Consider the following 57,671-nt stretch of genomic DNA (forward strand, 5'->3'; position numbering starts at 1 on the left):
GCAATAGTATTTATGGAACGAACCGCGAAGACGCGAAGGAAGAGAAGATGAGAGGTAATTTTGACTTAGGAACGCGAATTAAATAACTTACAATTTTAATTGTGATTGTGGGATGGGTGTCCCGCCCGTCCACTCATGACGGGCTATAAGAGCCCATCCCACTTTCAAGAGTGGAAGTTATTTAATTCTCATTCCTTAGTTAATCTGAAGTAATTTTTGTAAAAGATTTGCTGAGACTTACGCGATCGACTAAACTATGTGTAACCAGTCGGTTCTAATGGGGAGCAGCCGTTAGAGGAAACGGGGAAAGTTCGGTGCAAGTCCGGCGCTGTCCCGCAACTGTAATGAGAGTTTTGTCGCTTTCTGAGTCAGGATGCCCGCCGATGTGTTAGTTTACATAGTCTCATCTGCGAGGTTCAGCGTGAAGGCCAGAAATCGGAAATTGGTCAGCTTGGGATTGATGGCTGGCTTGAGTTGTTATATTGTCCTGGGTTCGGCAACGCCCGCCGCAGCTATGCACATTTCGGAAGGTTTTTTGCCGGTGCAATGGGCGGCGTTTTGGTGGATGGTGGCGTTGCCTTTTTTTGCAGTAGGTTTGCGATCGATTACTCGTATTACAAAAGAACACCCGGAACTTAAATTATTGCTTGCTTTGGCGGGTGCGTTTACTTTTGTGCTTTCTGCTTTAAAAATTCCCTCGGTAACGGGCAGTTGTTCTCACCCGACGGGTACCGGTTTGGGTGCAATTTTGTTCGGCCCTTCGGTGATGGCTGTACTGGGGGCTTTAGTTCTGCTGTTTCAAACGTTACTGTTAGCTCACGGCGGGCTGACAACGCTGGGAGCGAATATGTTTTCGATGGCGATCGTCGGCCCTTTCGCTGCCTATTTTATCTATCAATTGCTGATGCGAACTGGCAGGCAACGGGCGGCAATTTTTTGTGCGGCGGCTTTAGCAAATTTACTGGCTTATGTGACGACTTCGATTCAATTAGCGTTAGCTTTTCCGGCAGCAATTGGCGGTTTTATGGCTTCGTTTCTCAAGTTGGCTGGCATCTTTGCTATCACTCAAGTACCCCTGGCGATTAGTGAAGGATTGCTGACTCTATTGGTCTGGAATTGGCTGCATTCTTACGGGAAGCCGGAGTTGGAAACTTTGAAATTATTGAGACAGGAGTCATAAGCCGTGAGTCAAAAAAACACAAGAAATCAGCAAGCTACTTCACAACAAAATTGGATGTTGGTAATTGCTGTTATCGCGCTTGCCGTTATTCCCCTAGTTTTTGTCCGGGGTGAATACGGCGGATCGGATGGGGAAGCACAGAAAGCGATTGCGGAAATTCAACCTGACTATCAACCTTGGTTTAACCATTTTTTTGAGCCTGCTAGCGGAGAAATTGAAAGTTTGCTGTTTGCGACTCAAGCGGCGCTGGGGGCTGGCGTAATTGGATATGCGATCGGGCTGTACAAGGGGCGATCGCAGCGACAAAAATCTGATGATGAATAGCCGTCAGAATGAACCATCAGATTGATAGTCTGGCTTATACAAATCGCTTGCGGGGGTTGCCGCCATCTCACAAGTTATCCTTTGCGATCGCCCTTTTAATTCTGTCTCTCGTTTCTGGGGCGATCGTCCAATTGTCGATCGGCTTTTGGTTAACCGTCTGGATCGTCATCTATGCGGGTATTCCGGCGAAACTGTATTTGCGGTTGCTGTCGCTACCGTTGATGTTTTTGCTGACAAGTTTGCCTGCTTTGGCGCTGGGTGCGGTTGAGTTAAGTCAAATTCAGGAAATTCAGTGGGATATTTGGCAAGGTTGGGGCATTAGCATCGGCACTTTTTATCTGTATGTGAGCCGCACTGGAATATACCAAGTGAGCTTGCTGTTTGCCCGCGCCTTCGCATCGACAAGTTGTATGTATTTCATTCTCTTGACGGTTCCATTTACCGAAATCTTGCAGATTCTCAGACAATTACGCTGTCCAGAGTTAGTCACAGAACTGCTATTACTAATGTATCGGTTTATTTTTAGCTTATTGGCGATCGCCCATGAACTTTGGATAGCACAAAACTCGCGCTGTGGCTACCGCACTTGGAAGCGGGGAATGCAGAGTTTAAGCATTTTAATCGGGCAATTGCTTCAGCGAACTTTGGAAAACTACCGTCAAGTTTCGTTGAGTTTAGCGTCGCGCGGCTTTAATGGAGAATTGCGCGTTTGGAATTCTTACCCTTATAAACCTTCGCGAAGATATACATTTGAAGCCGTGTTTGGTTGCACGGTTTTAACTTTGTTAAGCGCGGTACTTCAACGCTAAATTTATTGTTATTCCTGGACGAATGGGGGTCAGAAACCGGGTTTTTTGACCTAATCTGCGATCTAACGCGTCTTTTCGTAAAAAACCCGGTTTCTTTGGTCGGAGTGGGTAAGTCCTGCATGATATTCACGATTAGTGCCGGTGACGGTGGCGGTGGTTAATATCAACGGGAGTTACGCATCACAATCAAAGAAACCGGGTTTTTACAGAATCTGCGGGTTGTAACTGAGATATTGCAGCATTCTCAATAATCTTTTTATGAACAGGCTTTCCGGCTTGTTCCACAAGAAAATTTATCTCTTGTGGAACAGGCCGGAAAGCCTGTTAAGCGAGAATGGTGCAAGATGTGAGTTGTAACCAAGTATTCTCGCAAAAAACCCGGTTTCTGAACACCCGCGCCTCCAGGAATATTGTTGATAATTCTCCTATTCTCGTTAGTTTAGCGGGCCGGATTTGAATAAGGGCGATCGCACTTCTTGCAACAGCTATTACAAATACAGCGGATTCCAGGTTTATAAAGTACACCCCAGAAACCGGGTTTCTTGTGGATTTCTCGCCAGAAACCGGTTTGATTCAAGAAACCCGGTTTCTCTGTACTTCACTTACCTGGAAAGTGCTGTATGACTTTTATGAACTTAATTAATGAATTATATGAATTGACGTGAACATTAGTTGAATGAATAATTACAGTATCAAAATAAATAGAAAAAATTCTGTATCAAGATACTAACAAAAACAACAGCCCGCCCCCCATTATTTTTATTATTGCCATCGGCTTAATTTGGTTGGGCGCCTACAAGTTCCTTCCCGGTTTATTGAATGCCAAAAATTAAAATAGACCTACATCTACATCTACATCGGCAACGATCGCACCCGGAGCGCCAGACGAGCTTTGCCAATAATCTATCAGGATTTGGCAGCTACATCTTTCGGACAGTACCCAATATTAGCTTAATGGCAGCTCCCTTAGCAGAATATGGAGTGAAAACAGCAGCCAAAACTAATATTGCGGTTTGTTATGATTCCCAAGCACCGGATAACATATCATTTAAAGATGAATTTGTGGCATCTCTTACTGCTGCTGGTGGCAAATTAGTTCCCACTGTTTGCGACTTTTATTTACCCTCTTTTAATCCCGAAAGTGCGATCGCCGATGCTGTCAGCAAAGGTGCACAAGGATTGATGGTAGCGCCCCACATCGATCGCATTGACCGTGCCATTTCTCTGGCTCGCATCAATCGAGGCAAATTGCCACTCTACGGCAGCACTACGCTCTACACCTTTCAAACTTTAAAAGACGGACAAAAAGACGTTGACGGGATTGTTTTGCCCGTTCCCTGGCATCCTGAAACTAATCCCGGTAGCCGTTTCCCAGAAAATGCCCGCCAGCGTTGGGGAGGCATTGTGAATTGGCGAACAGCAACGAGTTTTGACGCGACTCAAGCTGTCATCGCTGGCTTGCGGCAAAGCAATACGCGGGAAGGATTGCAACAAGCACTCAGAAATCGGAGTTTTTCAACAGCAGGATCGAGCGAGGATGTGAAGTTTTTGCCCACGGGCGATCGGGCTGGGAAGCCGATTTTAGTGCAAGTTAAACAAGGAGGAAGCACTGGCTATAACTTTGTCCCGCTGCGGTAAGTTTGTTAAGTAATATCATGTCCAGTCGATTGACCATGATTCCTGTAGGGGCGGGTTCACCAACAATATTTGCCAAAAACCGACAATCTCAAAAACCCGCCCCAGCTTATGTATTATGCGCGATCGATCGGACATAATATAAGTTTCCTAAGTGCGATCGGACTCATATTTTGCATCATTTTTATTAATAAAGGGCTAGTTTGTGGGGTGGGGGCGGGTTTATTTAACCTGTCTGCACCATGAGAAAGCTTTTGGCGAACCCGCCCCTACAGGCTTTTTCTTTTTCTCAGACTATTCGTGGGAATGCGTAGCCGAAGCTGCGGTATCCAAATAATATCGAAATAAAGATAACAAATCATCCCTCTAATTAAGGATTTTTAAGATAAACTGAAATGAGTAGATTAAAGGAGAGCGTTGTGTATGATCGCGCAAGTTGAAACCAAAACCTACACCGCTGAGGAATATCTAGAATTAGAAATCAATTCTCTGGATCGGCATGAATTTATCAATGGGGAGATTGTTCTGATGGCTGGCGGCACACCGGATCACAATGAAATTACCACTAATTTAGTTGTTGCGCTGAAACTGGCGTTAAAAGGGAAACCATATCGGACTTTTAGTTCGGATCAGCGGCTTTGGGTTCCGCAGCTTAATAATTATACTTACCCGGATGTGATGGTGGTAGCGCGCCCGATCGAGATGCAATCTGGACGGACGGATACAATTACTAATCCGCTGCTAATTGCTGAGGTGCTGTCTAAAGGTACCAAAGCTTACGATCGCGATGAAAAGTTTGCTGCTTATCGCAGTATTCCTAGTTTTCAGGAGTATTTATTAATCGACCAATATCGGCTACAGGTGGAGCAATATTCTAAAACTGATGCGAATAAGTGGATTTTTTCGGAATATAGCTGTATGGGCGATCGGCTGAGTTTAACATCTGTTGCTGTGGAGATTTCGCTGGCTGATTTGTATGAAAATATTGAGTTTGGTTAATAGGCACACGGCTTTTTTTGTCAAATATCCCAAATAGTGGTAATATCCCCGTATATCGATCGGCTCTGATGAAAAACACACATCAGACGTAAGGGGGAAAGTTCGGTGCGAATCCGGCGCTGTCCCGCAACTGTAATGAGATCATTGCATCTCTGAGTCAGGATGCCCGCCGATTTGTTTACAATCATGTTTTTCATCTGCGAGGTATGGATGATGGTGAGTTCAATATTTTTACAAATAATCTGCTGTTGTGCTCCGTTTCCCGATCGACAATAACGAAATTTTAGGCAGCGGGAAACTAAAAAAATGCGAATCGAAGATAGTGTTTGGCAGGGTAGTTTTGGCTACTGGCAAAACTTGTTTATTCATCAGAATATTTTGTCGATCGGACATACCGCTTGGAATGGCTTTTTGCATCAAGGACGAGGCTTGGTTGCTTGCAAAATCAATACTCCCATTAACGGCTATGTGAATTGGAGCGTAGATACTATCAAGTACGATCTGGAATTTATTTCCGACTTGGAGGCAACCGTTTATTTGCAACAACTAGAAATCGAGCAAAATACTGTTTCAAATCTGCTCCAAATCATTGATAGCTACGAACCCAAGGAAGCAATTATATTTTTGTCGATCGCCCACGGTAACATTGATATCAATTTGTTGCAAAAGTTGGCAATTTCTCCGGTTGAGTGCTATGAACAAGTATGCAAGCGCTGGGAAGAATTTCAACTCAGCCCTAAATCCTAAAACTTACTAAATTTTCCCAATGTCGCAGCCAAAATCTATCGAAATTTCTAAAGTAACTCGCTACCAAAATGCAGCGCTTAATTACTATTTGGGCTTGACAGATTCGCCCTACCTTCACTACGGCTATTGGGAAACCCTACCTGTGCCCGCTGACGAACTCACGATCGCACGATTGCGCGTCGCTCAGCAAGCTTATACTGTAAAACTGTTAGATGCAATCCCCAAAGGCACTCATACGATACTCGATGTGGGCTGCGGGATTGGCGGAAATGCGGCTTATTTGCTCGATCGAGGTTTTGCAGTCGAAGGGCTCGCACCCGATCCTTTCCAACAACAGCGCTTTCTTAAGTGTACGCGCGATCGGGCAATCTTCCACCTCACGAGGTTTGAAGACTTCAAAGCAACCCATTTCTACGATCTTATTCTCTTTAGCGAAAGTAGCCAGTATATGTCGGCTGTTGATATTGCTAACGGTGCCGCCAAAATCCTCAATCCCGGCGGTTACGTTTTGCTGGCTGATATGCTGCGATCTGATGCTAATTATCAAGAGGGAATGTTCTCTAATTGTCATGTTGTTACGGAACTTCATGCAGCATTAAAGCAAGCTGGATTCACTTTAGTAAAAACTGAGGATATTTCCGCCCATATTTTGCCAACAATCGATTTGTATGTCGATACTTTCCGCCGATATGGACTAAATACAATGATTTATGTTGCAGATTTGATTGCGATTACAGTTCCCCCCGTCCACAAATTCCTGCGCTGGATATTTCGTCGCTGGTTCAAGAAGCTGGTGGTTGAAGGATTGGAGGCAAGTCAACTTTTTGAGCAACATCTCTGTTATGAAATGCAACTTTGGCAGTTGGCAAAATCTGATCGAGACTGACACAAATTTAGCAATTATAAATCATTTGTGAATTTCTTACTCTCTCCCCTTGATAAGGGGAGGGTTGGGGTGGGGTAAAAAGTTTACGACTCCTGCAAGGATTGCTATACAATTGAAATCGGTAATTGGTAATTGGTAATTGGAGGCATAGCCTCCGGGTATGTATTCCCAGGCAGAGCCTGGAAGGCTATAAAAAATAACAAATAACAAAAAATAAAAAATAACAAATATGTCTGAATGGATTCTCGAATTCGATCGCACTTCCTACTCCTATCCCTGCGGTTCGCGAGTGGCAATTCAGGGTTTAAATCTCAAAGTTCCCGCTGGGAAACGGTGCGGGCTGATCGGTCAAAATGGCTGTGGCAAAACCACATTTTTTCTGTTAGCAAATGGCTTATATCAACCGCAACAGGGAATGATTCGCTGGCACGGTGAACCCTTGCGCTACGATCGCAAATCTTTGATGCAACTGCGCCAACAAATCGGACTCGTCTTTCAAAATCCCGAACATCAATTAGTAGCTTCGACGGTAGAAGAAGATATTTCCTATGGATTGTACAATTTAGGCTTGAGAGAATCCGAAATTGCTCAACAGGTGCAGCAGGCGATCGAGCAATTCGATCTAAGCGAACTCGCCCGCGAACCAATTCACAATCTCAGTTTGGGCCAGAAAAAGCGGGTTTCCATCGCCGATATCATGATTCTCAAGCCCAAACTGCTGCTGTTAGATGAACCTACCGCCTATCTCGATCCGCGTCACACCCGACAACTGATCGGTTTACTTCAACAAATTCACAGCGCCGGAACCACTATCCTTTTAGCAAGTCACGACCTCGATTTCATCTACCGCTGGGCTGATTGGGTGTTTGTAATGGATCGAGGAAAATTGATTTTAGAAGGAACACCGGAAACCGTTTTTGCTCAGCGGGATGTCTTGGAACAATTGCAGCTTGGCGTACCGCTGGCGATCGAGCTAATCGAGCAAATAAGGGCGATGTTTCCAACAGACGATCGCTCAAAAATCCCCGTTTTCGAGCAATGGCAACAACAAATTTTACAAGCACGTCGGCTGCTTTAACGGGACTTAGACAATTGATAATTGGGGTTGCTGATTCACGGTATGAATCACCTTTGATCGGAATTTACAAAACTCACCCGACTTGGTTTATAGCAATTGCAAAATCTTGAATTCCTACCTGTATCCAGTAACGCCCCCCGTGGGGGGAAGTTCAGATTACACATTACCAATTATCAAAAATTGATTTAGGAAAAAGGCGATCGCCCCACTGCCGATCGGCACAGTCAGATTGTCAATTCCCAGCTTGGAAACCGACTCCAAAGTAGCAGCAGCCAAAGCTACAACAGCAGACACAGCCCAAGTTTGCCAAATATTGCCTTGAACCGCCAGCAAAATCAAACTACTAATAGCAAAACTCACCAAATACATAGTTGCAGAACCTTCCCAACTCTTTTGTATTCCCCCAACTCGATAAATATGTTTGCCGTATTTCTGGCCGATGACAGCAGCCAATCCGTCGCCCCAAGTCATCACTAAAATGCCCAAAGCAGCGTATTCCTGATGTTGCAGCGGCCAAAACCAAGCTACGAGAACGCTGATACTAACAGCATAGAAAAAAGTCCCCCAACTCTTCCGGTTGATACTGTTAAGACTGGGCAAAATCGGAACTTGGTAAGAAATTAGGGCGATCGCACCTGCTAAAACTCCCGCCGAAATCCCCACCCAACCGGGTATTTCCAGCCACCAAGCCAGCAAAATCACATTTCCAGTACCGATGTGAACCACCTTCCGCGATACTTCAGGATTGACAGAAGTAAAGCGATTTAACCCCTCAGCGACCAGTAAAATCAAACCCAGCCAGATACCCACGAGGGAAATTTGCAGCCATACAGTGGGAATTTCGGAAAATATAGACACGATATTTAGGAAAAACTTAGAGCGGGCAATGTTTATAACTTTAGTGGAAATAGGAAGGTGAAACGATCGATCGAGCCATAGAAATAGCAGGAAAAACGGGCACTCCTGCTAAACCACTACTATTTTGGCGAATTCGCGCCTTGTTACACAGGCGCTCCCAAGGGGATGCCTTTGTTGTCAACCACAGCGACGGCTTGTCGCAAGGCTGCGGTACGATCGCTCATGACATGCTCTGGCGCAATCAGATCCAACAATCCCAACTTCTGCAAGCGCTGCTGAATTTTCTCGCTGGCACCGACGATGTAAACCTGCAAACCCTTATCGCAGGCATCGCGAATCGCATTTTCGATCGCCAGCGAAGCCGTCACCCCCAGCATGGGCACAGCAGTCAGATCCATCACCAAAGCATCCGCATCCTTCATAGCATTGTGTTCGCGGGAAATCGCCTTCGACAACCCAAAAATCATCGGGCCGCTCAAGCAGAACAGCAACACGCGCCCCCTACCCCGATCCAAGAGTTGCTTCTCCTCCTGACTGAGGACCACATCATCATCCGTATCGGAAATCAGCTTCACTCCCGCAGACTGCAAACTACTCAACCGTTCGATAGTCAGGATATTGGCAATAAAGACGCCCACACCCACCGCCACAATCAGATCCACAAACACAGTCAAAAACAGCACCCCGTACATGATCAGGGAACCCTTAACAGATACTTTGTGCGATCGTTTCAGGAAACTCCAGTCAAGAATATCAATCCCCACCTTCAGCGCAATCCCCGCCAACACCGCCATCGGAATCGGTTCAGTTAACTTCGCCGCGCCCAAAACCACCACCAGCAGCACCAACGCCCGAGTTAAACCCGACAACGCCGAAGTCGCGCCTGTTTGGATATTGACCACAGTTCCCATCGTTGCCCCGGCCCCCGGTAAGCCACCGCAGATCCCCGACATGATATTGCCAATTCCTTGACCGATCAACTCCTTATCGGACTTGTGCTCAGTCCGCGTCAGACTGTCCGCCACCACCGCCGTCAGCAAGGTATCGATACAGCCCAGCATCCCCAGCATCACCGCATTCACAAACATCACCGTGAGTTGACCGGCGGAAAAAGTCGGCAATTGCAAGGGAGGCAGTCCCACCGGAATTTCTCCAATCCGGCGAATATCCGCGCCCTGAAACACAGTCAGGGAAATTACCGTGCCGACAATCAGCGCTATCAATTGCGGGGGTACGATTTTCTTCAGCTTTTTGGGCATCAGGAAAATAATTGCCACCGTCAAGATACCGAGAATTGCTTCCGGCGGATTTACGTTTGCCAGCAACTGCGGAATTGCCATAAAAGTGCCCAAAACACCTCCTTTGGGAGGGGCTTGACCCAGAAACGGTGCAATTTGCAGAATTATCAAAATCACGCCAATTCCCGACATAAAGCCCGAAATCACGCTGTATGGCATCAGGGTGACGTATTTCCCTAGCTTGAAAATACCAAAGATGATTTGAAACAACCCCGCCAGCATCACAACGGTAAACGCCATTGCTAGCCCTTGTTCGGGATTGCTGGCGGTGAGGGATGCGACGATCGCAGTCATCACCACAGTCATCGGCCCTGTGGGTTCCGAAATCAGTGTTGGGGTGCCGCCAAACAGCGCCGCAAAGAAGCCAACACAAATGGCACCGTACAGTCCCCCGATCGGCCCGATTCCCGAAGCGACCCCGAAGGCGAGGGCCAGGGGCAGCGAGACAATGGCAGCCGTGACACCGCCGAAGATGTCGCCCTGGAGATTATTGAAACTAATCCGATTAGTTATTGACATGAGTGGTGCATTAATAAAATAGACAGAATTTAACAATGCTGACTTTGATCCCTTCACCCACTCTCAGGGCAAAAGTTTTCCCTAATCGCCTGACAGATAGCACAAGCAGGGCAGACCCAAGGAAAGGTCTGTACTCGTCCCCGATCGATGTCAAAGTCGTAAATACTTAATTTTCAGTATTTCTTAATTTCTTAATTTAATCTAAAACGTGTCTGATCGAATTTTTATTTTTAGCCTACTCTCTCAAGGCTCCCCGAAAAGTTTTCTATCGAGCCAAATCTGAGCAAATCTCAATGCCAAACAAAACCCCCTACTCTAATAAATTAATATCTTATATCCTGCTGATAATTAATAACTCTTATTGATGGTTACGATCGCGAATTAAATAATTTACACTCTTGAAAGTGGGATGGGCGTCCCGCCCGCCGTTTCTGGACGGGCTATAAGATCCCATCCCACAAGAACCATCACGCATTCTAAGTTATTTAATTCTCATGCCTTATTTAATCAACTCTCGCACAAACTCAAACGCTTTTGGACGCAACTCGACCGGCAGCAGCGACAATCCCAAACCTGCCCACATTTTCGCCGCAGAAACAGACTTTCCCTCCCGCACCATCCGGCGTCCTTTTGCAGTTTCACCCACCTCAATCAGCCGCAAACCCAGCGCTAATTGAGTTTCTGCAATCCTTTTGAGCCTGACTGTTTCCAACTTCTCGGAATCAAATTCGTAGCCGGTCAAATAGCGCAATTTATCGCTTAAATACGGAATTGCCCGATCGACTCCTTGCTGTCCTGCATGAACTCGATACTCCATCAACAGCTCCGGCAAGTAATAGCACTTTTTGCCAGCAATCGCAAGTCTTACAAACAAATCGTTATCTTCGCAATTTTGCAAATTCGGCCGCAGAAATCCGACTTCTTCCAGCGCGCGGCGGCGAAACAAAGTCGCCCCTATTTGCAAACTTTGTCTGAGAAAAACTGCCGAGAGCAAATCTTCAATAATTCCAGCCGACAACTCGGTGCGCCCCCACCGCTGCGAATTCAGTTTCGTCTGGTTTTCGTCAATATAATTGTTAATGTCGATCACCCAGTGATCTGTACTGACAAAATCGATGCTGGGGTCTTTATCTAAAATAGCAGATGTCCGCTCTAGAAATTGCGGGCTGAGGCGATCGTCATCGTCAAACTTGATAAAATATTTGCCCCTTGCAGCAGCAAAGCCCGATCGCATATTATTACTCTTGCCGATATTCTGCGGGTGGCGAATGTAGCGAATCGGGCGATGGCGTCCCGCCCCGCAAGCTACGACAAATTCCGACATCAACAAAGGAGTGCTGTCAGTAGAACCATCATCACAGATAATTAATTCAAAATCTGTATAAGTTTGATCTAGCACGCTGGCGATCGCACAAGCCAGCAGATGCACTCGATTGTAAGTAGGAATGCAAACGCTAATTTTAGGCACTAACTTAGACAATTTTAGATTTTAGATTTTAGATTTTAGATTGCTAAAAAGTGACTAAGCTGTTGTACATCTAATTTGACAGTCATTTTTTATACAATTATTATTGTGGAACTGGCCCCAGAACCCGGATCTGGATTCAATTTAAATGCGTAGCAGCTTACAATTTGGTATTAACACTTTTGGGTCCAGGAAAATTAACTTTAACTCAAACGAGCCGTACATTCGAGAATTAACTTTTGATTCACCAAAGCAAACGGTTGAATTTCCAAAGCGCGACGAAAAGCTTGAATAGCATTTAGGTATTCTCCCAAGGCAGCGTAGCACAAACCCAGACCGTGCAACGCCCCAAAATGCACCGGGTTCAGTTTGAGGACAATTTCGCAGTCGTCGATCGACTTTTTATAATTTCCTTGAGTATAGTGAAGTACGGCGCGTCGGTTCCAAGCTTCCGCAAAATCCGGCGCTTCCGCAATCAATTTCGTCAGCAAATCCAAAGCGTGGTGAACATCGCCTGCATCCAGCGAAACTTGCGCTCGCCTGAGAATTTGCATCCCATAGTCACCTTTCTGGTTAAACCAAGTGTGCCAGAGTTCAGTAGTTGCCCGATCGCGAACACTTTCGTCGGACTTTTTCAAGTCTTCCAGCAGCGCCTTAAGAGATAATTCGTCCATAGGTGCGAAGATTGTAAAAAAAAAACGTTTTATCAATCAATTTTATCGCGCAAGCGGCAAATTTATTTATCCCACATCCCATGAAGATTTTAATGCTTTCCTCAACTTTTCCCTATCCGCCCAGCCGCGGAGGAACTCAGGTAAGGACGTTTAATTTATTACAATACTTGAGCCAGCGACATGAGGTAATTCTCGGCACTGTACGATCGCCCGATGTCACCGACGCACAAATCGACGCATTGCGCCAGCAAGTCACAGAATTAGCAGTTTTTCCCAACCCGCGATTACCCCCCCAACCCCCCCTTGCTAAGGGGGGGCTAAGACTCCACCAGGAGACTGAGGAAGGATTCTTACCTCCCCCCCTTAACAAGGGGGGGACTGAGGGGGGGTTATTTCCTGCCCTTAACCAGGGGCTTGAGGAGGGCTTCTTGCCTCCCCCCCTTAACAAGGGGGGGACTGAGGGGGGTTTCTCTGAAATAATAGGAAAATTCCACAGATTCGGTCGATTTTTGTTGTCCGGGACACCTCCGAACGTCCTCTCAAGCTACTCCCAAGCAATGCAGAATTGGGCAGACGAATTAGTAACAGCAGGCAAATGCGATGTTGTCACCTGCGAGCACAGCGTTAACGAGATTTACGTGCGTCCAGAATGGCGACAAAAAGTGCTGACAGTGGCAAACATTCACAGTTCCGTTTGGGGAACTTGCAGGGAAATGTTAGCAACCGGCACCTCGGAAAAACCCCTGCGGGATCGACTAAATTTACCCCTACTCGCCCGCTACGAAAAACGCTACTGTTCCAAATTCTCCCGCATTGTGGCGACAACATCCACAGACAGAGAGCAACTCCTCGAATTACTGTTGCCTCCGGTTCGAGTGCCAGGAAAACAAGATTTTTTTGTACCTCCCATAGATGTAATTCCTAACGGCGTGGATTTAACTCAATTTCCGTACCGGTCGATCGATCCGGGAGGACACACCTTAATTTTTGCAGGCGCAATGAACAATTTGCCCAATATTGACGCGGCGCGGTTTCTCAGTTTGCAAATACTGCCGCCTTTGCAGCAGCGCTATCGGGATGCTACCCTCACCCTAGTCGGGGCTTCGCCAGTCCCGGAAGTGCTCGCCTTGGGAGAACTTCCCGGAATTCAAGTAGTAGGTCGGGTGCAAAGGGTGGCAGAATATTTGCATCAAGCTGCTGTTTGTGTGGTGCCGATGCGGATAGGTTTTGGGATTAAAAATAAAACTTTGGAGGCGATGGCTGCGGGAACTCCCGTGGTTGCTAGCGATCGAGGTTTGGAGGGTTTAGCCGTCGATGGCGGCCCACAACTGATAAGGGCCTTGCGGGCGAACAATGTTCAGGAGTATGTTGAGGCGATCGCCAGTTTGTTTGAAAATCAGCAGCTAAGACAGGAGCTCTCTGTCAACGCGCGATCGCTCGTTGACAGCCAATACACTTGGGATATCATAGGTCGGCAGTACGATCGGCTATTGCAATTTTAAACTCTAAATTCTAAAATCTAAATTCTAAAATGGCATGATGGAACACAAAATTAACCCCTCAAAAAATCGAGCCAAACCCCCAGAAAATCCCAAAGTTGCTCCTCCCCCGACAAGACGCCGTCGCCAAACCCGACGCCCCAAAAATCTTCAAGAGTCCCCGCTTCCAATACCTACTCCCCGAACTCGCGCCAGATATCCCTGGAAAAGACTGATAGCTAATTTGACAGCCCTCAGCATCTTGGGTGGCTGTGCAGCTTTAATGGGAGGCGGCGCTTGGCTGAGTTATCAGCTAATTGTCGATCCCAATGGCAACAAGTTGATCTCTCAATTTGTGCCGGAATGGTCGCGCCTGCCTACAGGTAGCAGAGATTCGATCCAAACTCTCGATCAAATCAAAGCCAGCATCCGCAAATTGGGATTCGTAACCGGAGAAGCCCTGCCGCTTCCCGTCGATCAATCCCGCGATAATTCTATTGCCGATTTGCTATTACCGGTGATGGTAGAAAGAACTGTTAAGGCTTCTACTGTTTGCAAAAATCCTTGTCGTCAAATTGTCGAACTTCGGGTGTACAAGCGAGTGCAATTTCCCGATCGCAGTTCCGATAAAGAGCAGTATTTCCAACTAGCAAGTTCTGTGAATGTAGAAGGCCCTGCAGAATCTTTTGTCATTGCTTCTTTAGCTGACTCTACATCTAACAATCAAGCCTCCAATCAGTCGCTACCCCTAACAGAACTGCGCCGCTTTGATGGCAAGCCCCCCGCATCGGGCATTTGGTTTAATGTCAGCGGTCAACTAAAGCAGGGCGACAAGAAAATTCCCTACGGACAAGTCGTTCGCTACAACCCCAGCCAAAATCATTTAATGCCGCTGTTGGAGTGGGCGAGTGCGGCTGGACAACCGCCGAATTGGCAGCAAATTGTTAAGGGCGAAAACCCGCAGTTGGCGATCGACCAAACAGTTGGTTTAGAGCCGCAATTTACCCTTTATCAAATTGGCCCGCGCAAATTTTTGCCCAACCCAGTTCAGTTAACGGCGATTTCTTTAGAAGAAATTGCCTTCAATGACGAGACTTACAAAAATGGGCTGCGACTGGCGAAAAGCGGCCTGTGGTCTCCAGCATTAAATGTCATGCGTGTGGCGAAGGGGAAAGCCGGCAAAAATTGGCCCGCAGTCGCGCAAGCTCAGCTAGAAACGATCGAATTTCACGCTAAAATCACTCGGGCTCAGGCGATCGCATCTTGGGCCAGTCCCGGTCAACAAGTTCTCGCAGAATTGATCGACGGCCGCTGGACTGAAGCTTTGCAAGTATTTGAAGCCGATCCGAGCAACTCTCACGAAATAGCCACAACCCTCAAAAATGACAGCGGGCGGATCTGGAACCGCATCGACGCCGCCTTGAGAGTGAATGCCGCTGACGCCGATGTCAAGGCTTGGGGCGCCCTGATTGTAGCTTCTCAAGACGGCACTCGCGAAGCGATGAATTGGCTCGACCAGCAATCAGATACTGACAGCGAAACAAGAACTCGAATTCGGAATTTGGTCAACAAACTTCAGGAAGCAGTTTCTCAGGCGGAAAGTTTAGAAGACCACAAAAGTCAAATTATGGGTTCTGCTACTTTAATTAACAGTGTCAATCCCGCTGAGTGGCTGGAACCAGAACCGAACAATGAGTTAAAATTGGCAGGAGAACAAGTTTGGTATCAGGTGCAGGTAGCAAGTTTTTACGACGGTAGCCGCTGGGTTAATTCACCATTTTCTGATGTACAAGTGAGTTCTTTTCCTGCTACTCAAGTCAAGTGGCTCTGGGGGCGGCTAGGATTACAGGCTGACCCCAAGATTAAGATTGAGGTAGCGATGGCTAACGGTCAACAAAGAGTTGCTGTGGGAACGGTGAAAGCAGTGCAGATTCAAGACGGAAGTCTGCGCTTGCTGGCGGCGGTTGACAAGCGATCGTAATCTGGCAGAAAGCCTTCGGCAGATAGAACAGTCCCGGAGACACTCTTGATATTACAGCGGATTCCAGGTTTATAAAGTACACCCCAGAAACCGGGTTTCTTCTGGATTTCTCGCCAGAAACCGGTTTTATTCAAGAAACCCGGTTTCTCTGTACTTCACTTACCTGGAAAGTGCTGTATGTCCGGTCGATTACCCATAATACGGTAGGGGATCCCCTCACGAAAAATATCTGCCAATAAATGACAATCTCAAAAACCCGCCCTTTTAATCGCGGTCACTCGATCGGACATGATATGACACAAAGAAACCGGGTTTTTTTACCATTTCTGCCGATCGCAACAGAAGTATTTTCGTAAAAAAACCCGGCTTCCTTCCACCTGTACGTCCAAAACTCGGAAAAAGGAAAATTCTTTCTCTTGCCTCTCCCGCAACTCGGACAACAATGCAGACAAAAATTTTGTTAATTTAATTAATTAACACAACCTGTGCACAAAAAACCCACAGATGTCAAATCGCGCCCTTTTTAGAGAGTGCTGCAATCATCTGCCGTTTCACTGCTTTAGCCCAAAGCTCAAACTCCAAACTGTTGATATTCTGAATTTTCACTTCCTCAACAGGCTGAGTTGGGGCTTCCTTCTGTGCTGTAGTCTCCATTGTTTTTTCCCTCGTCAAAAAATGTTAGTAGTCGCTCGCAAACGCTTAGCATCATACATCTATTTTAATAACTAATTCTGGCAAGAAATTACACTAAAGGCATAGAATTTAACCATAAAATGCAGTAAATACATCTAGATCATGCAATTTACGAATTTAATGTAATAAAACCCTACAAGCCATGTTATATATAGGCTTTTCTTGACATTAAAATTTTACAACTTACATTATATCGCACTATCAAACCACTGCTTATGTTAGTAAAGTTATTTTTAAATGAATGTATTGACATATACAGCAGAAAATAATTTTATTGAATTCACATAGTCCCGTAAAGTCGATCGCCCGCATCTCCCAGTCCGGGTACAATATAGCCATGCTCGTCCAAACACTCGTCAACAGCAGCCGTATAAATCTGCACGTCAGGGTGTTGTTCGTGAAAGTGCCCCACTCCCTCCGGTGCCGCCAGCAAGCACAAAAATTTAATAGACTTCGGATGAACTTCTTTCAGCCTATCCACTGCCGCCACTGCTGAATTACCAGTAGCCAGCATCGGATCGACAATTAAAACATCTCGCTGTTCGATATCCTGGGGAACTTTGAAATAATATTCAATCACCATCCGAGTTGTCGGATCGCGGTACAAACCAATATGTCCTACCCTCGCAGACGGAATCAGCTCTAAAATACTATCTAACAGTCCCTGACCAGCACGCATAATCGAAATAATCACAATTTTCTTTTCAGCAGCCAGCACCGGTGCATTCATTTTCGCGATCGGCGTTTCTATTTGTTCGTATTTTAGCGGCAAATCTCGCGTCACTTCATAGGCTAGCAGCATTCCAATCTCTTTGAGCAATTGGCGAAATTTCGCCGTACTCGTTTGAGTTTGCCGCATCAGAGTTAACTTGTGCTGTATCAAAGGATGGTCAATGACAGTAACTTTAGCACTCATTTTTTTGAATAATTAATTGGCTTTATTATAACTTATCAGCCATCGAGGCATTCTTGACGCAAAAAAAAACCGATTTCTGCGGCCCCTGCGTCCTGGACTACTTATATCAAACCCTATTGAAAACACGAATACCGCGCGAATAAAATTGCTCCGACAATTACCTTTCATCCCCCCAGAGCGACACTAAGGAATGAAAATTAAATAACTTCCACAAGATTGTGGGACGGGCGGGACGCCCATCCCACAATAACAATTAAAATTGTAAGTTATTTAATTCGCGATCCTAAGCCAGTTTTAAATCGGAATCTCAGGGGCCAAACTAACTACAATGTTCGAGATAGCTTAGCCACTATAGCGAATGTTTGGTCTCGCTGTGGTGATAGTGTAAATATGAGAGTAAATGCTGCAATGACAGCCCGCGGTGCCGGCATGGCCACCGTTGACTCCTTCGATTTGGCTCATCGCGGTTTAGTTTATCACGTCAAATATCGCACTTGCCGCTAAGCAGCTTGTTGGGAGTGTAGTGTGAGGTATAGTTTTCAGGTTTGAATTTGGAATTTTTAATTTTAAGTTGGAAGAGGGAATAAATTTCCCTCTTCCTTCTTGCTTCTTCCCTCTTTCTTCTTCCCTCTTGCTTCTTCCCTCTTCTTGACATCCGTTACATCTGATATCTTGCACCATTGTCAGCAACAGGCTTTTCGGCCTGTTCCACAAGAAAATCTACTCTTTGTGGAACGGGCCGAAGAGCCCGTTCTTGAGAATGGTGCAAGATGTGAGTTACATCCGTTACATCCGTCGAGCGAATCCGTTGCCGAACTTCCCTTTTCCTTCTTCCTGACATCCGTTATATCCGTCGAGCGAATCCGTTGCCGAACTTCCTTCTTCCCTCTAAAACACAGTCCCGTCACTTTCAATCTGAATTGGCGGCACTCCACCAGGCCTCAATTCGCCCGCAATTTTCCGCCCCGCCGCCCAAGTTCCTCCTTGCAAAATCTTCACCAGCGGCAATTCTTCCGCACTCAAATGCAGCTTTTCTCGAATAGCAGCGGCAATTTTATCTAAAAGATTCACAGTCAGCGATCGCCACTCTACTATAACTTCCGAACCAGGCAAGTAACTCTGTGCAAAAATAGCCGAATCTTTGGGCTGCAGCAGCCCGATATCCAAACACAAACCGCCGTTGCGGTACTCCGGCAATCCCGTTAACTCATCCAATCCCGCGACTTCTAAACCAACTTCTTGCAGCGGTTCCAACAGCGAATAAGTCAACCACTGCGAGAGTTTGTGAAACGGCACCAATTCATCTCCCAGATTTTCTCCTGTTAAAGCCGGATGCCGCCAAACATCGCCTAAATTAACGCCACCAATTGCATATCTTCCCGGCCAAATTTCCCCAAAACCTGTCAAAACAGCGCTCAATACTTCAGTAGCATTCACAGTTTTGTCTCCCGAAACCCGACTGTCGAGCAAGTATTTTGCCAAATTGCCGGGACGCGGGTTTTCGCTACCAAATAATAATGGATGCTGGCAAATCGCCTTCCCCAAACGCTGCAATAATTCTAATCTGCCTGTTAAACCAACTAGCGGATTGTCTCGACTTACCTGAAATCCAGCAGCTAAGGCTTCTAGTTTTAATTGAGAAAGTCCGCGAAAATCAGCTTGCCAAGGAAAATCGGGATTGCTGGAAAAAACACCTTGACAAAACATCCGCAAGCTGGCTATTGCTAACCCTTCAGAACGGCGGTAAACCTGTCCGGTTTCGGATTCGCAATACTGCCAATCTGCACCAGCACCGGCATCAAGCAAAACGCTGACAATGGCTAAATCAAATTTGATCTTAGCTTGCTCTATGAGTGCAAATTCGGCTATTGCTGCATCCAATTCGGCGATTCGCGACAAGTTGCCGGCTTCAAAATGTCGCCAGCGACTGTGAAAGGGAATGTTAAAATCAGGATACTGTTGGCGCGTTGTGTCAATTACATAATTTGCTGCTTTGTCGAGTTGGGATAAATCGACGCGGAAGTAGCGAAGTTTGTCCTGGCTGGCTAAATCAAAAAGCCGATCGCACTTTTGACGAATAGCAGCCGGCGTTCTCAGATATTCTACAGTCTCAAGTTCACTATTGCCCAAGTTCATACTACCAAACAGCGGTAAACATCATTTTCTTGAAAAAAGTCAAACTGACTGTAATCTAAAAGATTATCTAAAATCGCATTTTTATCGATTTTGATCAGCTTATATTCCCACTTAGACCCGCTGACTTCGCGTTTTATTTGATCGGAAACTATGACCGAATTTCTTTCTCTACCCGGACATACTATTTTACTTAAATCTTCCAGCCTGTCGGCTATGTGAATATCTTTTCCGTAAGTGCAAGACCTAAATATATATAAATTTCCCTTAGCAACTCCCACCGACAAGCCGCAAGGTATTTGATTGGCGTCAATAAAAAGTTTCCAATTCTCGCACAGACTTTCCATTGCCGCTAAGGCTGAGTGAGCTTCCGGGAAAGTCAACAAATGCGAATCGCCAACAATACTCCGAATTGTGCCGCCGTATTCTTCGCAAATTGTTTTTTCAAAAGTATCAAAGTTGGTGAGCAAATATTCCACATCTTTGATCGAATTAGATTCTTGATAGGCTATAAAACCTCTCAAATCTGCTTTAATTATTGCTTGATTCTTGATAATTCGCGTTTTGTAACTTTGGTCAACTTTGTAAACTTTTTCAGGTTCGCTCATCCCTTTCAAAGAAAACTCGTTGACAAAAGACGTTTGCACTTCTGCTTTGTTGAGCGCTAGCCATGCTGCTTGGGACAAATATATTTCATCCGGCGGAGTTACTGATTCTATGCGCGCTGTTAAATTCACCGTATCGCCAAAGATATCTTTATCTTGATGCAAGACATCTCCTAATGTAATCGACACGCGAATAGCCAATCGTTCGTCGTTCGCCTTGCTAGATTGTTGCGCTCTCAATTCTTGCTGCATTTCTATGGCTGCTACCGCCGCTGCTGTGACGCTGGGAAAAATTATCCAAAATGAATCACCTTCCCCTTTAATCACGCTGCCTTCATTTCTGGCGCTAATATCTGAAACAAAAGTTTTATGCTCGTTTAACAAACTACTTAAGTCCGACTGAGATAATTTTTTGACTCTGGCGGTATATCCACAAATATCTGTTTTTACGATCACACTAGAACGCAAATTAGCCATAACCTACCCTGACTGATCAAAAACCAGCAATAATTTTATGTGGCCAAGACGCGATAGTTCGCGTCCGATCGCGTCTTAGCCCTCTCAATCTCCTAAATCGCGTCCGATCGCTTCTGCAAGAATTGTAGCATCTGGCACAGGGTCAGGCGTGTAGTAGCCGGCGGCTTTTTTGGCGACGATTTCGACTTGTGCGTCTGCAGGAATCCAATCTTCAGGAATGGGGATGCGATCGACCACCTGAATGCCAGAATTGATAATCGCATTGTATTTCATATCGCTCATAGAAACTAAACTGTCAATGCGAGAGATCCCCAACCAGTGCAGCACGTCTGGCATTAGTTCTTGAAACCGCATATCTTGAACTCCCGCAACACATTCAGTGCGCGTAAAATAGGCATCAGCTCGATCGCCGCCTTCCTGCCGTTTTCTGGCATTGTACACCAAAAACTTAGTCACTTCCCCCAAAGCTCTCCCTTCCTTGCGGAAGTAAACTATTACCCCAGAACCGCCGGATTGTGCAGTTTGGATGCAAATTTCCATCCCGTGTACCAAATAAGGGCGACAAGTGCAGATATCCGAACTGAAGACATCTGAACCGTTGCATTCATCGTGTACCCGTACCGCCAACTGCTTATCGGTGTCAGAAATATTCCCGACATCGCCAATAATATAAACCGTAGTTCCGCCAATTGGTGGCAAGAAAACGTGTAAATCTGGCCGCGTCACTAAATCCGAGAACATTCCGCCTGTTTGCTCGAACAGGACACGGCGGAGAACGCTTTCTTGGGCGCCGATTCGCCTCGCAATTCCCGGCAAATACCACACCGGATCGATCGCAATTTTAGTTACTGCTAAATTGCCACCTGCTTTGACTATTTTGCCATCAATTTGCACTCGCCCCTTAGCGATGGCATCTTGCAATTCCGGCATATTAATGTGAGCTTTAGTGACAGCAATTGTCGGTCGAATATCGTATCCCTGCTGGAGAAATGAAGTATAAACTTCGCTAACCAAACCCCCAAAGGGATCGAGAGAAACAATCAAATTGCGATCGCCCCAACTCGGGTGCGGCCCGATGTGTGCGGCCGGAGAGGTGTTGGTAAAATCGGGGCGGTGATCTGCTTGGAGTGCGCCGTTCGCAACTGCTAGCGCACGATAAACAGAGTAGGAACCCGAATGAGTGCCGATCGCATTCCGGTGAGACGATTTGGTGAGGCTACCAATCACAGGCCCCCGTTTCAGGGGATCGATTTCTCCCCAGTAAATGGGATGAGGTTTTGTGCCGGATCTGTCGGGATGGGATGTTAAAACTATATGCTTGGGTTTTGACACAGTTTTTTTGGGATCTTGCTATGGATGCTGCTGTTAGTTGAAAGTGAAATTGCAATTTGAAGCAGTGATTTATGATAGCAAAAGGATTCAGGCTCTGGAAGTATCCGGCATAGCAAAACTCGTGAAGCTGACTTGCGCGGTTTCTTCAAAAATATAAAAATTTTATATTTGTGCTTCAGCGATCGGGGCTGCACTACCAACAACAAAGCTACATATTTAATTCAAGTTTCTTTAGCGATTCTATTTCATTTGTGCATGAGATTTTTTTGAACTAACCACAGAGGGCGCAGAGGACGCAGAGCCTCTATAAAATATAGAAAGAGGAAAAGAGAGATGTTCACAATTCCTGCAAGGGTTGCTATAGTTACAACTGGTAGTGCTGAATTATCAAGAAAATACATACTAACTCACAAAATTAATGTTGCCAAGTACATCTAATTATTTGCTCAAAAATGGTCGCGTACCCACGTCTCTTCTAGAGATGAAATCGATCGCCTCGTCAGCTTCTACTGTGGCGACAACGGGGAGTGAGAACAATTTTTGTTTGGTGGATTTGGAAATTGCAGCAGGGACGATCGCCCAAATTATCCCAGTAGGTAGAAAACCTGTATCCTCCTATGGAGATATCCCAGTTGTAGATTTGCACCGCGGCTTAGTTTGGCCTTGTTTTGTGGATATGCACACGCATTTAGACAAAGGCCACATTTGGGAACGATCGCCCAATCCCGATGGAACTTTTGCCAGCGCGATCGAAGCAGTGGGCGCTGACGCTCAAAAAAACTGGAATGCAGAGGATGTTTATCGGCGAATGGAGTTCGGACTCAAGTGCAGCTACGCCCACGGAACCAAGGCTATCCGCACTCACATCGACAGCGCGGGCAAACAGGGAACCGTTAGTTGGGGAGTATTTGAAGCGCTGCAAGCCGAATGGGGCGATCGGCTGATCTTGCAAGCAGTTTCCCTGGTTTCCCTCGACTATTTCCTGACACCAGCCGGCGAAAAATTAGCCGATCGCATGGCCCAAACCGGCGGCATTCTCGGCGGAGTCGCCTATATCAACCCCGATTTAGACAAACAACTCGATCGAGTTTTTGCCTTAGCCAAAGAACGAAATTTAAACCTCGACTTCCACACCGACGAAAACGACGATCCAGATTCAGTAACACTGCGGGAAGTCGCAAAAACCGCCATCCGCCATCAATTTTCCGGTCAAATCATCTGCGGACACTGCTGTAGTTTAGCTGTACAACCGCCAGATTTAGTAACAGAAACTATCGCATTAGTCAAGGAAGCAAATATTGGCATTGTCAGCTTGCCGATGTGCAACCTTTACCTGCAAGACCGAGAATCTCAGCGTACACCTCGCTGGCGAGGAGTGACACTGCTGCACGAACTCAAAGCAGCCGGAATTCCCGTTGCAGTTGCTAGCGACAATTGTCGCGATCCGTTTTACGGATTTGGCGATCATGATGTTTTGGAAGTCTTTAATATGGCAGTCCGCATCGCTCATTTAGATAGGCCCTATGGAGACTGGCCCTGTACAGTGACAAAGACTCCTGCAGATTTAATGGGATTGCCGAAGTTAGGACGAATTGCAGTTGGTTTACCAGCAGATTTAATTTTGTTTAAGGCGCGTAATTTCAGCGAATTGTTATCTAGAGCGCAGGGCGATCGTACAGTCTTGCGGCAGGGTAAAGAAATTGATACAACTTTGCCCGATTACCGGGAACTCGATGATTTATTAGCAACTGAAATCTGACATTTTGTACGAATATCAAGAACAGGCTCTCCGGCCTGTTCCACAAAAGATGAATTTTCTTTCTACTCGTTACTAGGCAGAGCCGGGAAAGCAGTTAATTGAGTTTTGTGGAACGGGCCGGAGAGCCCGTTCTTGACAATCGTGTAATATGTAGGTTTCAAAAATCATTTAGCCTTGGTATATTGTCAATTTGCAACTATTTTGATATAAATATAAAAGCGAATTCAAGTGAGGATGTTTTAAGTGAAAGCAGTTATTTTATTGTCGGGAGGGCTGGATTCCTCAACAGTTTTGTATCAAGCCAAAGCCGACGGCTGCGAGTGTTACGCTATTTCCTTTGACTACAATCAAAGACACCGGCGGGAGTTGGAATCAGCAAGGGCGATCGCACTTTCGGCAGCGGTTAAGGCACATCAGATAGTAAACTTTGACTTAACACTGTGGGGCGGTTCCGCTTTGACGGATAATGAGATGGAATTGCCTCGCGATCGCACTCTTGGAGAAATGTCTCAAAACATCCCCACTACCTACGTTCCAGCTAGAAATACGATCTTTCTCAGTTTTGCCCTCGCCTACGCAGAAACTCTACAAGCCGATCGTATTTACATCGGCGTCAACGCTTTAGATTATTCCGGCTATCCCGACTGCCGCCTCGATTACATTCAAGCCATGCAGGAAGTATTTCGGTTAGGAACAAAGCAGGGAAGAGAAGGAGAAGCTATTAATATTGTAACACCTTTGATCGAACTTAAAAAAACCGAAATTATTCAATTAGGCAACAAATTAGGAGTACCTTGGGAGCAAACTTGGTCTTGCTATGCAGGCGGGGAAAATGCCTGTGGCGTTTGCGATTCTTGTCGGTTGCGGCTGGCTGCTTTTGAGGAATTGGGATTGAAAGATCCGGTGCCTTACGCTTAAAGATGACTTACGCACGACGGCCCAGAAACCGGGTTTTTTCGAGTCTCTTCGCTTCGCCCGCCGAAACGGTAAAAAACCCGGTTTCTAAGCATCGCAGCGGGTGGTCAATCGATTTGAGATTTTAGATTTTAGATTTTAGATTGACCCCACGGATAAATGCGGGGGCTTGAGGATTTTAGATTTTCGATTTTGGATTGATTCCACGGATAAATCCGGGGGCTTGTACCATCAAGAAATTCCTGGTCAGAAACCGGGTTTTTTCGCAAGAATATGTTACAGATGGCAGAAACTGCCAAAGACCCGGTTTCTTGGGTTTTGATGGGTAAGTCCTGCATGACTAAAATTTTTAAAATTGATTCTTAGTTAGTTTTGAATCATCCGAGTGCTTATTTACCTTCCGGCTCATCCTCAACTTCCAGTTGACTCTCGTCTTCCTGTCCGAACGTAATTTCATTTTGCAGCGAATTCAATGGGACTAAAAGCATATCAGCTATTTGCGATTGTCCTCTAGCCCTGTAGATATCTATCGCTTTCTGAAAATCTTCTACTCCCCCCTGTTTTTCTCCAATTACAGCTCGCATACGAGCACGGATAATATAAGCTTCTACAAAATCCGGATTAAGATTAATTGCTTTAGTAAAAGCTTCAGCAGCTTCCTTATACTGTCCTTTGCGACCGAGGTCAAATCCTTGTTCATAAAGTTCTTTAGCTTCCATCGCATTCCTTAATTTATTTTGAATCAGTAGGCTGCTTATTTGTCTTCCGGCTCATCCTCAACTTCCGGTTGACCCTGGTCTTCCTGTTCATCCTTAATTTCATTTTGCAGCGTATTCAATGGGACTAAAAGCTGATCAGCTATGTCTGATCGTCCTCTAGCCCTGTAGATATCCATAGCTTTCTGAAAATCTTTAACTCCCCCATGTTGGTCTCCAGTTCCAGTCCGAGCATAAGCACGGTAAATATAAGCTTCTACAAAATCAGGATTGAGATTAATTGCTTGAGTAAAAGCTTCAACTGCTTCCTTATACTGTCCTTTGCGACCGAGGTCAAATCCTTGTTGATAAAGTTCTTGAGCTTTCATGGCATTCTTTAATTTCTGCTGTTCATCTCGCTTGCATAAAGGATCGAGTCTATTTACTTGACCTGATGAATCAATTATAAAGCACCCTGGTTGTTCCTGAGCATTCGCTAGAGTCTGAAAAAGAGGTAGACTAATTATTGATTGTTTTTTACAAGCTAAAAATTATGTCTATTGAAGAGCGCCGAGGTATTGAAACAATTGACAGAAACCAAAATCTACTTCTCGTTCGCGCTCCTATTGAGTCAGTGGCGCAAAAGCTTAGTAGGGCGAGACGCGCGGATGTCTGGGAACGGGATATCTACGATCGCGAAATCGAAATTACCGCCGAAAGCTATATTGTATTTCAGTTCCGAGGACACCCTTGGACGATCGTTGAGCAACTGAATCATCATCCCGGTTCCCTTGTATTTGGAGAAGGAGATGCGATCACTCTTTCCAGCTTCCCATCCACTCGCGCCATCTACTACAAATGCAGCGACACTTGCGGTTACATTGGTTATAACTGCTACGACAGAGGTGCATTTGCGGAGATGCTGTACTTTGAGGAAGAAATGGATCTCCTATTCCTCTCTGACTTTCGTGAGGTTAAAGCTGAGGACATTGACAGTGCCTTTCGCTTTACTTACGCTTTTATGGAGGAGCAAGATATCTATATTCCCTACGCATATTACGAAAATGTGAAGGTTGGCGATCGCATTAATTTACGCCCCAAAGGCCCGACGTTAGATGATTTAGTACGCAGCGACTTCGAGCGAGTAGATTATCTAGGTATTCGCTAAAATATTCTCAACTAGAAAATTTCGCCACACTACTCACCCCGCTATTCTTTCGCCCTTTCCCCACAACTTCCTCATCCGCTGCTGCAATTCCATCTAAAGTTCGATCGCCCGCAGCCCCTTCCAACAAGTGAATTTGAAGTTGATCCAAGCGCGGCCCGGACACAGAAACAACCGTAAGTTCCACATTTTCGCCGCGCCAAACTTCCCCAGCAGCCGGCATTCTTTGCAACTGATAGCTCAGAAAACCTCCGATTGTCTGATATTCGTCAGTTACTGGCAAATCCAAATTCAATATTTGATTCACATCATCTAAATTTAACTGCGCTTGCACTAAATAAGTGCGATCGTCCAATACTTGCAAAGCAATTTCTTTGCTGTCGGGTGACTCGTAGCTGCGGCCGATTATTTCCGCAATCAAATCCCTCAGCGTCACTAACCCGGAAATGCCACCAAATTCATCAACTACGATCGCAATTTCTTCCGACGAACTCTGCATCAAAGGCAGCAGTTCCCCCAGCAGCATCATCTCCGGTACAAACCTCACCGAACCCATCCAAGTTACAATTGGCGTGTCGGGAGATAGCAAACCTTCAGCTAGGGGTTTCGCAAGTTGTTTGAAGCCAATAATGCCGATAATGTCGTCTAAAGAATCTCCCGTCACGGGATAGCGGGAATGGTTAGAAATCGCCATTTCGTCGAGCAAAGTTTGAAAGGTGGCCGTCTTGGGAAGTGCGACAATGCTAGGCCTCGGCACCATTACTTCTTCTACCCAAACTTCGCCAAATTCAAACACGTTGTTGAGCAATTCTCGCTTTTCTGCTTCCAAGCCGCTGGATTCGCTGGAAGTAGCGATAATTAATTGCAGTTCTTCGGGAGTAACCGGTCGATGCCTTAGATCGTATTCGATGCCCGCAAACCGCAAGAGCGATCGAGTAGATTGATTGAGAAACGACACAAAGGGCTTGAACAAACGGGCAATCAATAAACTCGGAGGCCCTAAACTTCTGGCTAACTGTTCGGAATACAGTAAGGCTACAGATTTGGGAAAGAGTTCGCCCAGTACGATTTGCAGGTAAGCTAGCAACAAAAAAGTTACTATTGATATGCTAAAAGAATGGGCGATCGCCGACTTGATGTAAATTGGCAGTGGCAAATAGCCGATCGACATTCTCACTAGCACGGCGATCGTACTTTCCCCAATCCAGCCGAGAGCTAAACTAGAAAGAGTGATTCCCAACTGCATTGTTGAGAGCAATCGCTCAATACTTTGCTGCAAAGATTGCACAGTTAAAGCTGCAACGTCGCCAGCGTCCACTAACTGATTGATGCGCGATCGGCGTACCGTCACCATCGAAAACTCAGCCGCCACAAAAAAAGCATTAATCGCAATCAGCAACAGCACTGACAGCAACCGCGACAGCACCTCTGTCCAACTCATCGCGGGTAAATCAGATATCTCCTGCACTCTCGCCCCTAAAAGTGACACAATGCTCCCTAAAAAAACTTTCTCGATCAAACCTGAGAATCAGTCTGCAGGTTTGGTCTTCTTTTATATTACTTCGCCACTGGAATGCCAGATATTTGCAACTGAAGTTTTTGACCTGGATAATCTGTCAGCGTCAACGAAACTTCCTTAGCATTTTCTAGCAAAGCTGTGGGAATACTCACCGTACCGTAAAACACCTGCCCGTTGGGGGGGAGTTCCGACGGCAAATCCTCGGCAGTCGCGCTCAGGGCCCGGCCACGATCGTCAGTGACGTTCAAGAAACTGTAGAGAAACCTCACAGCTTGGGAGCCTTCATTTTTCATGCTCACGTCTAGCAGCATGGAATTGTTGCGCTGACTGGACGCGCTCACTTCCAGAGTTATTCCCCCGTCGCGACTGTTCAGGGGAAACTTGGCGCTGGCATTTTGTGCCGCCGGTTTTTTGGCCGCGGCTGCTTTAGAGCTTGCCTTCTCTGTTTTAGTATTTGCCCCGGCCGTTTTTTCGGGATCGCGACCTTCTACCCGTGCTTTGACGGTTGTGAGAATGTCTTTTTCTTTCAAAATGCTCACTTGGTCTTTGCTAGCGGTCTTTCCAGGCTTGCCGCTGCCAGCATTGTTGCTGGGACGAACATCGGGTTGAGTCGTTCCTTGCAAGGCTTCGCGACCTATAGTAAATCCCCAAACAGAACTCGTCACGCCTGCTCCAAACATGAGAGCGAGCAGAATTAGAGTCAGCACTACCGTCGAATTCACTGCCATTGCCTATAAGTTTATGCCGAGTCCTAGAAACTGCTTTGTCCGGTCGATCGGCTTGCCTAAGATTGGCTAACAGGCGATCGGGACTCAGCCGCTCTAAAGATTTTGATTTTTGTTCTCTAGTTCTAGCACGGACTGAGAAATTATGTTATAATTCATTTTGAGTTAGGTCGAAGAAATCGATTTAACGGCAGTTGGCCGAGCGGTTTAGGCAGCGAACTCATAATTCGCCCCAGGCAGGTTCAACTCCTGCACTGCCGATTTTTAATAACTTAGGACGCTCAGCGCCCGAAAAACCCCGTTTCTTCCTAGAGGATTGCTTACCCAAAAGCCCCTATTCTGGTAGAAACCGGGTTTTTTACGTTGTCAGCGGGCGGAAACGAAGTATTTTGCTCGGTGATGGACGCAAAAAGTGGCTTGACGCGCTACTTACAGCGCACCCTAAGTAGTTTATTTAGCTGGACATTGTTTAACAGTCATTTGTGCCCAATCTAAAATCTAAAATCTAAAATCTAAAATCGTATTATCCCTTAATTAACTCCACTCCGTCGCGCCCGTCGATATCTTGAACGTAAACCTTAACTTGTTCTTCCTTTGCAGTCGGCAACTTTTTACCCGTAAAATCCGGCTGAATCGGTACTTCTCGGTGGCCGCGATCGACTAATACCGCTAACCAAATTTTCTCCGGCCGCCCGTAATCGTTTACCGCATTCAAAGCCGCTCGACTCGTTCTGCCTTTATATATAACGTCATCTACCAACACCACGGTTTTGCCCGTCAAATCGAAAGGAATTTCTGTTTTAGCCGGTGTCCGCATCGCAACTCGATCCAAGTCATCTCGATAAAAGGTAATATCCAAAGCGCCCACGGATACTTTGACTTGTTCGAGGACTTCAATTTGATCTGCCAAAATTTGAGCTAAAGGCACTCCTCTACTATGAATGCCCAACAGCACTAACTCCGAGGGATTCCCTGATTTTTCGACAATCTGGGAAGCGACGCGGGTGAGAGTGCGCCTCACTTCATCAGGGGATAAAATTTGGATAATTTTAGTCATGGGTTGCTGCGAGCTAATTGTTGGCTGTTGGCATATCGAACAATTTGAGATTTGAGATTTGAGATTTGAGATTTTAGACTGACTTGACAAATGAGACATCTTGCATTCATTCGCTCTCCCTCGCAAATTATCTGCGTTTATCTGTGTGTATCTGCCATTATCTGCGGTTTATGTATCAATCAAAGATTTGTGCAATTGCTCGTCTATGAATCTGGGAGTGGAACGATTTGGGATTTGAGCTTTGAGATTTTAGATTGACTTGATAGATGAATCTGGGGTGGGAACTACTAACGTCAAAACTTTTTTGCTCTCCCAGACTCCTGCTGAGAGCTGGTATCTGTGGTCGGGTGCAGTCAGCAGTTAGCGGCTCAAACATAATAAGGTATAAAAAAGCAATGATAGTCCCAACCAAATCAGAAAGCAATACCGAGTTAATTGCAATGCTTGGCAAATTAGCGGCGCTGCGATCGGGTGAACCGGCTCGCCTAACAGCGGTTTGTGTTTGAGAACTCCGCGATAGGAATTAGTACCTCCTAGTTGCACTCCCAAGATGGCGGCGTAAACGCACTCGCTCCAACCGGAATTGGGGCTGGCATCTTTAACAGCATCTCTCTGACAAATTTGCCAAATGTAAATCGGTTTGCCAGATATAACGGCTAAAGTAATCACTGTTAGCCGGCAAGGAATCCACGTCAGCACGTCTTCTAGTTTGGCGCTAAACCATCCTAAATCAGTGTATGGCGCTTCTTTGTAGCCGATCGTAGAATCTAATGTGCTGGCTGCTTTGTAAGCGATCGCCAAGGGGACTATAGCACTCGCCCACATCGAGTTAGGATCGATCGGCGCACCGGTAACACTTAATAATAGATGTGGCAGAGCGAACCCAAGTAAGGCATAAAATAGCGGTGCTGTCACGCCATCGACTGCATTCTCTGTTACAGTTTCTAACAATGCTCGCAGAATTTCTGGCTCGGATAAGTTTTCGGTATCCCGGCCGACGTAAAGGCTCAACCTTTCTCGCGCCTTGACTAAATCTCCAACATTTAAAGGTGCTAGCACATCCTCTGCTGCCGCCCTCAAACTGCGACCTGCAAAACAGCTTGCCAGCAAAATGGTCTGTATGGCAATACCTAAAAGAGGATGCACCCAACTAGCAGCTTGGACGATCGACCAACTGACAGTATAACTGCCTACAATCAGCCCGATCGCTAGTATTGTACCAGCACCTCGCAGCAGCAGTTTGTGCTGCTCGCCAGCGGGACTATCCCCGGCTTCAGGCATTTTGCCTGCGGGATTATTCCATATATTAAAGACAAGTCGAGTATAACGGTCGATCGCCCAACCCATCGCCTGCACGGGATGCGGCCAACCCCAAGGATCGCCGATCGAATAATCCAACACCGCAGCTAAAATTAAAACAGGAAATTCATCCGGCATCATTATATATTGTGTCAAACTTGATAGTCCGTCAATCCATTTTAGATTTTAGATTTTAGATTTTAGATTTTAGAATTGAAGAAAGCGACTCCACCGATAGATCCGGGGACTGGCGATGGGGAGCGAGGATCTTTTTTCTCGCTCCACGGATGAATCCGGGGACTCGAAGCATCTTCCTTCATTGTCACAGCAGGAGTTATCGCCCCAGAGAGCAGATTTTAACTCCTGCTACCCTTGCGGACTTTGATTTTTTGAGGGGCGATTTTATAGTAGAAGAAAGAAGGAAGAAGCAATAAAGGCAAGGGTTTGAGCAATTCAAAACCTCATCATCATCAGGCGTGGTTGCTCTAACTGCTGAGATTACTGTAGTCGCCCAGCAAGTGTACGTTCTCCTCCCAATTAACACCGTCAAACGGTAGAATCTCAAAGTGTTTGATGGCATCGTCGTCAAGACAGCGGACGTTGACATCGAAATGATCGGGATGCGATCGGGGGCGATAGAACGAGTGAATGCCGCAAATTCGGCAGAAAGTATGTTGAGCGGTTCCTGTATTAAATGTATAGGTTGTCAAAACATCTTCGCCACTGAGCAAGGTAAAACGTTCCGGTGGCACAATGAGGTGCAAAAATCCCTTCTTTTTACAGATAGAGCAGTTGCAATCAGATGCTTGGTGTTTGTCAACGGCGACACGGAAGCGGACAGCACCGCAGTGACAGCCGCCAAAGTAAGTAACAAGTGTTGCGTCCATGTATGCTTGCTGCCGATCGAATGAATGAACTTACCATTTAAATGATAAAGCTAGTTTCTTCCCCAAGAGCCGCTTGCCAACTGCGGACATCATAGTATAAGTCTTCGAGGGAAATACTGTACAGCGCTTCGGCAAGTTTTTTGTGCAATCGGTTCCACAAACTGAATGTTACCCAGTCCTCTGCTTGCGTCGCGTCGGGAAAATGTCGAGGTAAAGGTTCAATAGTTTCACCTACAGCCTCTAAGATTTGTCCTAAAGAGATTTGAGCGGGCTGGCGGGCCAATTGATATCCACCTTGGGCACCCCGAACTGATTGGACTAAACCGGCTCGTCGCATTTCAATCAGCAATTTTTCTAGATAAGGAGCCGGTAACTCCTGTCGCTTCGCTATCGATTTCACCGATGTCGGGCCGAAGCGAGGTTGCAAACTTAGATCCAGTAATGCTTTGACACTGTAGTGTCCGCGTGTGGTTAACTTCATGGGATTTTAAGAGCGGGGCAAATATTCAGCTAGCTGATAGGTGATAGCTTATGCTACCGAGTTTAGAGATTGCTCGCACCTGCTGCTGCTACTCCTCAAGAAAGACTGCAGGTTGTTAAAAATATTTAGATAATAGTGGTTAACAATTGAGCCGATCGGTGTAATATAGTTTTACGACCAGCTATAAAGCTAAAGTTTCTTGGTCAAACCAAAAACCTACCGAGAAAAAATCCGTACACCAGTTGAATATTTCAGGACTCAGTAAATGGCTAAAAAGAAAAATATCGAACCCCTTGAAGGCGAAGATCTGATCAAAAAGGTCAAAGACCTAGAGAACCTTACCAAGGAAGAAAAAGCTAGAGCCTGTGGCTACTATACCGTTACCAAGAACGGCGTAGAACGGGTCAACATGATGAAATTCCTGAATGCGCTGATTGATGCAGAAGGCATTCAGCTAGACGGGAAGCAAAACGGCAACGGACGCGGCGGACGCTCTGCCAGCTATCGGATTAGCGTTCAATCTAACGGCAACTTACTGATTGGAGCGGCCTACACCAAACAGATGGAACTCCAGCCGGGAGATGAATTTGAAATCTCTCTGGGACGCAAGCACATTCACCTGCGCCAAATCGATCGCGAAGAAGAAGAATCCTAGGCTTTTACGACTTGCTTTGACTTCTTGCTTGAACAGGTTGGTTTGACTTCAAGCATTGACTGCGAGCAGAGAATTGGCTCTGAAATCTTTCTGTGAGCCTAAAACACTATGGCTTCTATAGATGGCAATGGCTCGACAAAAGCCACTGCCACCACTTTATATTTTGCGAGAATACCTATTCTCGCCCCTCGCTATATCCGTTTGGACAAGCGGGGGATTTTCCGCGTAGCTGTTGAAGAGAAGTTCTGCCGCAGATTGTGTACGGGATTTAACGGATGTAACGCATGGATGCTCACCAAGGGATTGTATAGCGCATTTAACGGATGAATGTTAAGTTTCGATGGTCGAGGTTCCAGGCAAGAAGCAGGTTAGGTTGAGCTACGAAACCTAACAAAGCAAGAAAATTGCGGAGGTATTCTGGGCCAAGAGTGCGTAATACCCGTTTAAAATTAAAAAAAAATAATGCAAGTGTCGGCAAACTCCAAAGCACGTGCTTCCTCATTCATCCCTAATTATTTAGGAATGAGAATTAAATAACTTCCACTCTTGAAAGTGGGATGGGCGTCCCGCCCGTCTTTTAAGGACGGGCTATAAGAGCCCATCCCACAATAACAATTAAAATTGTAAGTTATTTAAGTCGCGATCCTTAATCTAAAATCTAAAATCTAAAATCTAAAATTGTATAAGTTTCGTGCTTGCTCATGAGTTGTGTCTGTGTGGGAGGGGTTTTGAGGGCAAGGAAACACCTCGATCGCCCGTAAGTGAAATTACAGGCTGGAACAGTTAAAGTGTTAGGGAGCAATTAGTCACCAGCCTATGCCGTTGCCCCGATTCGCGAGCAAAACTTCTCAACACCAAATAAAAATCCCCCTGCGTCACCTTCTAGTGGCCTCTTTTGTGCTGCAAATCGTCGCAGCCGTTGGGATTGTCGGGTATCTGTCCTTTCGCAACGGAGACAAAGCAGTCGAAGAGCTCGCCGAGAAATTGATCGCGGAGACGGGAAAGAGAGTTGAAGAAAAGCTGATTTCTTTTCTCGAACCTACCCAGTGGGTAAATCAACTTAACGCCTCGGCGATCGAGCGCGGTGAATTAAACTTACAGTTAGAAAAGCCCCAGCCTCGGGGAGAGAAGTTCCTCTGGCAGCAAATGCGATCTTTTAAAAGCATTCAATGGATTTCCTTCGGTGCTGAAAAATCAGGAGAATATCTCGGCATTTGGCGCAACCCCACTGATCGCAGCTTGCAAATTGTCGCGGCGAACAAGTCTACCAACTTTCAGAACATATACTACGCTACAGACGGCAACGGCACTCGCACCGCTAAATTAAAGGCAGAACCCGGAACCTACGATGCCCGTCTCCGCCCCTGGTACAAAGAAGCTGTCGCAGCTAATAAACCGATTTGGACGAGTATTTATCGAGGTTTTACTCCTGGGACTGTTTTTATTGCTGCCAGCCAACCAATTCGCGATCGAAATGGTAAATTGCTGGGAGTTTGTGCCGTAGACTTTTCGCTCTCGGAGCTTCAGCAATATCTCCATCGCATCAAGCTTAGCAAAACGGGACAAATTTTCGCGATCGAACGATCGGGCTTGCTGATTGCCAGTTCAAGTCAAGAATCACCCTTTAGAAAGATGTCGGGAAACCCGCAACTGCAGCGGCTGAATGTTTTAGACAGCCAAACTCCTATCATTCGCACCGCAGCTAAATATTTGTACGAACACTTCGGGGGCTTTGGCGACATTAAGCAGCGACAGCAATTGCAATTTAGCCGAGACGGGCAGGAATATTTTGTGGAAGTGCTGCCGTTTTCTGATGTTTACGGTTTGAACTGGCTGATTGCGATCGCAGTGCCCGAATCCGATTTCATGGGGCAAATTAACAAAAATACGCGCACTACAATTTTACTTTGTTGGGCGGCGCTACTGCTATCGACAATTGCTGGAGTGCTGACAGCTAGGTGGGTAACGCTGCCGCTGTTGCGGCTCAATGAAGCAGCTAAAGATATTGCCGCCAGAGAGTTCGATCGCGCTGTGGCTGTCAGTAGGCTTGAGGAAGTCGGCGAATTAGCCCAGTCTTTCAACGAGATGGCTGCTCAACTGAAAAAGTCTTTTCAAGCTTTGGCAGAAAGTGAAGAAAAATTTGCCCAACTGGTAGAAAATTTGCCTGTTGGAGTCTCGGCGATGACTCCGGGTGGCGCAGTTATTTTCATGAATTCGGCGGGTGAGCAGATATTGGGTAGGGGAGAAATGCCCGATGCTACCGCAACAGAGCTAGCAGAAGCTTATCAAACTTATATAACAGGAACCGATCAACTTTACCCGGCAGATCAAATGCCGTTTGCACGGGCGTTGAGTGGCTTCGAGGTGATTGCTGAAGATATGGATATTCGCCTGGATGGGAAAAATATTCGTTTGGAAGTGCGAGCGCTGCCGGTGTTTGACGGTGGGGGGAATATCCTTTATGTTCTTAATGTTTTTAAAGATATTACGGCTCGCAAACACGCAGAGCAAATATTGGCTGACTACAACCGTACCCTGGAAATTGAAGTAGTCGATCGCACGATCGAGCTAGCCTCGATCAATGCCCGCTTGCAGCTCGAAATTGAGGAGCGCCAGCAAGCTGAAAAAATTATCCGTCAAGAGCGCGACTTTAACTTAAAGATTATCGAAAATTCTCCGATTTTTTTTGTGGCGATCGACTCTGAGGGTAAAATCCTGCTGGCGAATAACTGTATGCTGGAAGCGGTGGGCTATACTGCCACAGAAGTTGCAGGCAAAGATTACTTAGCGACATTTGTACCCCCAAGCGATCGAGCCGGATTGCATTCGATTTTTACGGGCGTAACAGCGCGGGAGCAAACGGTTAACGAACATCGCATTCTCACTTCGGACGATCGGACTTTGTTAGTGGAGTGGCACGGCACACCGGTGCTCGACGAAGGTGGCAACCTGGATTTCTTGTTTGGATTTGGGATTGATATTGGCGATCGCAAACAAGCACAATTAGCCCTGCAAAAAAGCGAAGCTCTGTTTCACAAATTAGCGAACACTGTTCCGGGAGAACTTTACATATTCGTGCAGCATCCCGACGGATCAGTCAAGATGGAATATATCAGTCCTCGATGCCGAGAGATTCAAGAATTAGAGCCGGAGGAAATCCAGAACAACTCTGCTTTACTCTACGAACAAATGCACCCGGACGATCGATCCAGTCACTTCGAGGCAATTGTCAAAAGTGCCACTGATCTAGAACTATTTTCCCACGAGTGGCGGATTGTGACAGCATCGGGAAAACTCAAATGGCTGCAAGGTTATTCTCGACCAGAATTGCGCGAAAATGGAGATATTGTCTGGCACGGCATAATTATTGATACGAGCGATCGCAAACAAGCAGAACAAGAACTTCAACAAGCCAAAGAAGCCGCAGAAGCTGCCAACAAAACTAAAAGCCTCTTTCTCGCCAACATGAGCCACGAATTGCGAACCCCCCTCAACGCCATTCTCGGCTTCGCTCAATTAATGGAACCCAGCACTAATTTAACTTTGCCGGAAAAAGAAAATATCAAAATTATTCGCCGCAGCGGAGAACACCTGCTCCAAGTGATCAATCAAGTCTTAGACTTATCTAAAATAGAAGCTGGCCGCATGACACTCAACGCCAAAACTTTTGACTTGTACCGCTTGCTGGGGGACGTGAAAAATATGTTTCAAATTCCGGCAAAAAATAAAGGATTGCAATTAATTATTGACTGCTCTTCCGATGTTCCCCAATACGTGCAAACTGATGATGTTAAGTTGCGACAAGTGCTAATTAACTTATTAGATAATGCGGTTAAATTCACCCCTTCGGGTTCAGTTTCAGTTACTGTGGATCCGAATAAAAAACAAATAATTAAGCCTATATTGAACGAAGATTTTGATTTTGTGAAAACTCAAAATACAGTCATTATTTCCTTTGCAATAGCAGATACAGGAGTTGGTATTTTCCCGGACAAATTAGAAAGCATATTTGAATTATTGGTGCAAACTGCATCTGAAAAAAAAGTTCAAACAGGTACGGGTTTAGGATTAAATATCAGCCGCGAGTTCATAAGATTAATGGGGGGCGACATTACCGTCGAGAGCGAAGTGGGACAAGGGACTGTCTTCAAGTTTGATATTCAAGTTGTTACCGCAACGGGTGCTGGTGAAGTCATCAATAAATATGTTGAAGTCAAGGATTTATCGCCGAGTTCAAGTATGGTACAAGAAAAAATATCTGATAGTGCTGCAATATTTACGCTGGACTCCAAGCCGAAAGTTTCCCCAGAATGGGCGAGAACTCTAAAACAGGCAGTCCGTGAGGCTGACTTCGATTTGATTGCCACAACTATTGAGGAAATCGGCAGCGATAATGATGTTTTTGCGGAAGTTCTGAGGAATCATCTATATAATTTTGATTATCAAAAAATACTAGATTTGATTGCTGAAATTGAGCGATAGGGGGCTGAGCTTTCGAGTGCGCCGAAGCCCACCTTATCTATAAAGTAGCTGTTCTGCATAGATGCTCCCCGAACAGTTATTTTAGCTGCTGCCACAAGAGTCATGAGATGGCATAAGGTGTTCGTTCAGACTCTCAATACACTATGATAATCATGTTTGATTTACTGCTAATAATTGAGTGGTTGACTTGACTTTTTTGAAGCTAAAGTTAACCCCCCCGATCGCCCTTTTGGTAAGGGTAAATCGAGGGGGTTAACTCTTATTTGTCAAGTATCTGAGGATATCAAGCAGGGTTCGCTTCGGCTCGTCTTTGTAACAGGCGGGCAATTTCAGCTTTTTCTACAAGTCCTACTAGGACACCGTTTTCGCGAATGACGGGGAGTTCTTGTACTTTGAGTTGTTCCAGAAGGGTGACGACTTCAAGGAGGGATAATTCTGGTTTGACTGTGGTGGAAAATTCGATCGGCTTCAGGAGTTCTTTGACTAAAACTTCGGGCCAGCGTCCGGTAGGAATGGTTTTGAGGTCATCAAGGTCGATCGCCCCTACCAATTGTCCGGCATCATCTGTTGCCAGGAACCTGCGCCAGGTTTGAGTGCTACCGATAACGTAGTTGTTGGCAAATTCTCTGAGGGACAAGTCTTGGGAGACGATCGGACTTTCGGGGGTAACAGCATCTGCGGCTGTCAGGCCTGCCAGTTGATTTTGGACTGTGGCATATTGGGCCGATTGACCGGCATTTTGCAGTAAGAACCAACCGATTACTAAATTCCAAATATTGCCGAACACGCCTGTAGCAATGGCAATCCAACCAATTATTTGACCGACGCGGCTAGCAAAAATTACACCTTTGTAAGGGTTGCCAGTAATTTTCCAGACAATTGCTTTGAGGATGTTGCCACCGTCGAGGGGCAAACCGGGAATTAAGTTAAATAAGGCTAGAACTAAGTTGATGGAAGCTAAAAGTCCCACGATGGCTGCTGCGGGGCCTGTGAGTCCAGCACCGATGCCTATGGCTGTTAACAAACCGGATAAAAATAAGCTAACCAACGGGCCTGCAATGGCTACCCAAAATGCTTCGGCTGGGGTTTTGGATTCTCTTTCTAAATTAGCCAGTCCGCCAAACAGAAATAGCGAAATCGATTTCACGCCAATTCCCTGTTTAATGGCTACCCAACTGTGTCCTAATTCGTGGGCTAAGACGGAAGCAAATAACAGTAACGCTGTGAATAATCCCAGCATCCAGGGCGCTACGGGGCCCAATGTGGGAAACAGGGCAGCTAATGCGCCGCCGTACTGCCAGGTTACTAAACCCAGAACTAAAAACCAAGATGCGTTGACAAAGAAGGGAATCCCAAACAGGTTGCCGACGCGAAATGTACCGTTCATAATGGCTACCTCTGATTTTACGAAGGAGAGGTTTTTCTCTCTGTCTCCTTATCGTAACGAAACGTAACGGCGATGTTAATGCTTCCATTAGGGTGTTATCCGTCTGTGGAGGTTCGGTTTGCGGAATCATCATTGGCAAATGCGGTTGAGTCCGCCTGGGGTTAAAAATCCCTGTCTGAAAGCGGAAGTCCTCGCTATGAGGGCTGATGAGGATATTTTCTTTTATTTTCTGTTTGAGTTTTGAGTCGGTTTTAACTCAATAAGCTGTGGAGCATTTAAACCACTAACGAGTTTGTATGGTGCGTCAGGAGTGAACACTTACGCTTACAAGGGAAACACTTCTGTACGCTGGGCACCCTACTATCGTCTTTTAAATGCCGAACAGCTTACGCTTGGGTTAAAACTGTTTATTCCGGGCGAGATCCTCCTCGCATCCCCCTTGCTAATCAGGGTGAATTAATTTTCGGAAAAATCAACTAAGCTGATTGGAGTAATTGCTGACGTTACCTGAAGGATTGAACTGGTTTATCTCGGCACTGAAAACCGAAAAGCAACTCACTGATATTTTCAAGTTGGTTAGCCATCAATCTTAAAGCGCAGGGGTTGAGTATTCGTACTACTCATCCGATCTTTCGGGAGCATCTTAATATTTGTAAAAACACTTCTTCTGGCTCCTTCCTTCTGACTTTTTCCTCCTGCCCCGCAGCAAGATGGCCTCAAAACTCTAATTTATAGCTAGTCTGCTTTCATTGAGATGCTCCCTTGTCACCCTCCGCGATCGCAGAGCGTTATTATAACTTGATGAGGGAAAAGATCCCAAATGGCTTCTATAAATTGTACTTGACCACGAATTTCTTCATGTGGTACCCGCCACGTGATTTATCCGTGGAATCAATCCAAAATCGAAAATCCTCAAGCCCCCGCATTTATCTGGCGCAAGTCAATTCTTTAATCTAAAATCTAAAATCTAAAATCTAAAATCGATTGACTTTAGGGGCAAGATATAAAGGAGCATCCTGTCAATAGCGGTTCTTGTGAACCCATTTGAGATATTTATGGCGATCGACAGACAACGGGCGATCGACTCGCACCCTCCAAGATGTCAAATGGGTTCTATACCAAATTAGATGAGCTTACCGGGCTTATTGTACCATATTCATTTGTTTAGATGGATGTGTTACTTTACTTGGAAATGGAAAAAGCCGTCGTAAAAGGACGGGGTTTTAAACCCAATCTTCTGATAAAAAACCCTCGCCTCACCCGTAAAAAATGTTGCAAAATTTATTGATTAAAGTACGAATTTATACTTGTTGCCTAACAGTCTTGGTGTTGGGTGGCTGCCAGCAACAGCTACAGCCAACCTTGCAGCAGCAGCGCAGCAAACAGGGGATGGCAGTTTCCGCTCACCCTCTGGCGAGCGCTGCGGGGCTGGCCCTGCTGCAACAGGGCGGTAATGCAGTGGATGCGGCGGCTGCTACTGCTTTGGCGATTTCGGTGGTGGAGCCTTTTTCGGCGGGTATCGGCGGCGGGGGTTTTTTGCTCCTGCGGCGGGCCGAAACGGGGACTGTGCAAGCGCTGGATTTCCGGGAACGAGCTCCGCAACGGGCAGCGCGGGATATGTACCTCGACAAGCAAGGGAAGGTGCGCCAAAGGGCAAGTCTGGACGGGCATTTGGCGGCGGGTATTCCGGGCACTGTTGCTGGACTTTATACGGTGCACCGCGAGTATGGTAAGTTGCCTTGGGCACAGGTGGTGGCGCCGGCGATCGCCCTGGCTGAAAAAGGCTTTCCGGTAAGTTCGCGGTTTACCACGGCTACCGGGCGACGACAGGAGGTGCTCAAAAAAAACCGGGCGGCGCGGGAGATTTTTACTCGTGGTGGCATTTTATACCAGCCGGGTGAGCTTTTGGTGCAGCGGGATTTGGCGCGGACTTTGCGGCAGATTGCACAAAATCCCCAGAGTTTTTATACCGGGGACATTGCGCGGGCGATCGCCGCCGACATGGCTAAAAATGGCGGCATTATCACTCTCGAAGATTTGAAAAACTATACGCCGATTTGGCGAAATCCGGTTTGTGGCAACTTTCGCAGTTACGAAATTTGCGCGATGTCGCCTCCTTCTTCCGGCGGCGTTCATTTGTTGCAAATCTTAAATATTCTGGGAGATACGGATCTCAAGAGGTTGGGAAGGCAAAGTCCAGATACTTTGCACTTGCTGGCGGAGAGTATGAGGATTGCTTATGCCGATCGGGCTGAGTATTTGGGCGACCCGGATTTTGTGAGTGTACCAGTCAAAGCTCTAACTAGCACCAATTATGCCAAATTGAGACGATCGCAAATCCAAATGTCAAAAGCCAGACCCTCCAGCGAGGTAAAAGCTGTTGACGCTGAAACTTTGAACCGTCTCCTGTGGGAGTCTCCCGAAACTACCCACCTCACGGTAGTTGACAAAGAGCGCAATGTGGTATCTTTGACGTTTACAGTGAATGGCGGTTTTGGGGCTGGAGTCGTGGCTGCAGGTACGGGAATTTTGCTCAACAACGAGATGGATGATTTTGCAGCGGCGCCAGGAGTGCCGAATTTGTTTGGTTTGGTGGGCGGGGAGGCAAATTCGATCGCCCCTGGGAAAACTCCTTTATCCAGCATGACGCCGGTCATCGTGACAGAAAATGGCAAATTTCGCCTCGCTGCGGGGGCTCCCGGAGGCAGCACGATTATTACTACGGTGTTGCAAATTGTGCTGAATGTGTTGGTTTACGACATGAATGTTGGTGAGGCTGTATCCGCACCGAGGATTCACCATCAGTGGCTGCCCGATCGCCTGATGGTGGAACGGGGAGGTTTTGAGGCTGCGACGCTTTCGGAGTTGCGGCGGCGGGGACACCAGATTGTCGAAGGTGATGGCTGGGGCAATGCCAATGCGATCGTCCTGACTGCGGATGGTTGGTTGGAAGGGGCTGCCGATCGGCGCGGCGAAGGAGAAGCAAGGGGATTTTAGTCAACAGTCAGTCGATTAGAGATTTTAGACTTCGACGCGCCGTCGAGTCGCACTCAGTCGAAGGATTTTAGATTTACTCCAGAGATCAATCTGGGATATTGAACTAGGGTCAAAAATTTTGATCTCTCTACGACAGGAATCGGGGGCTTGTATGGTTTTTTTGGGCGAGGTCATCTTTCATGAGTCATGAGTCCTTAGCTATTAGTCATCTTTCATGAGTCATGAGTCCTTAGCTATTAGTCATGAGTCATTTTGGAGAGTCCCAACGGTATCAAAACCAGGTTTTTTGGGTTGCCAGTGCGTAAGGGATAAAATTATTAGTCTGTGTACTTGTATTTTTGCCTCCGTATTTTTGCGCTGAGGTTTATAGGCTGACAAACTGCCAATAACTACAAAAAAAAATAACCACACAAAGCGTAAATCTACTTATATGTAAAGTTATTGTAAAGCTACTAGACATTAATAGTTATATAATGTAAAAATTAAGGTGTGCAGAGAATCAGGTTTGTATCTTTTAGGAAAAATTTATGATAATTACTCACAAAAATGCTGCCTTAACAGCTACATTAACTACTGCTCTGAGTTTGTTGGCAGCGCCAGCCATGGCATTTTCGGTAGGGGCAACGAATAACACTGAGACTTTGAAAAATAATTTATTGGGAGCTAATACAGTCGGCTTGAGTAATTTTTCTGTTTCAATTACGGGTAATTCTGCTGCTTTTGGTACTTTCACTAATGACCCCTTCGGTTTGACATCAGGTGTTGTTCTGAGCACTGGTAGAGTCACCGATATACCGGGTCAGAATCGGAAAGATAACTTCACGACAGAGGACAGCGATTTAAGCACGGATTTTGGTGCTAAGGGTGAACAAGGGGATACGACTCAGCTAAACCTCAGCTTTTTTGCTAATAGCACTGTTCAAAAGTTATTCTTTCAATATGTATTTGCTTCTGAGGAGTTTCCTGAGTTCGGCGGTTCTAATAAATATAATGACAATTTTGAACTGCTGCTGAACGGCACTAATTTGGCAAAATTGAGCGACGGAAAAACTGTTACGATTAATAATCTTGTTCCCGATCCATATAATCGCTCTAAAGATCACCCCGACTATATTGACAACCCAAGTTGGACAGGTATTGCTGCTAACATCGTTAAGCTCGACGGTTTTACTAAAGTTTTAGGTTTTGAGGGTTTGCTCAAGCAAAATCAGACGAATGTTCTCAGCATCCGCATTAAAGATGTGGGCGATGGCTATTTAGATTCTGCTGTATTTATTAAAGGCGGTTCTCTGGAGACGGTTCAACCTGAGCCGGTTCCCGAACCGATGACTGTGGGGGGTTTGATGGCGGGAGGCGCTATGCTGGCTGCTGGACGAAAGTTACGCAATCGCCGTGGTGGAAGTAATTAATAAGGGATGTTGAAGGAAGTTCGGCAACGGATTCGCTGGCGCGAGATGTAACGGATGTCGGGGAGAAGGAAGAAGGAAGAAGGGAGAAGGAAGAAGGAAGAAGGAAGAAGGAAGAAGGAAAAAACAGAACAGGAACCATGTTGGCGGTTGCTGTAATATGAATCTCGATTAGCCGTGTTGGAGACAGAAAGGGGGTTTGATGAACGAACAAACCTCGTTGCAGTTGTTGAACCGGGTAAAAAAACTCGGTTTGTGCGATCGCGATCGCGTAATATCATGTCAAGTAATTTAAGCATTATGGGTACGCAGCGAGGAATGCAAGTCCTCATAGAATTCTGACGACGAACCGCCTCACTACGAACCAATTTTCTTGCGGTTGTTCTAGCGGACAGTATATAAGTTTTTATCCCAAATTCGCAAAGGGCGGATTTTTTTGTATTTGGAGTTGCAGCAAATATTGCGGGTAAAACCCGCGTCTACCACCACTGACTAAAAACTAAATATATTTAGCTATGAACAGTACCGTCGGGTAAGATTGTACCTGTTAATGTAGTCCGGGTAAGTTTGACCATAACTCGATCGCCGTAACCAATTTTCGCTCCTGTCAAGTCAGCACCGCTCAAGTCAGCACCGCTCAAATCGGCTCCGATTAAGTTGGTTTCTCTCAAGTTGGCATTGATCAAACAAGCTCCTAACAAATTAGCCCTGAACAAGTTAGCTTGGTGCAAATTCGCGCCTGTGAGATTGACGTTGTGTAGAAAAGCATCACTTAAGTCGGCTTCACTCAGGTTTGCATTGCTCAAGTTTCTCCCTGAAAAATCCTTTTCTTTTAAGGAAGCTCCTTTGAAGTTGGAACCGCTCAAATCGGGAGCTTGGGGCCCCGCTTGGCGGTAAGACTGAGATGGCGGGGGCTGCGATTGGTAGCGGGAGGCCTCTGAATAGGGCCCTGCAGGGTTTCCCCCATAGTTTCCCGCATAATTTCCAGGATATTTCCCTGAAGAGGGTTCAGAAGAGTAGCGGGGTTCTTTTGGGGTGGCTGGTGGTGGCTGAGTGTTTTGCTGCTGGGTGTTTGGATACTGAGTATTTCTGTACTGAGTGTTTTGGTACTGAGTATTGGGTTGCTGAGCGTTTTGGTACTGAGTGTTTTGTTGCTGAGTGTTTCTGTACTGAGCGTTTTGTTGCTGGGTAGTTTGTTGCTGAGTATTTCTGTACTGAGCGTTTTGTTGCTGGGTAGTTTGTTGCTGAGTGTTTCTGTACTGAGCGTTTTGTTGCTGGGTAGTTTGTTGCTGAGTGTTTCTGTACTGAGCGTTTTGTTGCTGGGTAGTTTGTTGCTGAGTATTTCTGTACTGAGCGTTTTGTTGCTGGGTAGTTTGTTGCTGGGTATGTTTGTGCTGGGTGTTTTGTTGCTGGGTGTGTTTGTGCTGAGTATGTTTGTGCTGAACGTTTTGATTCTGACCTCTTGGTTGAATCGATCGCAATTGTTCGCGAGCTTGATTAATTTCCTTAATCTTCTCTTCAGCTTTCTGTAGTAGTCTGGGATTGTCTTTGGGGATGCGATCGGGGTGCCAAATGAACGCTAAATCCTTGTAGGCTTGGCTAATTTCTTCTCTGGAAGCTCCCGGCAACAGTCCCAGCACTTTATAGTATTGGTCGAGGTCGTTCATTGTACCACCTTTCGCTTTAAGAAATTAGAAATTAAAAATTAAGATCGGAGCAAAAGCCGTTCTCAAAGCTTGCGTGTCCGATCGTACATTAGATGAACAATAACTCAGCTAAGCCGCTGCTGGCAAAAAGTCTCGAATTCGCTGCAAGTATGTTGCGGCATCCTCCAGCATCGGAAAGTGAGCCGTATTCGGAATTATAACAAATTCTACTTTTTTGCTGAGGGAGGCTGCTTGCTCTCCCATGGCGGCGGGAATAATTTGGTCAAATTCTCCTGCCACAAGCAGTGTGGGAACACTCAGCCGCGCAAATTCTTGGGGCATTTCCTCGGCTGCTCTTTTACTGACTGCCGTCACCATTGTACCAATAGCAGCTTGCTCGTCTGCCATTAAAAAATCCTTGAGAAACGCCAGACTGACCTCTGTGGGCAGGGAACGGCGCAAAAACCGGGCCATAAATAGCCGATCGGCAAAAGGGATCGATGCCAGCCAAGATGGTCTAAATTTTACCACATAGCCACCGAATTTGTGAAAAGTTGTAAAGGCTTTTTCGTCGTATTCAAAAATCCCGCTGCAAGTGAGAATTGCTTTTTCTACTTTTTCAGGGTAAAGGTTGAGAAATAAAGTAGCAATTGATGCACCTGTGGAGTGAGCATTGAGAAAGACGCGGCTTAAATTCAGAGATTCTAATAATTCCGCTAAGTCGTGGGCATAGGTTTCGAGTTCGTAGCTGGACTCAGGAGGCTCTTTCGGCAAGGGCGATCGACCAAAACCTCTCATATCGTAGAGCAAACAATCAAAATCATCAGCAATAGCCCGTGCCGTGCTTTCCCAGTAGCGCGCTGAACCCGCCCAGCCGTGCAGAAATACCATCACTGGTTTCCCGCTGGGTTGGGCCGTGTTATCTGCCGTTATCCACTCGTAATAATGTTCTACACCGCGAATTGAAATGAAAGACATGATATTGATTTTGGATTCTGAGATTTTAGATTTTAGATTTTAACTCATAATTGTTCCGTAAATACCAAAATTCCCGACTTCTTTAAAAAGTCAGGAATCTCAAGACTACATCCCTCAAAAAATTCTGCGTTAATCTGCGTCAATTTGCCCACATCTGCAGTCAAAAAATACCAACATAAAAACTAATCATAAATCTTAAGCAGCAGAAGCAGCCAACCAAAATAAACCATCTACCAAAAGCGTGCTTAACACCGCGCCGCTGAAAGCGCGCCAGTGCAGTTCTCGATCGCGCAAACTCAGCAAACCGACTGTTAGCAACACAGCGATTAGAACTAAAGCACAGCCTATGCCCCAAGGAGTTTCAATTTGACCGATCGCACTTTGAAAAATCGGCATAGCTAATTCCGGTTCCGCGTGCATCACTTGGCGCCAGTAGGGCATCAACCCAGTTAAATAAAAATATAAATCGGTAATAGCAGTGCCAAATAGGGAACCCAAGTAAAAATAGCTGCCAACTTTTCCCCAAGATTTGCCCAAGCACCAAATAGCAAAAGGCAAGCCAATTGCTTCTATAGGTAGATGTAAAATTGGTTCCCATCTAAACCAGCCCCAATAGATAGAACCTGCGAGCCAACAGCCGGCAAATCCTAATAATAAATCTCCCCAAAGTTGGGTTTTGGGGCGGAAAATTAGAATTAAACTCAGAACGAACCAGGGGATAGTTGACAGCAAACTGATGGTTGGATATAAACGCACTAACGGTGCTTGCACGAAGACGGGAATTGAGACTAAAAATGCTGAGGCGCTAAATATCAACCACTGTTTGATGGTGTTTGTTGTGGCTGAAGAGACAGAATTGTCGAGGCGGGCGATGGTGGCAATAGGTGCGATCGCTGAGGATACTAAATTTAGATTAAACAACTGATTGGACTCCGTATTGTTTCAATAGGTGGACTAAAAATTTTGCTGCGGTTGTGGGTGCGAGAGTCTCAATGCCGGCGGCGGTTTGGCTGAGGTGCCAGCCTTTTGCCGTTTGGGGAGCTCGCCATAAATCCAAATGTTCGATCGCGGGATCTGCATAAAAGCTTTCTCCACCGCCACCGAGAATTGCCGAACTCCAGTGCGTAAAGCGATCGTGGCTGATGCGGTGGATGGGAAAATTTCCCACCAGAGGTACTCCCCAACCGTCTAAGGCAAAAAAAGCCCCGACTTTGCCACCGAGTTGCTGCCACAGAAGAGCCGCCCCGATCGCCCCGGCTACTCCTGCCGAAAAGCTGACAAATACTAGACTTTCTCCTGCTAACTTTTCGCTGCACAAAAATTGCAATATGTCAAGAGCTGAGAAAGGCGGATATTTATGAGCGGGAAAAATCTTGACACGATCGACTATTTGCTGGTTTGGGCGATCGGCTGCCAGTCCCCAAAGCCCCGAAAGTCCCGTCAGGAAACAGTCGGTTAGCTTTGGTTCGTGAACTCCGGGGCAAATTACCAGTCTCATAGTTCGTCAAGAAAGTTAATATAGTTCGCAACATAACTTTATCATATACCTACTATATCATATACTACCCCAGGGGATAGGGTGTTAAACTTATAATAGAGTCAAGTTTGAAGAGTATCCCCCCAAGTTAAAAGCTGGGAACGCTCCAAACCCCATTAATCTGAGGCAAGGTCAGGGAGTCTTAAGAAAACATGAAACTTATCCCCCCCCGCCCCATCTCCTGTCAAGCTTAGCAAAGGCTGATTCTAGTTCTAGCCACCCTACGAATTTCGGGTCAGGGTCAAAAAACCGACTTAGGACTGATGCCCATCAATCCGGTTTCTAGGATAAATAAGAGGTTTGACCGGGAAGTAGGGGCGCAGAAACCGGGAATCAGCCCAGCACGCAACCGTCGTGCGATCGCACACAATGAAAAATCTCCGATTCACCCTTCATCCTGTTTGGATCTCTTAGAATAAATAAAATTGAGGAATACAAAGTGGTTGCTTCTCCAGAAAAAATCGAGTACAAAACATCTGCAGCACCCGCAAGTAACGATCGCGTTGCTGTATTGCTGATGGGTTATGGCGAAGTCGAAAGCTACGACGATTTTGCCAACTACAACGAACAAGCTTTAAATTTGCTTACGGCAAAGTTTGCGCCAGTACCGCTGTGGATTTATCCGCCGCTGGCGAAGATTTTAGCAATCTTTGACTTGCACGAGTGGAGTCACCAACACGGTAAATTCGTTTCGCCGCACAATGCAATTTTTGAACAGCAGCGCGCCGGGATTGAAAAGAATTTACAGGAGAAATGGGGCGATAAAGTAAAAGTGTTCAAAGCTTTTAACTTTTGCGCGCCGTTTTTGCCGGAACAAGTAATTCCGCAAATTCAAGCAGAAGGATTTGACAAAATTCTGATTTACCCGCTGTTGGTAGTTGATTCTGTTTTCACCAGCGGCATTGCAGTCGAACAGGTGAATAAAGCTTTAGCACAAACCTTTGATGGTAAGGAACATTGGGTAAAAGGACAGCGCTACATTCCTTCTTTTTACGATGAACCTGCTTACATCCAGCTAATGGCGGATTTGGTAGAAGAGGAAATTAAGAACGATTTAGCTGTAGCGCATTTGCCTTCTCAGATTGGGATTGTGCTGATGAATCACGGTTGTCCGCACAAGGCGAAGGGCTTTACTTCGGGAATTGTGGAAAGTCAAGCTTTGTACGATCGCGTGCGGGAACGTTTGATGTATCGCTATCCTTTGATTTCGGTGGGTTGGCTGAATCACGACACGCCGCTGATTGAGTGGACGCAGCCGGATGCGACGTTGGCTGCGAAGAATTTGATCGATTTGGGTGCAACTGCGATCGTCTTTATGCCGATCGGATTTGCGACAGAAAATCACGAAACATTGTTAGATGTAGACCACATTATTGAGTCTTTGCAGAAACAGCGTCAAGGAGTTACTTACCGCAAATTGCCTTGCGTTAACGACCATCCAGAGTTTCTGAAAATGGCGGCCGAGTGGGCAAATCCGCAGATTGAAGCGTTGTTGAGTGAAACTGCGGTTGCTGTTAATCCGAGTTTGGCTTCCGCGCACCGCGAGCACAGCCATTCTCACGGGGAACACGGGCATTCTCATGGCGATCGCGGACACAATCACGGTGGACATTCTCACGGTGGGCATTCTCATGGTGATCGCGGGCATTCTCATGGCGGGCACGGGCACAGTCATTAATAGGACTTAGGCCTGAGAGCTCAGAAACCGGGTTTTTTGCGAAGATACTGCATGGAAATGGCAGATTTAGTGAAAAACCCGGTTTCTTTTGTTGGGGTGCGTAGGTCGAAATTTGGGCGAAAAGGGCGATCGTCCTTTGTTGTTTTTAGGGAAAGGGCGATCGGCTTTTTTGTCAAATTTTCTGTGCTTGTCAAACATCCGCTTAGTCGCTACACTGTAGATACTCTGTATATACTTTCTCTGAGAAAGGGTAAATTCCTCAGAGTGATATCACTAACTAGAGGTTCAGGCTATGGTTGCGACGATCGCAAAATGGGGAAACAGTCTTGCTATTCGGATTCCACAGAATTTAGCTAAAGAGATTAACTTGACTGAGGGTTCCGAAGTGAAGCTTGTCTTGATAGATGGCAAGCTGACAATCGAGCCTATCGTTCGTCGGCGGTATTCGCTTGAGGAGTTGATCGAGGCAATGACGCCAGAGAATGTTCATACTGAGATTGATACTGGAATTGCTGTGGGGAACGAAGTTTGGTGACACAATCAAATCCCTACATTCCGAGTCGAGGCGATATCGTTTATTTAGACTTTGACCCAACTAAGGGACACGAGCAAAAAGGACTTAGACCTGCTTTTGTGCTGTCGCCTCGCTCCTACAACGAGAAAAGCTCCTTAGCTCTATTTATGCCGATTACAAAACAACAAAAAGGGTATCCTTTTGAAGTTATCCTACCCACTGGATTAAAAGTTCAGGGAGTAATTCTTGCCGATCAAATTAAGTGTTTAGACTGGAAAGCTCGCGGTATTCGATTGGTTGAGTCGGTATCTCAAGATGTAATTGAAGAGGTACAAGCTAAAATAGAGCCGTTGTTATTGTAAAAGCATGAAGTTCACGGGGCTGGATAAATCAGACGATCGCGCTTTTCCTGAAATTACCTATGTGCGGGGCGCTAGCGGCGAACTCGTACCCGTTTTGCGCGGCACTCGGTTGCGAGTGCAAACAGTAGTCATCGCAGCCCAGAAATGGGGTTTTTCGCCAAACCAAATTTCCGCTGAGTATGATTTAAGTGAAGCTCAAGTGAACGATGTTTTCGCTTTTTATGCGGCCCACTCTCAGGAAATAGACGCATCTATTGCTGCTGAGCGAATTATCGAAGCTGCCAATATATAAACCGCTATAGCATCTGGATATCGATTATGACCATCAAAGAACAACTTCTCCAGACCATTGAAACACTGCCGGATGACTTGCTAGCACAAACGCTGCAATTCGTTCAAACCCTTCAACATCCCATTCACAAAACTCCAGGAATTTGTGGCGGTGCAGCGCGAATTCGCGATACCCGCATTCCCGTCTGGACGATTATCGCCTACCAACAACAGGGCGCAACTGAAGCCGAACTTCTCTATAATTATCCAGGACTCACCCTTCAAGATTTGCAAGCGGTTGCGGACTATTACGAACATAACCGAGAAGAAATCGAGCTGTGGCTTGCTGAAAATGAATAACTGCCGATGCTAAAGTTTTACTCAAATGAAAATTTCCCGATCGCAATGGTTGATTTACTGCTCTCTCTCAAAAGGCACAAGAAATATTTCGCTACTATTCGATTCATACTCACCAAATTGTTTGAATAGTGGTTAACGCTTGAATTTTTGCGTCGCGAGTAACTAACGGAAGACTCAAAGATAAAGCAGTAGCCGCAATAATCCTGTCTGGCATATCAGGAACTGTTGCCCTGTCAATTTGTTGAATAGTTGCCGAGATATTGCGATCCAAAGGTGCTAGCAAAATCCCCACATTTGGATCGTCCGCAGCATTTAAAACTCGTGTCAGCACTTCGCCTGCCAAACGCCCTCGCTCAATCAAGTAAGCAATTTCTACAATTGAAATTGCGGAAAAGTAGATAAAATTTCCCTCGTTAACCGCTTGTTCTAATGCTATTAATGCTGCTGGCGACAATCTTGGTAGTTCAAAAATGTACCAAATTAGGGTATGGGTATCTGCTACGACTGAAGGCATCAAACAATCTCCCTGGGAAAATTTCCCCACATTTCTTGTCGGGCTTGGGCGATGTCTTCTTCCGTAATATCTACTTTTAAGTCAGCACACAACCCTTTGGCACTCTTTAGGGGTCGTTTAGCCATAGTTTTTTGTTGAAGAAACTCAGCAAAATCTAAAACTTCTTGCTGCCTCTCTGGTGGCAATTCCCGCAACTTATCTAAAACTGCTTGCTCTAAATTCATGGTTGATTTTCCTCCGCGATTTATCCCAAATAATCTTCACGTCTTTGATTAGCAAATATCCTTTTTTATCAAGATGATTATTGTAACACAAGTATCTTGATTTGTGTGGTGGCGGTTTTAACAGCCGACTCTTATCAGGAATTTTTAACTAACTTGACGCAAAATACCCTCAACTAACTTATCAATCTCCGCCTCCGTTGTAAAATAGTGAACACAAGCCCGCACACAATCAGGATTAAGAATAGTCCTTACCATACTCCCCTGCTTCTCTAACAAATCAACTAGCTGCTTGTGCGGCATCCCGTTAGTTAATCGAAACGAAACCAAACCAGCTTCCGGCGCCAATTTCCGCAAACATTCCACATCAGGAAGTACCGACAAACGCTGCCAGAGATACTTACTCAAACGGCAAATTTCTGCATACCTTTCCTCGATCGTACCCCATTCATGTTGCAGGGCGATCGCACTCCGCAAACCCGCATACAAAGGATAAGCCGAAGTCGCAATTTCATAGCGCTGCGATCCAGACTTCCACCCAAGCACCTTAGCATTAGCATCCGTCACAATTCCCCGCCAACCGATAAACACCGGATGCAAATCTGCCAAAGCTTCCGCACTCACATAAAGCCCGCCCAAACCTTCCGGGCCGCACCACCATTTGTGACCAGTAAAAGCATAAAAGTCAACCCCCGATTCAATCAAATTCAAAGGCAAAACCCCCACAGATTGAGCCGCATCAACTAACACCCTAACTTTGTGCTTCTTTGCAGACAAATCCTCTTGTCTCCCCCCTTGAATCAGGGAAAAATCCTCTTGCCTATCCCCTTGAATCAGGGAAAACCCCTCTTGTCCCCCCCCTTGGCAAGGGGGGGTTAGGGGGGGTTCATGACACACTTTCACAATCTCAGCCAGAGGCAAAACTTGGCCAGTATTCCACAAAATGTGACTGATAACCAACAAGCGAGTATTTGGCCGCAAACTATCAGCAATCACCGCCACCGGATCACCTTCATTCAAAGTAGCCGCCAACGGACAAACCGAAACCTCAATGTTGAAACGGCGCTGAAGTTCCATTACACTAGCTACAATGCCGGGGTGTTCGCAATCAGAAAGCAGCAAATGGTCGCCTGCTTTCCAGTCAATGCCCCACAGCGCAATATTGCAGCCGACGGTGACATCTTCAGTTAGGGCGATGGTTTCAGGAGGTACCGTCAACTCAGATGCGATCGCACGTCGCGTCAGCATCGCCTCCTGAACCACCCAAGCCCCCACCTCCCCCGAAAACGGCCCCCCAAGCTGCACCCGTTTGTAAGCCTCATAAATCGCCTCTAAAGCAGGCTCAGGCAGCGGCCCTTGTCCGCCGTAGTTAAAATAAGCTTTATTGGCCAAAGCAGGGAATTGTTGCCGATGATTGTCCTTTGTCATTTTTTTTGGGGAATTATTGATAGCGTTAATATTGAATAAGTAATGCTGTGAATTTTATACCTTTTGCCGGATACTCTATGCCTTGCGAATACTAAATGTTAATAACTGACAAACTACTACTTTCCTATCAGCGATGCCATCTCCGAGCATTTTTAGACACCTGCGGAGACTGGAAACAACTAGATCCCCCCAGCGACTTTTTGCTGAAACTGATGCGCGACAGCGCCGCATACCAGCAGCAAGCTTTGGAACAGGAGACTTACCAACAACCATATTATCCGAGAGGGGATTGGGAAGCCGGCGCGGCCGCTACATTGAGTTTAATGCAGCAAGGGGTCGATCGCATTTACCGAGGAGTTCTGATCCAGGGCGAATTCGGCAAAACCAACGGCGCAACAACTTCTGTGGTAGGAATTGACAGTCAATATTTCCCAGAATTTGGCGAAATCCCCGAAACTCCCGTTCATCTCTCATCCTCCAATCTTCACTCTTCAAACATTACCCTGATCAGCCGCCCCCATTTATTAATCAAACAGCCGGGACAATCAAAATTTGGCAAGTGGAGTTATATTACTGCGGATATTTGGCTTAGCAAGCGACCAAAACAAGAGTATCAAATTATCGCAGCTTTTCACGCCCAAGTTTTAGCTTCCGTACAGGAAACAATGCCAGAGACTGCGTGGCTGATGCTGCGAAAAAAAGGGTGGTGGCAGGTGAATCTAGACCAGCGAACTCCTCAGATGTTCGAGATTTTAGACAACTGCATTCAAATGATAGAAAATCGGGATAAACCAGAGGTGTTCATTTCCCGGCAAAAGTGCAATCTTTGCGGTTGGTATACTATCTGTCACGCCGAAGCCGAATCTATTAAACATCTTTCGTTATTGCCGGGAGTTACTGCCAGCCGCTATGCTAGACTAAAAACTCTCGGAATTACTGATGTACAAGCTCTCGCTAATGCTAGTTCCAAACTGCTGGCTGAGTATCCCGAATTCCCGGACAGAGTGGCTTTTGATGTCGTGCAGCAAGCTCGATCGCACTTGCTAAATCAACCGCTGTTGCGGGAAGAAGGAAGTTCGGCAACGGATTTTGTAACGGATGTAGCGGATGTAACGGATAGAAGTTCGGCAACGGATTTTGTAACGGATGTAGCGGATAGAATTTCGACAGCGAACACTGTACGGGATTTAACAAATTTAACGGATCTAGGTGTGAGGAAAGAAGGAATAAGGGAAGAGGCAGAAGTTAATGAATTTATAACCATACCTGAAGTTGCCGAGAAGAGTTTAGCAAAAGTTAATCTTGTTCTGGGAAAAACTACAGAAAATAAACCTGCGACATCTTCTATACCTGCGCCAATTCTCCGCAAAAAACCAATTCCGTATTCCCAATCTGTGTTTTTGCCGATCGCCCCAATCGAACTCTACTTTGATATTGAAGCCGAACCAGAGTTAAACTTGGATTACCTCCACGGAGTCTTAGTTGTTGACAGGTACAACAATACGGAAAAATTCCACGGTTTTTTAGCTGAATCAGCAGCAGAGGAAGGTGCAATCTGGGAGCAATTTTTAGAATTAATGTGGGCTTATCCCATTGCTCCGATTTTCCACTTTTGCGACTACGAAGTCAAGACTTTTAAGCGACTGGCTAAACTTTACAATACTCCAGCTTATTTGTGGAAACCCGTGCTGAAACGCTTTGTAGATATTCACAAACAAGTGACGCAAAAAGCGATTATGCCGGTGGAAAGCTACGCACTCAAACCAATTGCCCGTTGGCTGGGTTTTGACTGGCGAGATGCTAAGGCGAATGGTGCTCAGTGCGTCTGCTGGTATGACGATTGGCTCAAAACCGGCGATCGATCGCTCTTGGAGGCGATCGTCCGCTACAATGAGGACGACTGTCGTGCTACTTATGTCGTTAAAGATTGGTTGACCAATTTTTTGCTGAATCAGAAACAGTGAATTTATGATTTAACGAACCGCGAAGGCGCAAAGGGCGCGAAGGAAGAAAGAGAAGAAGAAGGTAGTTAAGCTAAAAAATATTTGCTTGGTCTTTTGAAAAATATTACACTTCTTGTATTCGGCCTCCTGTGAAATTATTGTGGGGTGGGCATCTTGCCCGCCCCAATATGCAGGCTCAAAGTGAAATAGTTTAATAGCCTACTTATTCATCAAATGCGAAATCTAATAAAAGCAACTATATTTATTGTCTGTTTTTTGATGGCAGCAAGTGTTGCTATTTGGGTAAATCAATCAGCTCAATCTTTCGCTGTTACGAAAATAAATTTTATCGGCAGAGCAATATTTCCTACAGGTTCTCAGTTTCAGGGGACGGAAATTGGCGGACTTTCGGGCATTACTTATGATGGCGATAAACAAGTTTATTATGCCATTTCTGATGACCGCAGCAGCAAGGCTCCGGCGCGCTTCTATACTCTCAAAATTAACTTGCAATCTGGGAAACTGGAAAAAGAGCAAATAACTTTTACTGGTGTCACTACTTTATTAGATGAAAACGGCAAAGGTTTTCCTGAATTAAGTTTAGATCCCGAAGGGATAGCTTTTACTGGCAATAGCGTGTTTGTTTCTTCTGAGGGAGATGTCGATCGCCAAATAAATCCTTTTATCAAAGAGTTCTCTCTAGATGGTAAACTCCTGAAAACGCTGGCAATTCCAGAACTATTTTTGCCCGACGACAAAGGCAGTAAAGGCATCCGCAACAATCTATCATTTGAAAGTTTAACTTTAACGCCCGATCGCAAACACCTATTCACCGCTACCGAAAACGCCTTGGTACAAGATGGCGCCGCAGCTTCCCTGGAAACCGGGACTCCGTGCCGGATTTTGCGCTACGATGCGGTGAGCGGCAATCCAGAAGCATCGTTTCTCTACATCACCGAACCGCTACCCGCTGGTGCGAATCCTGTGGGAAAATTAACTAGCAACGGTTTAGTGGATTTGTTGGCGATCGACGATAACCGCTTGCTGAGTTTAGAGCGTGCTTTCTCCCTGGAAACCGGCACAACTATCAGAATTTTTGAGATTTCTCTGGAAAAGGGCGATCGTATTGAAGCACTCGAAAGCCTCAAAAGCCGTCTGGGCGAGGTTTCTCCCGCTCAAAAACGCCTGCTGCTGGATTTGGAAACCCTAAAAATTCCCCTAGACAACATTGAGGGGTTGACATTTGGCCCCGCCCTGGCGGATGCTAGCAGAGGTCTGATTTTGCTGAGCGACAACAACTTCAGTCCGCTGCAAGAGACTCAGATTTTGGGCTTCCAAATAAAAGTTCAAAAAACCTCTTGACAAAAGGTGAAGTGATAGGCATAATAGAAATTGTGCCTGAAAAAACGGCAAAACGAGGGACAGTAGTTCAATTGGTTAGAGCACCGCCCTGTCACGGCGGAAGTTGCGGGTTCGAGCCCCGTCTGTCCCGTTCTCTCGTAAATCGAAAGTTTAAAATACAAAGTTTAAGCTTTTGGTATTTTATTAATTGAGTAAGGAGGAGCGAAATATGACTGTTACGCTCATTAACTTCTCACCGGAAAAAACTACACAACGGGTAGTATTATCTAATATCAGTTGGCAGACTTACGAAAGCTTATTAGCAGAAGCAGGAGACAAGAGAGCCTCGCGATTTTCATACTCTCAAGGAGTCTTAGAAATTCTCATGCCATCCGACTTGCATGAAACTATTAACTGTTTGCTCAAACGGATTGTTACAGCTTTGACTGAGGAGTTGGACTTGAAGATTAAGGGATTTGGTTCGACGACTCTCAACCGTGAAGATTTAGAACAAGGTGCAGAACCAGATTCATGTTTTTATATCCAAAATGTCGATCGCATTCTAGGGAGAAGGCTTGACATCTCAACCGACCCTCCCCCAGACTTGGTAATTGAAGTTGATATTACCAGTCCTTCTTCTAATAGATTTGTCGTTTACACACAGCTAGAAATCCCTGAAGTTTGGCGGTATCGGGGACAAACTGTACAAATTTATCAATGGCAAAATCGGGAATATATTACTTGCGATCGCAGTCCGACATTTCCCATCCTTTCTGTAGCAATGCTCAATCAATTCTTGCAGATGGCAGAAACTCAAGATGACAATGCCATAATTCGGTCTTTGCGTCAATGGGCGAACGAGCAGTTGCGATCGCCCGAAAGCGAGCAATAATACTAAACTTAATTTAACTAATTCCTTTCTCCCACGGACGATCGACTCCCAGCAGCGCTCAAAGGTGCGAGGAAATAAAAGGTCGGGCTATCTGATATGTCAAAACCAGGACGATGGGCACGAGAATCGGAATCGCCACAAGCAGTCCCCATTTGCCAAACCTAAGTTTTTGACCGTCGGATTTGAAGAGGAAAATCACAGCGGCAATTCCCATAAGTATCCAGAGACCACCGAAGCCCATGAAGACTGTATAGCCTGCATCTTGCATTTTTTTTGACCTTTAATAGTAGTCGATCTTTAAGCTTAGTTGCAGTCTGTTTCTGCTGACATCTTCTGATAGGTCGATCGAACTTATTAAATATGACTCATTTTGAGTTGGGTTGGCAGCGACCTTGACTTTCGCACTCGATCCGCTGAGTTCGATCGCTCATAATTGTTGCTAAATCCGGCCTTCCCGTCAACATCAGCCGC

55 protein-coding genes, 2 tRNA genes and 2 riboswitches (1 of these 59 only partly in view) are annotated in these 57,671 nt (G+C 45.9%); of the genes, 29 read left to right on the top strand and 28 right to left on the bottom strand.

Annotated elements, in window-relative coordinates:
- The first annotated feature begins 252 nt into the window (after nt 1–252).
- A riboswitch (cobalamin riboswitch) is annotated at nt 253–399 on the top strand.
- 61 nt (nt 400–460) lie between these two features.
- The 8 genes from QUB51_RS12110 (at nt 461) to QUB51_RS12145 (ending at nt 7,658) form a co-directional block, all read left to right on the top strand.
- On the top strand, nt 461–1,180 hold the full coding sequence (locus QUB51_RS12110; protein ID WP_333055094.1) for an energy-coupling factor ABC transporter permease: 720 nt from the start codon (nt 461–463) through the stop codon (nt 1,178–1,180).
- 3 nt (nt 1,181–1,183) lie between these two features.
- Nucleotides 1,184–1,504 carry an energy-coupling factor ABC transporter substrate-binding protein gene (locus tag QUB51_RS12115; RefSeq protein ID WP_333055001.1) on the top strand — a complete coding sequence of 107 codons (321 nt, stop codon included), beginning with the start codon at nt 1,184–1,186 and terminating at the stop codon, nt 1,502–1,504.
- An 8-nt stretch (nt 1,505–1,512) separates the two neighbouring features.
- A complete protein-coding gene (gene cbiQ, locus QUB51_RS12120; RefSeq protein ID WP_333055002.1) occupies nt 1,513–2,313 on the top strand; it encodes a cobalt ECF transporter T component CbiQ in 801 nt (266 codons plus the stop codon).
- 819 nt (nt 2,314–3,132) lie between these two features.
- Nucleotides 3,133–3,951 (top strand): ABC transporter substrate-binding protein, encoded by an 819-nt coding sequence (locus QUB51_RS12125; protein ID WP_333055003.1) that lies wholly within the window; start codon nt 3,133–3,135, stop codon nt 3,949–3,951.
- Nucleotides 3,952–4,371: 420 nt separating this feature from the next.
- Complete coding sequence (locus QUB51_RS12130; protein WP_333055004.1) at nt 4,372–4,947, top strand: Uma2 family endonuclease; 576 nt, start codon at nt 4,372–4,374, stop codon at nt 4,945–4,947.
- Nucleotides 4,948–4,990: 43 nt separating this feature from the next.
- Nucleotides 4,991–5,135, top strand: a riboswitch (cobalamin riboswitch).
- Nucleotides 5,136–5,253: 118 nt separating this feature from the next.
- A complete protein-coding gene (locus tag QUB51_RS12135; RefSeq protein WP_333261797.1) occupies nt 5,254–5,694 on the top strand; it encodes a hypothetical protein in 441 nt (146 codons plus the stop codon).
- A 19-nt stretch (nt 5,695–5,713) separates the two neighbouring features.
- Nucleotides 5,714–6,580 carry a methyltransferase domain-containing protein gene (locus QUB51_RS12140; protein ID WP_333261794.1) on the top strand — a complete coding sequence of 289 codons (867 nt, stop codon included), beginning with the start codon at nt 5,714–5,716 and terminating at the stop codon, nt 6,578–6,580.
- A 229-nt stretch (nt 6,581–6,809) separates the two neighbouring features.
- Nucleotides 6,810–7,658 carry an ABC transporter ATP-binding protein gene (locus QUB51_RS12145; protein WP_333055008.1) on the top strand — a complete coding sequence of 283 codons (849 nt, stop codon included), beginning with the start codon at nt 6,810–6,812 and terminating at the stop codon, nt 7,656–7,658.
- A gap of 156 nt (nt 7,659–7,814) precedes the next feature.
- On the opposite strand, the gene QUB51_RS12150 is transcribed toward QUB51_RS12145, so the two are convergent.
- The 4 genes from QUB51_RS12150 to QUB51_RS12165 form a co-directional block, all read right to left on the bottom strand.
- Nucleotides 7,815–8,516, bottom strand: coding sequence for a diacylglycerol/polyprenol kinase family protein (locus QUB51_RS12150; RefSeq protein WP_445242995.1), 702 nt, complete (start codon nt 8,514–8,516; stop codon nt 7,815–7,817).
- Nucleotides 8,517–8,659: 143 nt separating this feature from the next.
- Nucleotides 8,660–10,333, bottom strand: coding sequence for a bicarbonate transporter BicA (gene bicA, locus QUB51_RS12155; protein ID WP_333055009.1), 1,674 nt, complete (start codon nt 10,331–10,333; stop codon nt 8,660–8,662).
- Nucleotides 10,334–10,832: 499 nt separating this feature from the next.
- On the bottom strand, nt 10,833–11,801 hold the full coding sequence (locus QUB51_RS12160) for a glycosyltransferase (protein WP_333055096.1): 969 nt from the start codon (nt 11,799–11,801) through the stop codon (nt 10,833–10,835).
- 200 nt (nt 11,802–12,001) lie between these two features.
- Entirely contained in the window at nt 12,002–12,472 is a 471-nt protein-coding gene (locus tag QUB51_RS12165; protein WP_333055010.1) for a tetratricopeptide repeat protein, read from the bottom strand.
- Nucleotides 12,473–12,552: 80 nt separating this feature from the next.
- Between QUB51_RS12165 and QUB51_RS12170 the strand changes: the two genes are divergently transcribed.
- Nucleotides 12,553–13,974, top strand: coding sequence for a glycosyltransferase family 4 protein (locus tag QUB51_RS12170; RefSeq protein WP_333208775.1), 1,422 nt, complete (start codon nt 12,553–12,555; stop codon nt 13,972–13,974).
- Nucleotides 13,975–14,008: 34 nt separating this feature from the next.
- Nucleotides 14,009–15,931, top strand: coding sequence for a hypothetical protein (locus QUB51_RS12175; RefSeq protein ID WP_333208777.1), 1,923 nt, complete (start codon nt 14,009–14,011; stop codon nt 15,929–15,931).
- Between the two features lie 507 nt (nt 15,932–16,438).
- Here the strand turns inward: QUB51_RS12175 and QUB51_RS12180 are convergent.
- Together QUB51_RS12180 and upp are read right to left on the bottom strand one after the other, a co-directional pair.
- Nucleotides 16,439–16,585, bottom strand: coding sequence for a hypothetical protein (locus tag QUB51_RS12180; RefSeq protein WP_332946242.1), 147 nt, complete (start codon nt 16,583–16,585; stop codon nt 16,439–16,441).
- Between the two features lie 319 nt (nt 16,586–16,904).
- Nucleotides 16,905–17,540 carry a uracil phosphoribosyltransferase gene (gene upp / locus QUB51_RS12185; protein ID WP_333208779.1) on the bottom strand — a complete coding sequence of 212 codons (636 nt, stop codon included), beginning with the start codon at nt 17,538–17,540 and terminating at the stop codon, nt 16,905–16,907.
- 216 nt (nt 17,541–17,756) lie between these two features.
- Between upp and QUB51_RS12190 the strand changes: the two genes are divergently transcribed.
- Entirely contained in the window at nt 17,757–18,044 is a 288-nt protein-coding gene (locus QUB51_RS12190) for a DUF4360 domain-containing protein (RefSeq protein ID WP_333231891.1), read from the top strand.
- 154 nt (nt 18,045–18,198) lie between these two features.
- On the opposite strand, the gene QUB51_RS12195 is transcribed toward QUB51_RS12190, so the two are convergent.
- From QUB51_RS12195 to QUB51_RS12210, 4 genes are all read right to left on the bottom strand, one after another.
- Complete coding sequence (locus tag QUB51_RS12195) at nt 18,199–18,381, bottom strand: hypothetical protein (RefSeq protein WP_333208783.1); 183 nt, start codon at nt 18,379–18,381, stop codon at nt 18,199–18,201.
- A gap of 47 nt (nt 18,382–18,428) precedes the next feature.
- Nucleotides 18,429–19,676 (bottom strand): URC4/urg3 family protein, encoded by a 1,248-nt coding sequence (locus QUB51_RS12200; RefSeq protein ID WP_333208785.1) that lies wholly within the window; start codon nt 19,674–19,676, stop codon nt 18,429–18,431.
- Complete coding sequence (locus QUB51_RS12205) at nt 19,673–20,755, bottom strand: adenylate/guanylate cyclase domain-containing protein (RefSeq protein ID WP_333055017.1); 1,083 nt, start codon at nt 20,753–20,755, stop codon at nt 19,673–19,675. Before QUB51_RS12205 ends, QUB51_RS12200 begins: the two co-directional genes overlap by 4 nt.
- Before the next feature lie 84 nt (nt 20,756–20,839).
- A complete protein-coding gene (locus QUB51_RS12210) occupies nt 20,840–22,087 on the bottom strand; it encodes a GTP cyclohydrolase II (RefSeq protein WP_333231889.1) in 1,248 nt (415 codons plus the stop codon).
- Nucleotides 22,088–22,505: 418 nt separating this feature from the next.
- On the opposite strand from QUB51_RS12210, the gene QUB51_RS12215 reads away from it, so the two are divergent.
- Together QUB51_RS12215 and queC are read left to right on the top strand one after the other, a co-directional pair.
- Nucleotides 22,506–23,846 carry a cytosine deaminase gene (locus QUB51_RS12215; RefSeq protein ID WP_333261791.1) on the top strand — a complete coding sequence of 447 codons (1,341 nt, stop codon included), beginning with the start codon at nt 22,506–22,508 and terminating at the stop codon, nt 23,844–23,846.
- Nucleotides 23,847–24,089: 243 nt separating this feature from the next.
- Nucleotides 24,090–24,764: a 7-cyano-7-deazaguanine synthase QueC gene (queC, locus tag QUB51_RS12220; protein ID WP_333208792.1), complete on the top strand. Its 675-nt coding sequence runs from the start codon at nt 24,090–24,092 to the stop codon at nt 24,762–24,764.
- 386 nt (nt 24,765–25,150) lie between these two features.
- Here the strand turns inward: queC and QUB51_RS12225 are convergent, their stop codons facing one another.
- Both QUB51_RS12225 and QUB51_RS12230 read right to left on the bottom strand, forming a co-directional pair.
- Complete coding sequence (locus QUB51_RS12225; protein WP_333208794.1) at nt 25,151–25,480, bottom strand: tetratricopeptide repeat protein; 330 nt, start codon at nt 25,478–25,480, stop codon at nt 25,151–25,153.
- Nucleotides 25,481–25,515: 35 nt separating this feature from the next.
- A complete protein-coding gene (locus QUB51_RS12230) occupies nt 25,516–25,845 on the bottom strand; it encodes a tetratricopeptide repeat protein (protein WP_333147054.1) in 330 nt (109 codons plus the stop codon).
- A gap of 164 nt (nt 25,846–26,009) precedes the next feature.
- Between QUB51_RS12230 and QUB51_RS12235 the strand changes: the two genes are divergently transcribed.
- A complete protein-coding gene (locus tag QUB51_RS12235; RefSeq protein ID WP_333261787.1) occupies nt 26,010–26,624 on the top strand; it encodes a hypothetical protein in 615 nt (204 codons plus the stop codon).
- Nucleotides 26,625–26,631: 7 nt separating this feature from the next.
- Here the strand turns inward: QUB51_RS12235 and QUB51_RS12240 are convergent, their stop codons facing one another.
- Nucleotides 26,632–28,110: a hemolysin family protein gene (locus tag QUB51_RS12240; protein WP_333261784.1), complete on the bottom strand. Its 1,479-nt coding sequence runs from the start codon at nt 28,108–28,110 to the stop codon at nt 26,632–26,634.
- Nucleotides 28,111–28,178: 68 nt separating this feature from the next.
- Nucleotides 28,179–28,868: a hypothetical protein gene (locus tag QUB51_RS12245; RefSeq protein ID WP_333055025.1), complete on the bottom strand. Its 690-nt coding sequence runs from the start codon at nt 28,866–28,868 to the stop codon at nt 28,179–28,181.
- A gap of 185 nt (nt 28,869–29,053) precedes the next feature.
- Between QUB51_RS12245 and QUB51_RS12250 the strand changes: the two genes are divergently transcribed.
- Nucleotides 29,054–29,126, top strand: a tRNA-Ile gene (locus QUB51_RS12250).
- A gap of 262 nt (nt 29,127–29,388) precedes the next feature.
- On the opposite strand, the gene pyrR is transcribed toward QUB51_RS12250, so the two are convergent.
- From pyrR to QUB51_RS12270, 4 genes are all read right to left on the bottom strand, one after another.
- Complete coding sequence (gene pyrR, locus QUB51_RS12255; RefSeq protein WP_333055026.1) at nt 29,389–29,922, bottom strand: bifunctional pyr operon transcriptional regulator/uracil phosphoribosyltransferase PyrR; 534 nt, start codon at nt 29,920–29,922, stop codon at nt 29,389–29,391.
- A gap of 360 nt (nt 29,923–30,282) precedes the next feature.
- Nucleotides 30,283–31,362 (bottom strand): adenosylcobinamide-phosphate synthase CbiB, encoded by a 1,080-nt coding sequence (cbiB, locus tag QUB51_RS12260; RefSeq protein ID WP_333208867.1) that lies wholly within the window; start codon nt 31,360–31,362, stop codon nt 30,283–30,285.
- A 344-nt stretch (nt 31,363–31,706) separates the two neighbouring features.
- Nucleotides 31,707–32,108, bottom strand: coding sequence for a GFA family protein (locus QUB51_RS12265; protein WP_333261781.1), 402 nt, complete (start codon nt 32,106–32,108; stop codon nt 31,707–31,709).
- Between the two features lie 37 nt (nt 32,109–32,145).
- Entirely contained in the window at nt 32,146–32,589 is a 444-nt protein-coding gene (locus QUB51_RS12270) for an Rrf2 family transcriptional regulator (protein WP_190656033.1), read from the bottom strand.
- 265 nt (nt 32,590–32,854) lie between these two features.
- Between QUB51_RS12270 and QUB51_RS12275 the strand changes: the two genes are divergently transcribed.
- The 3 genes from QUB51_RS12275 (at nt 32,855) to QUB51_RS12285 (ending at nt 37,726) form a co-directional block, all read left to right on the top strand.
- Nucleotides 32,855–33,244, top strand: a complete 390-nt coding sequence (locus tag QUB51_RS12275; protein ID WP_015179394.1) for an AbrB family transcriptional regulator — start codon at nt 32,855–32,857, stop codon at nt 33,242–33,244.
- A gap of 108 nt (nt 33,245–33,352) precedes the next feature.
- A complete protein-coding gene (locus QUB51_RS12280; protein WP_333208803.1) occupies nt 33,353–33,571 on the top strand; it encodes a hypothetical protein in 219 nt (72 codons plus the stop codon).
- Nucleotides 33,572–34,141: 570 nt separating this feature from the next.
- A complete protein-coding gene (locus QUB51_RS12285; RefSeq protein ID WP_333261778.1) occupies nt 34,142–37,726 on the top strand; it encodes a PAS domain S-box protein in 3,585 nt (1,194 codons plus the stop codon).
- Nucleotides 37,727–38,009: 283 nt separating this feature from the next.
- Here the strand turns inward: QUB51_RS12285 and QUB51_RS12290 are convergent, their stop codons facing one another.
- Nucleotides 38,010–39,113 (bottom strand): site-2 protease family protein, encoded by a 1,104-nt coding sequence (locus tag QUB51_RS12290; protein ID WP_333261775.1) that lies wholly within the window; start codon nt 39,111–39,113, stop codon nt 38,010–38,012.
- Nucleotides 39,114–40,382: 1,269 nt separating this feature from the next.
- Between QUB51_RS12290 and ggt the strand changes: the two genes are divergently transcribed.
- Together ggt and QUB51_RS12300 are read left to right on the top strand one after the other, a co-directional pair.
- The gene (gene ggt, locus QUB51_RS12295) at nt 40,383–42,110 is read left to right on the top strand and encodes a gamma-glutamyltransferase (RefSeq protein ID WP_333055038.1); all 1,728 of its coding nucleotides are present in this window, start codon (nt 40,383–40,385) and stop codon (nt 42,108–42,110) included.
- Nucleotides 42,111–42,637: 527 nt separating this feature from the next.
- Complete coding sequence (locus QUB51_RS12300) at nt 42,638–43,519, top strand: choice-of-anchor L family PEP-CTERM protein (RefSeq protein ID WP_333055039.1); 882 nt, start codon at nt 42,638–42,640, stop codon at nt 43,517–43,519.
- A 506-nt stretch (nt 43,520–44,025) separates the two neighbouring features.
- Here the strand turns inward: QUB51_RS12300 and QUB51_RS12305 are convergent.
- From QUB51_RS12305 to QUB51_RS12320, 4 genes are all read right to left on the bottom strand, one after another.
- On the bottom strand, nt 44,026–45,183 hold the full coding sequence (locus QUB51_RS12305; protein WP_333208809.1) for a pentapeptide repeat-containing protein: 1,158 nt from the start codon (nt 45,181–45,183) through the stop codon (nt 44,026–44,028).
- Nucleotides 45,184–45,291: 108 nt separating this feature from the next.
- Nucleotides 45,292–46,140, bottom strand: a complete 849-nt coding sequence (locus tag QUB51_RS12310) for an alpha/beta hydrolase (RefSeq protein ID WP_333055042.1) — start codon at nt 46,138–46,140, stop codon at nt 45,292–45,294.
- 195 nt (nt 46,141–46,335) lie between these two features.
- Entirely contained in the window at nt 46,336–47,061 is a 726-nt protein-coding gene (locus tag QUB51_RS12315; protein WP_333055043.1) for a DUF3120 domain-containing protein, read from the bottom strand.
- Nucleotides 47,054–47,638 carry a hypothetical protein gene (locus QUB51_RS12320; RefSeq protein WP_333231875.1) on the bottom strand — a complete coding sequence of 195 codons (585 nt, stop codon included), beginning with the start codon at nt 47,636–47,638 and terminating at the stop codon, nt 47,054–47,056. Before QUB51_RS12320 ends, QUB51_RS12315 begins: the two co-directional genes overlap by 8 nt.
- Nucleotides 47,639–48,116: 478 nt before the next feature.
- Here QUB51_RS12320 and QUB51_RS12325 point away from each other — a divergent pair, with 478 nt between their 5' ends.
- The 5 genes from QUB51_RS12325 (at nt 48,117) to QUB51_RS12345 (ending at nt 50,861) form a co-directional block, all read left to right on the top strand.
- Nucleotides 48,117–49,355, top strand: a complete 1,239-nt coding sequence (locus QUB51_RS12325) for a ferrochelatase (protein WP_333055046.1) — start codon at nt 48,117–48,119, stop codon at nt 49,353–49,355.
- Nucleotides 49,356–49,647: 292 nt separating this feature from the next.
- Entirely contained in the window at nt 49,648–49,890 is a 243-nt protein-coding gene (locus QUB51_RS12330; protein WP_333055047.1) for an AbrB/MazE/SpoVT family DNA-binding domain-containing protein, read from the top strand.
- Nucleotides 49,887–50,231, top strand: coding sequence for an endoribonuclease MazF (gene mazF, locus QUB51_RS12335; RefSeq protein ID WP_333055049.1), 345 nt, complete (start codon nt 49,887–49,889; stop codon nt 50,229–50,231). The genes QUB51_RS12330 and mazF overlap by 4 nt, the downstream gene beginning before the upstream one ends.
- A gap of 4 nt (nt 50,232–50,235) precedes the next feature.
- On the top strand, nt 50,236–50,523 hold the full coding sequence (locus QUB51_RS12340; RefSeq protein WP_333055050.1) for a DUF433 domain-containing protein: 288 nt from the start codon (nt 50,236–50,238) through the stop codon (nt 50,521–50,523).
- Nucleotides 50,524–50,549: 26 nt separating this feature from the next.
- Complete coding sequence (locus QUB51_RS12345) at nt 50,550–50,861, top strand: DUF433 domain-containing protein (protein WP_333055051.1); 312 nt, start codon at nt 50,550–50,552, stop codon at nt 50,859–50,861.
- A 109-nt stretch (nt 50,862–50,970) separates the two neighbouring features.
- Here the strand turns inward: QUB51_RS12345 and QUB51_RS12350 are convergent, their stop codons facing one another.
- The 3 genes from QUB51_RS12350 to QUB51_RS12360 form a co-directional block, all read right to left on the bottom strand.
- Nucleotides 50,971–51,375 carry a type II toxin-antitoxin system VapC family toxin gene (locus QUB51_RS12350; protein ID WP_333055052.1) on the bottom strand — a complete coding sequence of 135 codons (405 nt, stop codon included), beginning with the start codon at nt 51,373–51,375 and terminating at the stop codon, nt 50,971–50,973.
- Nucleotides 51,375–51,599: a DUF2281 domain-containing protein gene (locus QUB51_RS12355; protein ID WP_333055053.1), complete on the bottom strand. Its 225-nt coding sequence runs from the start codon at nt 51,597–51,599 to the stop codon at nt 51,375–51,377. The genes QUB51_RS12350 and QUB51_RS12355 overlap by 1 nt, the downstream gene beginning before the upstream one ends.
- A gap of 144 nt (nt 51,600–51,743) precedes the next feature.
- Entirely contained in the window at nt 51,744–53,024 is a 1,281-nt protein-coding gene (locus QUB51_RS12360) for an aminotransferase class V-fold PLP-dependent enzyme (protein WP_333261764.1), read from the bottom strand.
- 95 nt (nt 53,025–53,119) lie between these two features.
- Here QUB51_RS12360 and QUB51_RS12365 point away from each other — a divergent pair, with 95 nt between their 5' ends.
- The 4 genes from QUB51_RS12365 (at nt 53,120) to QUB51_RS12380 (ending at nt 57,200) form a co-directional block, all read left to right on the top strand.
- Nucleotides 53,120–54,988 (top strand): TM0106 family RecB-like putative nuclease, encoded by a 1,869-nt coding sequence (locus QUB51_RS12365; protein ID WP_333261761.1) that lies wholly within the window; start codon nt 53,120–53,122, stop codon nt 54,986–54,988.
- 258 nt (nt 54,989–55,246) lie between these two features.
- The gene (locus QUB51_RS12370) at nt 55,247–56,329 is read left to right on the top strand and encodes an esterase-like activity of phytase family protein (RefSeq protein ID WP_333261758.1); all 1,083 of its coding nucleotides are present in this window, start codon (nt 55,247–55,249) and stop codon (nt 56,327–56,329) included.
- A gap of 56 nt (nt 56,330–56,385) precedes the next feature.
- Nucleotides 56,386–56,459: transfer RNA gene (locus QUB51_RS12375), tRNA-Asp, on the top strand.
- 78 nt (nt 56,460–56,537) lie between these two features.
- The gene (locus tag QUB51_RS12380) at nt 56,538–57,200 is read left to right on the top strand and encodes a Uma2 family endonuclease (protein WP_333261755.1); all 663 of its coding nucleotides are present in this window, start codon (nt 56,538–56,540) and stop codon (nt 57,198–57,200) included.
- A 58-nt stretch (nt 57,201–57,258) separates the two neighbouring features.
- Here the strand turns inward: QUB51_RS12380 and QUB51_RS12385 are convergent, their stop codons facing one another.
- Nucleotides 57,259–57,468, bottom strand: a complete 210-nt coding sequence (locus QUB51_RS12385) for a hypothetical protein (protein ID WP_006632034.1) — start codon at nt 57,466–57,468, stop codon at nt 57,259–57,261.
- A gap of 97 nt (nt 57,469–57,565) precedes the next feature.
- On the bottom strand, nt 57,566–57,671 hold the end of the coding sequence (locus QUB51_RS12390) for a DUF393 domain-containing protein (RefSeq protein ID WP_333208836.1). Its footprint extends 443 nt past the window's final position; 106 of the gene's 549 nt are visible here — the last part of the coding sequence; its start codon lies off the right edge, out of view; it ends in the stop codon at nt 57,566–57,568.

Origin of the sequence: Microcoleus sp. AT8-A3 (genome assembly GCF_036705675.1) — a bacterium.
GTDB lineage: Bacteria > Cyanobacteriota > Cyanobacteriia > Cyanobacteriales > Microcoleaceae > Microcoleus.

Excerpts from the sequence above, each read along its gene's own strand:
- QUB51_RS12110 (WP_333055094.1), top strand. The coding sequence starts at position 461 with ATGGCTGGCTTGAGTTGTTATATTGTCCTGGGTTCGGCAACGCCCGCC.
- cbiQ (WP_333055002.1), top strand. The coding sequence starts at position 1,513 with ATGAACCATCAGATTGATAGTCTGGCTTATACAAATCGCTTGCGGGGG.
- QUB51_RS12125 (WP_333055003.1), top strand. The coding sequence starts at position 3,133 with ATGCCAAAAATTAAAATAGACCTACATCTACATCTACATCGGCAACGA.
- QUB51_RS12130 (WP_333055004.1), top strand. The coding sequence starts at position 4,372 with ATGATCGCGCAAGTTGAAACCAAAACCTACACCGCTGAGGAATATCTA.
- QUB51_RS12135 (WP_333261797.1), top strand. The coding sequence starts at position 5,254 with ATGCGAATCGAAGATAGTGTTTGGCAGGGTAGTTTTGGCTACTGGCAA.
- QUB51_RS12140 (WP_333261794.1), top strand. The coding sequence starts at position 5,714 with ATGTCGCAGCCAAAATCTATCGAAATTTCTAAAGTAACTCGCTACCAA.
- QUB51_RS12145 (WP_333055008.1), top strand. The coding sequence starts at position 6,810 with ATGTCTGAATGGATTCTCGAATTCGATCGCACTTCCTACTCCTATCCC.
- bicA (WP_333055009.1), bottom strand. The coding sequence starts at position 10,333 with ATGTCAATAACTAATCGGATTAGTTTCAATAATCTCCAGGGCGACATC.
- QUB51_RS12165 (WP_333055010.1), bottom strand. The coding sequence starts at position 12,472 with ATGGACGAATTATCTCTTAAGGCGCTGCTGGAAGACTTGAAAAAGTCC.
- QUB51_RS12170 (WP_333208775.1), top strand. The coding sequence starts at position 12,553 with ATGAAGATTTTAATGCTTTCCTCAACTTTTCCCTATCCGCCCAGCCGC.
- QUB51_RS12175 (WP_333208777.1), top strand. The coding sequence starts at position 14,009 with ATGATGGAACACAAAATTAACCCCTCAAAAAATCGAGCCAAACCCCCA.
- QUB51_RS12180 (WP_332946242.1), bottom strand. The coding sequence starts at position 16,585 with ATGGAGACTACAGCACAGAAGGAAGCCCCAACTCAGCCTGTTGAGGAA.
- upp (WP_333208779.1), bottom strand. The coding sequence starts at position 17,540 with ATGAGTGCTAAAGTTACTGTCATTGACCATCCTTTGATACAGCACAAG.
- QUB51_RS12195 (WP_333208783.1), bottom strand. The coding sequence starts at position 18,381 with ATGTCAGGAAGAAGGAAAAGGGAAGTTCGGCAACGGATTCGCTCGACG.
- QUB51_RS12200 (WP_333208785.1), bottom strand. The coding sequence starts at position 19,676 with ATGAACTTGGGCAATAGTGAACTTGAGACTGTAGAATATCTGAGAACG.
- QUB51_RS12205 (WP_333055017.1), bottom strand. The coding sequence starts at position 20,755 with ATGGCTAATTTGCGTTCTAGTGTGATCGTAAAAACAGATATTTGTGGA.
- QUB51_RS12215 (WP_333261791.1), top strand. The coding sequence starts at position 22,506 with ATGTTGCCAAGTACATCTAATTATTTGCTCAAAAATGGTCGCGTACCC.
- QUB51_RS12225 (WP_333208794.1), bottom strand. The coding sequence starts at position 25,480 with ATGGAAGCTAAAGAACTTTATGAACAAGGATTTGACCTCGGTCGCAAA.
- QUB51_RS12230 (WP_333147054.1), bottom strand. The coding sequence starts at position 25,845 with ATGAAAGCTCAAGAACTTTATCAACAAGGATTTGACCTCGGTCGCAAA.
- QUB51_RS12235 (WP_333261787.1), top strand. The coding sequence starts at position 26,010 with ATGTCTATTGAAGAGCGCCGAGGTATTGAAACAATTGACAGAAACCAA.
- QUB51_RS12245 (WP_333055025.1), bottom strand. The coding sequence starts at position 28,868 with ATGGCAGTGAATTCGACGGTAGTGCTGACTCTAATTCTGCTCGCTCTC.
- pyrR (WP_333055026.1), bottom strand. The coding sequence starts at position 29,922 with ATGACTAAAATTATCCAAATTTTATCCCCTGATGAAGTGAGGCGCACT.
- cbiB (WP_333208867.1), bottom strand. The coding sequence starts at position 31,362 with ATGATGCCGGATGAATTTCCTGTTTTAATTTTAGCTGCGGTGTTGGAT.
- QUB51_RS12265 (WP_333261781.1), bottom strand. The coding sequence starts at position 32,108 with ATGGACGCAACACTTGTTACTTACTTTGGCGGCTGTCACTGCGGTGCT.
- QUB51_RS12270 (WP_190656033.1), bottom strand. The coding sequence starts at position 32,589 with ATGAAGTTAACCACACGCGGACACTACAGTGTCAAAGCATTACTGGAT.
- QUB51_RS12275 (WP_015179394.1), top strand. The coding sequence starts at position 32,855 with ATGGCTAAAAAGAAAAATATCGAACCCCTTGAAGGCGAAGATCTGATC.
- QUB51_RS12280 (WP_333208803.1), top strand. The coding sequence starts at position 33,353 with ATGGCTTCTATAGATGGCAATGGCTCGACAAAAGCCACTGCCACCACT.
- QUB51_RS12290 (WP_333261775.1), bottom strand. The coding sequence starts at position 39,113 with ATGAACGGTACATTTCGCGTCGGCAACCTGTTTGGGATTCCCTTCTTT.
- ggt (WP_333055038.1), top strand. The coding sequence starts at position 40,383 with ATGTTGCAAAATTTATTGATTAAAGTACGAATTTATACTTGTTGCCTA.
- QUB51_RS12300 (WP_333055039.1), top strand. The coding sequence starts at position 42,638 with ATGATAATTACTCACAAAAATGCTGCCTTAACAGCTACATTAACTACT.
- QUB51_RS12305 (WP_333208809.1), bottom strand. The coding sequence starts at position 45,183 with ATGAACGACCTCGACCAATACTATAAAGTGCTGGGACTGTTGCCGGGA.
- QUB51_RS12310 (WP_333055042.1), bottom strand. The coding sequence starts at position 46,140 with ATGTCTTTCATTTCAATTCGCGGTGTAGAACATTATTACGAGTGGATA.
- QUB51_RS12320 (WP_333231875.1), bottom strand. The coding sequence starts at position 47,638 with ATGAGACTGGTAATTTGCCCCGGAGTTCACGAACCAAAGCTAACCGAC.
- QUB51_RS12330 (WP_333055047.1), top strand. The coding sequence starts at position 49,648 with ATGGTTGCGACGATCGCAAAATGGGGAAACAGTCTTGCTATTCGGATT.
- QUB51_RS12340 (WP_333055050.1), top strand. The coding sequence starts at position 50,236 with ATGAAGTTCACGGGGCTGGATAAATCAGACGATCGCGCTTTTCCTGAA.
- QUB51_RS12345 (WP_333055051.1), top strand. The coding sequence starts at position 50,550 with ATGACCATCAAAGAACAACTTCTCCAGACCATTGAAACACTGCCGGAT.
- QUB51_RS12350 (WP_333055052.1), bottom strand. The coding sequence starts at position 51,375 with ATGCCTTCAGTCGTAGCAGATACCCATACCCTAATTTGGTACATTTTT.
- QUB51_RS12355 (WP_333055053.1), bottom strand. The coding sequence starts at position 51,599 with ATGAATTTAGAGCAAGCAGTTTTAGATAAGTTGCGGGAATTGCCACCA.
- QUB51_RS12360 (WP_333261764.1), bottom strand. The coding sequence starts at position 53,024 with ATGACAAAGGACAATCATCGGCAACAATTCCCTGCTTTGGCCAATAAA.
- QUB51_RS12365 (WP_333261761.1), top strand. The coding sequence starts at position 53,120 with ATGTTAATAACTGACAAACTACTACTTTCCTATCAGCGATGCCATCTC.
- QUB51_RS12370 (WP_333261758.1), top strand. The coding sequence starts at position 55,247 with ATGGCAGCAAGTGTTGCTATTTGGGTAAATCAATCAGCTCAATCTTTC.
- QUB51_RS12380 (WP_333261755.1), top strand. The coding sequence starts at position 56,538 with ATGACTGTTACGCTCATTAACTTCTCACCGGAAAAAACTACACAACGG.
- QUB51_RS12385 (WP_006632034.1), bottom strand. The coding sequence starts at position 57,468 with ATGCAAGATGCAGGCTATACAGTCTTCATGGGCTTCGGTGGTCTCTGG.